Consider the following 56472-nt stretch of genomic DNA (forward strand, 5'->3'; position numbering starts at 1 on the left):
GCGCAGGCTGGCTCCCCTGCTGGACAACGACCGCAACCAGATCGAGCTGTTCACCGCGCTGCTGCTGTCGCTGCCCGGCTCGCCGATCCTGTACTACGGCGACGAGATCGGCATGGGCGACAACATCTGGCTCGGCGACCGCGACGCCGTCCGCACCCCCATGCAGTGGACCCCGGACCGCAACGCGGGATTCTCGTCCTGTGATCCGGGACGGCTGTATCTGCCGACGATCATGGACCCGGTCCACGGCTACCAGGTGACCAACGTCGAGGCGTCCATGGCGTCCCCGTCGTCACTGCTGCACTGGACCCGCCGCATGATCGAGATCCGCAAGCAGAACCCGGCGTTCGGGCTCGGCACCTACACCGAACTCCAGTCGTCGAACCCGGCGGTCCTCGCCTTCCTGCGCGAGTACGAGGACGACCTGGTGCTGTGCGTGCACAACTTCTCGCGGTTCGCGCAGCCGACGGAACTGGATCTGCGACCGTTCGGCGGCCGACATCCCGTCGAGCTGTTCGGCGGGGTGCGATTCCCGGCCATCGGTGAGCTCCCGTACTTGCTGACCCTCGGGGGCCACGGCTTCTACTGGTTCCGGCTGCGCAAGGACGCCGCCTGAGAGCCCGGCGGGGCGGTTTCCACCGCCCCGCCCGGGGCACGCATGAGTAACACCCCGACCCCCCGGGGAAAGGACGCGACGCCATGTCGGAAGCCGTCACACGTACCGTCACCACTTCGCCCGGCCTCCTTGCGTCACTTGATCCACTGCTGCGGGAGTGGCTGCCACGACAGCGGTGGTTCGCGGGCAAGGGGCGTCCGGTCACCGGGTTCTCGATGGTCGCCGCCACCGAACTGCTGCCGCCCGGCGGCAAGCTGGGCCTGAACCATCTGCTGGTGCGCGCCCACCAGCCGCTCGCGCCGGTGCCGGGCGCACCCGAGCAGCCCGCCGACTGCTACCAGCTCCTCATAGGGGACCGCGAGGCACTGCCGCCACGGCTCGCGCCGGCGCTGATCGGGCACGTGACCGAGGGCCCGCTCGCCGGACGCACGGTGTACGACGCCCTGTGCGACGCCCGCCCCGCCGAACTGCTCCTGGAGGCGATGCGCACCGGGGCCCGGATCGGCGCGCTGCGCTTCGAACGGGACGGAGACCAGGAGTTCCGGTCCGGTCTGGTACCGCGCCTGGTCACCTCGGAACAGTCCAACTCGTCCGTCGTCTACGGCGATACGTTCATCCTGAAGCTGTTGCGCCGGATCGTGCCCGGCGTCAATCCCGACCTGGAGCTGCCGCTCGCGCTGGCCCGCGAGAGCTGCGACCGGGTGCCCGCGCCGACGGCGTGGTTCCGCTCGGAGCTGGCCGGTGAGTCGTACGTACTGGGCGTGCTCCAGCCCTTCGTGCAGGGCGCGGCGGACGGCTGGGAGCTGGCGCTGCGGGAGCTGGCCAAGGGCGAGGACTTCGCCGCCGAGGCGCGGGCGCTGGGGCGGGCGACCGCCGAGGTGCACACGGCGCTCGCCCGTACGCTGCCGACGGTGACCCTCGGGCACACGCAGGTGCAGCAGCTGGTCGACGGCATGGTCGAGCGGCTGGAGGCGGCCGCGCAGGCGGTGCCGGCGCTGCGGCCGTACGCGCCCGCGCTGCGCTCCGCGTTCGAGGCGCTGGCCGGTCTCGCCGCCGAGGGCTGCACCTGGACCGCCCAGCGCATCCACGGCGATCTGCACCTCGGTCAGTGTCTGCGCTCGCCGGGCGGCCGTTGGTGGCTGATCGACTTCGAGGGTGAGCCTTCGAAGCCGCTGGCCGAACGGCGGATGCCGCAGCCGCCGGTGCGGGACGTCGCGGGCATGCTGCGCTCCTTCGACTACGCGGCCCACTCCGCCGACCTTCCGGTGCCGGGCTGGGCCGAGGCCTGCCGGGCCGCGTACTGCTCCGGGTACGCGCAGGTCAGCGGCGCCGATCCGCGGACCGATCCGGTGCTGCTGCGGGCGTACGAGACCGACAAGGCGATCTACGAGGTCGTCTACGAGGCCCGGCACCGCCCCGACTGGCTCCCGGTGCCGATGTCCGCCATAGGCAGGCTCGCCGCGGACTCCGACGCCCCGCCCTCTTCCCCCAGCCCGTCGTCCCCACCTTCGCCTAGGAGGCCCCGCCCGTGACCCCCCGCACCACTCCCTCCAGCGGTTCGGAAGCCGAGAGCACGGCCGCGCAGCCGGCCGAGAAGACAAGCGTCGCCAAAAGGGCGACGACCAAGGCCGCCGAGGCCGCGGAGGCCGTGAAGAAGGGGACGGCGAAGAAGGCGACGGCGAAGGCCGCCGGGCAGAAGAAGACGGCCACGAAGAAGGCGGCCGGGAAGAAGGCCGAGGCGAAGAAGCCGGCCGCCAAGAAGGCGGTGACGAAGAAGGCCACCGCGAAGACCACGGCGGCGAAGAGCACGGCCGCGCAGAGCACCCCGGCCAAGAGCGCCGCCCCGAAGAAGGCCGCCAAGAAGATCCCCGCGCAGAAGGCGGCGCGGAAGAGGATTCCCGCGCAGCAGGCGGTCCCGAAGCCGGCCGAGCCCGTGGAGGACGCCGTCTCCCCGGCCCTCGACGCCGTCGACCGCGACCGCCTCCTCACCGGCACCCACCACGCCCCGCACTCCGTGCTCGGCGCGCATCCGGTGCCCGGCGGTGTCGCCTTCCGCGCCTTCCGGCCGTTCGCCCTGTCGGTGACCGTCGTCGTGGGGAACCTGCGGGCCGAACTGCACGACGACGGGGAGGGGTTCTTCTCCGGGCTGCTGCCGCTGCGGGAGATCCCGGCCGGCTACCGGCTCCTCGTGGCGTACGAGGGATCGGTGCAGGACACCGAGGACGCGTACCGCTTCCTGCCCGCGCTCGGCGAGCTCGATCTGCATCTGATCGGCGAGGGCCGGCACGAGGAGCTGTGGCGGGCGCTCGGCGCCCAGCCGATGACGCACCAGGGCGTGACCGGCACCCGCTTCACGGTGTGGGCGCCGAACGCGCGCGGGGTGTCCCTGGCCGGCACGTTCAACTTCTGGGACGGCACGGGCAGTCCGATGCGCTCGCTCGGCGGCACCGGTGTCTGGGAGCTGTTCGTGCCGGGCATCGGCGAGGGCGAGCTGTACAAGTTCGAGATCACCCGGCCCGACGGCTCCAAGACGCTGCGCGCGGACCCGATGGCCCGCCGGACGGAGGCCCCGCCGAACACGTCCTCCATCGTGTACGCCTCGGAGCACGAGTGGGGCGACGCGGCGTGGCTGGAGCGGCGCGGGACGGTGCCGACGCACGAGGCGCCGTTCTCGGTGTACGAGGTCCACCTGGCGTCCTGGCGGCCGGGGCTGACGTACCGCCAACTGGCGGAGCAGCTGCCCGCGTACGTCAAGGACCTGGGCTTCACCCATGTCGAGCTGATGCCGGTCGCCGAGCACCCCTTCGGCGGCTCCTGGGGCTACCAGGTCACCGGCTTCTACGCGCCCACGGCCCGCCTCGGCACGCCCGACGACTTCAAGTACCTGGTCGACGCCCTGCACCGGGCCGGGATCGGCGTACTGATGGACTGGGTGCCGGCGCACTTCCCGCGCGACGACTGGGCGCTGGCCGAGTTCGACGGGCGTCCGCTGTACGAGCACGAGGATCCGCTGCGTTCGGCGCATCCCGACTGGGGCACGCTGGAGTTCGACTTCGGGCGGCGCGAGGTGCGCAACTTCCTGGTCGCCAACGCCCTGTACTGGTGCGAGGAGTTCCACATCGACGGGCTCCGGGTGGACGCGGTCGCCTCCATGCTCTACCTGGACTACTCGCGCGAGCCGGGCCAGTGGGTGCCGAACGAGCACGGCGGGCGGGAGAACCTGGACGCGGTGGCGTTCCTCCAGGAGATGAACGCGACGGTGTACCGGCGGGTGCCGGGCGTCGTGACGATCGCGGAGGAGTCCACGGCCTGGGACGGTGTGACACGTCCGACGCATGTGTCGGGGCCCGGCGGGTTCGGGGGCCTGGGGTTCGGCCTGAAGTGGAACATGGGCTGGATGCACGACTCGCTGGAGTACATGGCCAAGGAGCCGGTGCACCGCAGGTACCACCACAACGAGATGACGTTCTCGATGGTGTACGCGTACAGCGAGAACTACGTGCTGCCCATCTCCCACGACGAGGTCGTGCACGGCAAGCGGTCGCTGGTGTCGAAGATGCCGGGCGACTGGTGGCAGCAGCGGGCCAACCACCGTGCCTACCTGGGCTTCATGTGGGCGCATCCGGGCAAGCAACTGCTCTTCATGGGGCAGGAGTTCGCACAGGGCGCCGAGTGGTCGGAGGCGCACGGGCCGGACTGGTGGCTGCTGGACCCGGCGTACGGGGCGGAGCCCGACCACCGCGGGGTGCGGGACCTGATCCGCGATCTGAACACGGTCTACCGCCACACGCCGGCGCTGTGGCAGCGCGACACCGATCCGTCGGGCTTCCGGTGGGTGGTGGGTGACGCCGCCGACGACAACGTGTTCGCGTTCCTGCGCTTCGACGCGGAGGGCGTGCCGTTGCTGGCGGTGTCGAACATGTCGCCGGTGGTGCGCGACGAGTACCGCCTCGGTGTCCCGGACGACGTCCCGGCCTGGCACGAGGCGGTGAACACCGACGCGGCGAAGTACGGCGGCGGCGACGTCACCAACCCGGCCCCGCTCAAGCCGGAACCCCAGCCCTGGCACGGCCGCCCGGCGAGCATCCGCCTGACGCTGCCACCGCTGGCGACGGTCTGGCTGCGCCCGGCGTAGAGATCCTCTCGAACGCCGGGCGAGCTGGCCCACCCGGCCCGTCCGGCGTTCGAGGACGAGGCGCGCGTCAGGCCGACAGCGAGGGTCCGGGGGCGGCAGCCCCCAGGGACGGTCACCCCGACGCCGACAACCCCTCGGCCAGGCCCAGCGGCAGCGAACCCGTGTGCAGCACCCCCAGCCGCTGTGTCGCCCGCGTCAGCGCCACGTACAGGTCGCTGGTGCCGTACAGGCCCGGTTCCACCACCAGCACCGAGTCGAACTCCAGGCCCTTGGACTGCCGGGGGTCGAGGAGCACGACGCCGCGCGTCAGGTCGGGCTCGGCGCCCGCGGTGATGCCGTCCAGCTGTGCCGCCAGTTTCCGGTGCAGGTGGCGCGGGGCGATGACCGCGAGCCGGCCCTCCGCCGGGGTGAGTTCCTCGACGGCCTTCGCGACCGCGCCGGGCAGGTCGTCGGTGGCGCGCACCCAGGGACGTACACCGGTGGACCGTACGGAACTCGGCGGTTCGAAGTCCGGGTTCTGCGCCCTGACGACCGCCGCCGCGAGGTCCATGATCTCGGCGGGCGTGCGGTAGTTGACGCCGAGGCGGGTGTGCTCCCAGCGGTCCTGGACGTACGGCTGGAGGATCTTCCGCCACGAGCCGACGCCCGCCGCCTCCGCCGTCTGGGCCGGGTCGCCGACCAGGGTCATCGAGCGGGTCGGGCTGCGCCGCATCAGCAGCCGCCACGCCATCGGCGACAGCTCCTGCGCCTCGTCGACGATGATGTGCCCGAACGCCCAGGTCCGGTCGGCCGCCGCGCGCTCGGCGGCGCTGCGGTGGTCGTCCTCCTCATGGCGCTCGGCGAACCGCTCGGCGTCGATGATGTCGTGCGCGGACAGGATCTCGGAGTCCTCCTCGTCCTTGTCCTCGAACTCGTAGGTGCGCGAGGCGTACGAGACGTCCAGCACGCCCTGCGCGTAGGCGACCTGCGTCTCACGCTCCCGCTCGGCCAGCGCCCGCCGCACCCGGTCGTCCTCGCCGAGCAGTTCGGCGGCCTCGTCGAGCAGCGGTACGTCCGCCACCGTCCACGCCCGGGTCACGGGCCGGCGGATCGCGGCGACGTCCTCGTCGGGGAGGTAGCCCACGGGGTCGGCGAGGAAGTCCGCGACCAGTCGCTGCGGGGTCAGTCGCGGCCACAGCTGGTCGATGGCGGCCCAGACCTCGGGGTTCTCGGCGATGTCGTCACGGATCTGCGTGATGTCGCTCGGGTCCAGCAGGTTCGTGCCGTCGAAGGGGTCCGTCCCGACCCGCTCGGCGTACAGCTCGGTGAGGGTGTTGAGAATGTGGCCCTCGAAGTGCTCGCGTGCCGCGTTGTGCGGCAGCCGCGCCGCGCGGGCCTTCTCGCGCGCCACCTTCACCAGGCCGTCGTCGAGCATGAGGATCTCCCGGTCGTGCTCGATGGCGATCACCGGGTCGGGCAGCGCCTGCCAGTCCCGTACGACCTCGGCGAGCACGTCGGCCATGCCGGCGCGTCCCTTCACCGCGGCGGCCTCGCGGGTGTCGGTCGCGGTCGCCTTCACGCCGGGGAACAGTTCGCCGACGGTGGCCAGCAGCACGCCCGTCTCGCCCAGCGCGGGCAGGACCTCGCCGATGTAGCCGAGGAAGGCCGGGTTGGGGCCGACGATCAGCACCGCGCGCTTGGCGAGCAGCTCCCGGTGTTCGTAGAGGAGGTAGGCGGCGCGGTGCAGGGCGACGGCCGTCTTGCCGGTGCCCGGGCCGCCCTCCACGACGAGCACCCCGCGGTGCGGTGCCCGGATGATCTCGTCCTGCTCGGCCTGGATGGTCTGCACGATGTCGTTCATCCGGCCGGTGCGCGCGGTGTTCAGCGCGGCGAGCAGGACCGCGTCGCCGGTCGGGTCCTCGTGGCCGGTGCGCTCCCGGTCGCCGAGGTCGAGGATCTCGTCGTGCAGGGCGGTGACCCTACGGCCGCCGGTGGTGATGTGCCGCCGGCGCCTGAGCCCCATCGGCGTGTGGCCGGTGGCCAGGTAGAAGGGCCGGGCGACGTCGGCGCGCCAGTCGAGCAGGATCGGCGTGCGCTCGGCGTCGTCGGTGCGCAGGCCGATACGGCCGATGTGGTGGGTGGTGCCGGAGGAGAGGTCGATCCGGCCGAAGCAGAGCGAGCCGTCCACGGCGTTCAGCGCGGCGAGCAGCCCCGAGCGCTCGGCGACCAGGATGTCCCGCTCAAGCCGTGCCTGCATGGGCGTGTTGCCCTGGGCGAGCGCGTCGGTGACGGAGTCCTCGGTGTCACCGCGCAGCGCGTCCACGCGCGCGTACAGGTCGTCGATGAATTCCTGCTCGCGTCGCATTTCACCGTCTTGAAATTCGGTGTTTGACAATTCTGCTCCCGCCCGGATATACTGTGCGCACTGAACTTCACCGCGACCGAATTCACGCGAAGTCGCGAACCATTGAATATACGCAAAGAAATCCCCCGAGCGCAATTGCCGGGGGATTTCTTGTGTTCAGGCCGGTGTTCCGGGTGGAATCACAGCACGTCGGCGAGCTCCTCCAGCAGTCGCCGCTTGGGCCGCGCGCCCACCATCGACTTCACCGGTTCACCCGCGCGGAACACCATGAACGTCGGCATCGACAACACCTTGTACGCGTTGGTGGTGTCCGGGTTGGTGTCCACGTCCAGCTGCACCACCTTCAGCCGCTGCCCCTCCTCCGCGGCCAGGGCCGTGAGCACCGGCCCCATCTGCCGGCAGGGCGGGCACCAGTCCGCGGTGAACTCCACCAGCACCGGCAGCTCCGCCCCGATCACCTCCGTCTCGAAGTCCGCGTCCGTCACCTCGGCCACGCCCGCCGCCCTGATCACAGCTCATGCCCTCCCAATTCGCACAACGGTGGTTCCACATCGGCCTCGGTCGCCTCGGCCGTCACCAGCCGCACGCCGATCTTGGCCCGCACGGCCTGCAACTCGCCGATCAGCTCGTCGATTTCGTCGAGCTTGCGCCGGTAGACCTCGAGCGAGGCGGGACACGAGTCGCCCTCGGGGTGCCCGGCCCGCAGACACTCCACGAAGGGCCGGGTCTCCTCCAGGTCGAACCCGAAGTCCTGCAACGTCCTGATCTGCCGCAGCAGCTTCAGATCGGCCTCGTCGTAGGTCCGATAGCCGTTGCCGCCGCGTCGCGCGGGCAGCAGCCCCCGCGACTCGTAGTAGCGCAAGGTGCGCGTCGTGGTCCCGGCCCGCGCGGCCAGCTCGCCGATTCGCATGCGTACGAACGTAATCCTTGACGCCGACGTCAGGGCAACCTCGGCAGGAGCGGCTTTCCCGGCAGGGGCGAGGACAGCACGGTCGACGTGGCCGTGCGGCCCGGCGCCGAGGTCGGGCAAGATCCGCCCGGCCGGCTTCTCCCACCCGGACGCGGACCGGATCCGCGCCGCCCGCCGGATCCTCGGCGACCGGCTGGTGTCGGTGCAGAACCGGTACTCGCCCGCCGTACGGGCCGGCGAGGCCGAGCTCCGCCTGTACGCGGAGCTCGGGCTCGCGTTCCCGCCGTGGAGCCCGCTCGGCGGCATCTGGCGCAGCTCGCTCGACGGGCCCTCGCGGGTGGCGGACGCCCGGCCCGGTGCCTGCCGCGCCGTGGCGCAGGCGCACGGTGTCAGCCCGCGGCGGATGGCCCTGCCTGGCCGCCGGCCCGGTCCCCGGGAGTGATCCCGGTACCGGGGGCGGGCCGCCCGGAGACGATCCGGGACTCGGCGGGGGCGGCCGGCCTCGATCCGAGCGCTCAGGAACTGGAACGGCTCGACGGACGGCAAGCGTCAACCGGCGGCAACGGAGGGTGGACCGGACGGCTGAGTGACGGTGGACAACTCAGCCGCCCGGCGCAACGGCCGGACGCCCGGCCCCGGTTCAGGCGGGGCCGGACGTCCGGAGTATGGAGGGGCCGAAGGCCCTCGGGCGCGGGGAACTGCGCGACCAGCCACGAAGGACCCGCAGCCGACGGACCGCAGCACCCCCGAGCCCCTTTTCGGCTCTCCCGGCGGAACGCTTACGCCTTGGCGAGTTCCTTCTCGCCGCCCCGCTCCGGCACCTCGGCCGGCGCGGGGTCGTGGTCGTCCAGGAGGGTCTTCTCGTCGAACGGGATCTCGCCCGCGAGAACCTGGTCGACCCGGCCGCGGTCGATCTCCTTCGTCCAGGTGCCGATCAGCACCGTGGCGACGGCGTTGCCCGCGAAGTTGGTCAGGGCGCGGGCCTCGCTCATGAAGCGGTCGATGCCGACGATGAGGCCGATGCCGTCCACCAGGGCGGGCTTGTGCGACTGGAGGCCACCGGCCAGGGTCGCGAGGCCGGCGCCGGTGACGCCCGCGGCGCCCTTGGAGGCGACCAGCAGGAAGAGCAACAGCGGGATCTGCTCGCCGATCGACATCGGCGTACCCATGGCGTCGGCGATGAACAGGGACGCCATGGTCATGTAGATCATGGTGCCGTCGAGGTTGAAGGAGTAGCCGGTCGGGACGGTGATGCCGACCACCGGCTTGCTGACGCCGAGGTGCTCCATCTTCGCGATGAGGCGCGGCAGCGCCGACTCGGAGGAGGAGGTCGACAGGATCAGCAGGAACTCACGGCCCAGGTACTTGAAGAACGTGAGGATGTTCAGGCCCGCGACGATCCGCAGCAGCGCGCCGAGCACGATGAAGACGAAGAGGAAGCAGGTGACGTAGAAGCCGAGCATCAGCACCGCGAGGCTCTTCAGCGCGTCCAGACCGGCGGAACCGGTGACGGCGGCGATGGCGCCGAAGGCACCGATCGGGGCGGCCCACATGACCATGGCGAGGATGCGGAAGACGAGCCGCTGGATGTGCTGCACACCGCGCAGGATCGGCTCACCGGCGGAGCCCATGGCCTGGAGCGCGAAACCGGCGAGCAGCGCGACGAGCAGCGTCTGGAGGACCGATTCCGAGGTGAAGGCCGAGACGATCGTGGTCGGGATGATGCCGAGCAGGAACTCGGTGGTGTCCTTGGCCTCGGCGTCGACCTGCGCGTGACCGACGTCCTTCACCGCGTCCGTGACCGCGAGGCCGGTACCCGGCTCCAGGATGTTGCCGACGACGAGGCCGATGGCGAGCGCGACCAGGGACATCGCGAGGAAGTAGCCCAGCGCGATACCGCCCACGGCGCCGACCTTGGCGGCCTTGCGTACCGAGCCGATGCCCAGGACGATCGTGCAGAAGATGATCGGCGAGATCATCATCTTGATCAGAGCGACGAAGCCGGTACCGATGGGCTTCAGCTCGACCGCGAAGTCGGGAGCGGCGAGGCCCACGGTGATACCGAGGGCGACCGCGATGATCACCGCGATGTAGAGGTAGTGAGTGCGGTCCCGTCTGGCGACGGGTGCGGCAGGTGCCGTATCGGGGGAACTGGCGGCGGCCACGGCTGCCCTCCTTGACGTCTTCGTCGGTTCTGTCACCGGCGTGCGGCTCACGTCCGGGGTGGGGGGTCGCTGATCGGCTGCCGAGCCCCGGGGGAACGGGGTCGTGTTTCAGCGATGCGGTGACTATCTCCCGCGGTGTGAGGGCGGTCACCCTTCCGTTCATTTAGTTCACAATCAGCCAGGGAGGCAGACTGACGGCATGCGCATCCCCGTCCCGAGACCCCGCAGCCTGGCCGGCCAGCTCTTCGCGATGCAGGCCGTGCTGATAGCGGTGCTCGTCGCCGGATACGCGGTGTTCACCTACCTCAGCGACACCGGGCAGGCCGAGGACGCCGCGCGTCGTCAGGCCAAGGCCGTGGCGCAGTCGATCGCCGACGCCCCGTCCGTGCGGGAGGCGATCCGCACCCCCGACCCGACGGCCGAGCTCCAGCCGTACGCGCTGCGTGTCCAGCACGACGCCGAGGTCGACTTCGTCACGATCATGAACACCAAGGGCATCCGCTGGACGCACCCCGACGAGGAGCAGATCGGCCAGCACTTCCGCGGCCACACCGCGCGCGCCCTGCGCGGGGAGCCCTTCACCGAGACGTACACCGGCACGCTGGGACCGTCCGTGCGGGCGGTCGTGCCGATCTACGACGGGGGGCGGGATCCGGCCCACATCGTGGGGCTGGTCAGCGCGGGCATCCGGGTGGAGGCGATCAGCAAGCGGGTGCAGGACCAGCTGACGGCGCTGATCGGGGTGGCGGCGGGCGCGCTCACGCTGGGCGCGATCGGCACGTACGTCATCAACGCCCGGTTGCGCCGGCACACCCACGGCATGAACGCGGCCGAGCTGAGCCGGATGCACGACTATCACCAGGCCGCGTTGCACGCGGTGCGTGAGGGGCTGCTGATGCTGGACGGGCAGTTCCGGGTGGCGTTGATCAACGACGGCGGGCGGGAACTGCTCGGCGTGGCGGGCGACGTGGTGGGGCGGTCGGTCGCGGAGCTCGGGCTGCCGGCCCCGCTGACCGGGGCGCTGCTGGCGTCCGGGCCCCGGGTGGACGAGGTGTATCTGACAGCGGAGCGGGTGCTGGTGGTGAACACCTCGCCGGTGTCGGGCGGTGAGCGGCGCGGCACGGTGGTGACGTTGCGGGACGTCACCGAACTGCAGTCCCTGATGGGCGAGCTGGACTCCGAGCGGGGCTTCACCCAGGCGCTGCGGTCCCAGGCGCACGAGGCGGCGAACCGGCTGCACACGGTGGTCTCGCTGATCGAACTGGGCCGCGCCGAGGAGGCGGTGGAGTTCGCGACCGCCGAGCTGGAGCTGGCGCAGGCGCTGACGGACCAGGTGGTCGCGGCGGTCAGCGAGCCGGTGCTCGCGGCGCTGCTGCTGGGCAAGACGGCGCAGTCCAACGAGCGGGGCGTGGAGCTGGTCGTGTCGGAGGACAGCCGGCTCGACGACGGTCTGCTGCCGGACACCCTTCCCGCCCGGGATCTGGTGACCATACTGGGCAACCTGATCGACAACGCGGTGGACGCGGCACAGGGAAGCGTGGGGGCACGGGTGACGGTGACGGCGTACGCCGAGGGCGGCGAACTGGTGCTGCGGGTCTCGGACACCGGCGCCGGAGTGGATCCCGCGCTCGGTGAGACGGTGTTCCAGCGCGGGTTCTCCACCAAGCCGGCCGGGCCGGGCGGCCGAGGGCTGGGGCTGGCACTGGTCCGGCAGGCCGTGAGCCGGCACCAGGGGGTGCTGTCGGTGGCGGAGGCCGACGGAGGCGGGGCGGTGTTCGAGGTGCGGATGCCGTTGGTGGACGGGGCGGGCTCGCCGGAAGAGGCCGACTCGGCGGAAGACCCCGGCCCGGCAGAGGGCACGGACTCCGGCTCCGGCTCCAGCTCCAGGACGGGCTCCAGCCACAACCCCGGCAAGGGCTCCGGCTCCGCGGACGGCGCGGGCCCGGGTGGTGGCACCGTTTCCCCCGGAGAAGCCGGGCCCGCGGACGGCGCCGCCTCCCGGGGCGCGGCGGTTTCGAGAGGTGACGTATGACGGCGGCGGCCGAGCAGGCGATTCGCGTCCTGGTCGTGGAGGACGACCCGGTGGCGGCGGACGCGCACATGATGTACGTCGGGCGGGTGCCCGGGTTCGTCGCGGTCGGCAAGGCGCACACCGGCGCGGAGGCGCGCCGCGCGCTGGAGCGGACGCCGGTGGACCTGCTGCTGCTCGACCTGCATCTGCCGGATGTGCACGGGCTGCAACTGGCGCGCTCGCTCAGGGCGGCGGGGCATCACGCGGACGTGATCGCGGTGACGTCGGCGCGGGATCTGGCGGTGGTGCGCGAGGGGGTGTCCCTCGGGGTCGTGCAGTACGTACTGAAACCCTTTACGTTCGCCACGCTTCGGGATCGGCTCGTACGGTACGCCGAGTTCCACGCGGCGGTGGGCGAGGCGAGTGGGCAGGACGAGGTGGACCGGGCGCTGGGCGCGCTGCGTGCCCCGGGGCCGGCGGCGCTGCCGAAGGGGCTGAGTGCGCCGACGCTCGAGCGGGTGACCGGCGCGGTGCGGGACGCCGGCGAGGGGCTCACGGCGGCGGGGGTGGCCGAGGCGGTGGGGATCTCCCGGATCACGGCCAGGCGGTATCTGGAGCATCTGGTGGAGGCGGGCCGGGCCGAACGCAAGCCGGTCTACGGGCAGGTGGGGCGACCGGAGCTGGTGTACCGGTGGGTGCCGGGCCGGTAGCGGGCGAGTCCCGCAACATCCGACCTCCGCAGAAGCATTGACCTGACTAGACCACTCAACCTACGTTCACCGGGCAGCCATCCCCGCGCCACGACGAAGTGCGCTTGCAGGAGGTCATGCCCGTGCGCCCCACCGCCTCCCTCCCCACACTCCTCGCCCTCGCTCTCGCCGCCGCAGGCACGCTCACCGCGTGCGGCGGTGGTTCCGGGAGCGATCCGGACACCGTCAAGGTCTCCTTCAAGCAGTCCACGGACAACTCCATCAAGGTGATGGACACCTATCTCGCGGACATCAAGGAGCAGTTCGAGAAGGCGAACCCCGGCAAGAAGGTCGAGTTCGTCCCCATCAAGGCCCCGGACTCGGAGTACTACACCAAGCTCCAGCAGATGCTCCGCTCCCCCAAGACCGCCCCGGACCTGGTCTACGAGGACACCTTCCTCATCAACTCGGACATCACCAGCGGGTACTTGAAGCCCTTGGACCCCTATCTCTCCAAGTGGCAGGACTGGAACCAGTTCATCGACACGGCGAAGTCGGCAGCCCAGGGCGAGGACGGCAAGACGTACGGCGTCCCGGACGGCACCGACACCCGGGGGCTCTGGTTCAGCAAGGACGTCTTCAGGAAGGCCGGCCTGCCCGCCGACTGGCAGCCGAAGACCTGGGACGACGTCCTGGACGCCGCCCGCACCGTCAAGGAGAAGGTCCCGGGCGTCATCCCGCTCAACGTGTACACGGGCAAGCCCGTCGGCGAGGCCGCCACCATGCAGACCTTCGAGATGCTGCTGTACGGCACGGGCGGTAGCGACGGCACCACAGACCCCCTCTACGACAAGTCGTCCAAGAAGTGGATCGCCGGCAGCCAGGGCTTCAAGGACTCCCTCTCCTTCGTCGAGACCGTCTACAAGGAGAAGCTCGGCCCGGAGGTCTCCGACGCCCTCGACCCGAACGTCATGACCCGGGTGCGCGGCGAGTGGCTGCCGAAGGGCAAGCTCGCCATCGCCCTCGACGGCTCCTGGCTCCCGCAGGACTGGCTGCCCGGCAGCGGTCACGAGTGGCCCGAGTGGTCCGAGGAGCTGGGGCTCGCCGCCATGCCCACGCAGAACGGCCAGGCGCCCGGCAAGGTGAGCATGTCGGGCGGCTGGACGTGGTCCATCCCGGCCAAGGCGGGCAACCCCGACCTCGCCTTCGAGTTCATCAAGACGATGCAGACCAAGGCGAACGCGCAGAAGTGGTACATCGCCAACTCCGGCATCGCCGTACGTGAGGACGTCGCGGACGACCCGGCGTACACCGACGCCCAGCCCGGCATCAAGTTCTTCACGGACCTGGTCGCCAGCACCCACTACCGGCCCGCGTTCCCGGCGTACCCGAAGGTCTCCACCGCGGTGCAGGAGGCGATGGAGGGCGTGACGACGGGTGACATGTCGGTGGACGACGCGGCCAAGGGGTACGACGAGGAGCTGAGGTCGGCGACGGACGACCAGGTGATCCAGAAGTGAGGGACGGCGAGGACCACCGCCCATGACCGCCGAAGCACCGCACGCGGCGGCAGGCCCGGCGCCGGGCAAGTCCCCGTCGGGTCCGCCGTCACCGGGTCCGCCGGGCCCGCCGCCCGCCCCGCTGCACCGCAGCCTCGCCCGGGCCCTGCCCGTCTCCCCCGCCGTCGTCCTGCTGCTGCTCTTCCTCGCCGGCCCGATCGCCTACTGCGCCTTCATCGCGTTCACCGACCTCCAGCTCACCGGCCAGGCCGAGGAGTCGTTCGTCGGGTTCGACAACTTCCGTACGGCCTTCGGTGACGAGGCGTTCCTCAACGCGGTCTGGATGACCCTCGTCTTCACCGTCATCTCGGCCCTGGTCGGCCAGAACACCCTGGGCCTGGCCCTGGCCGCGCTGATGCAGCGCGCGTCGAAGCCGGTCCGCACCCTGGTGGGCGGCATCGTCGTCACGGCGTGGGTGCTGCCGGAGGTCGTCGCAGGGTTCCTGCTGTACGCCTTCTTCCGCCGCGAGGGCACCCTGAACGCCATCCTGGAGTGGCTCCGACTGCCCACCCAGAACTGGCTTTTCACCCTGCCGATCCTGGCGGTGTCGTTCGCGAACGTATGGCGGGGGACGGCCTTTTCGATGCTGGTCTACTCGGCGGCCCTCAACGAGATCCCCAAGGAGATCACGGAGGCGGCCGAGGTCGACGGCGCCGGCGGCTGGCGCCGTCTGTGGCACATCACCCTCCCGATGATCCGCCGCTCCATCGGCACCAACCTCATGCTCATCACCCTCCAGACCCTCTCCGTCTTCGGGCTGATCTGGGTGATGACGAGGGGCGGCCCGGGCGGCAGGAGCCAGACCCTGCCGCTGTTCATGTACGAGGAGGCGTTCCAGAAGAGCATGATCGGCTACGGCACCGCGGTCGCCCTGCTTCTGCTGGTGGTGGGCTCGCTGTTCTCGGTGGTCTATCTGCGTCTGCTGCGGACGGAGGTCTGACGCGCATGGCCCGTTCCCTCGCCTCCCGCCGGAGCACGCGCCGACTGGCCGCCGACGCCGGTCTGCTGGTGGTGGCCGCGGCGTTCGTGCTGCCGCTGGTGTGGGTGGTGCTGTCGTCCCTGGACACCGGCGCCGACCTCCAGGTGAAGGTCCCCGACGGCCTCACCCTGGACAACTTCGACGCGGTCCTGACCCCGGAGATCACCTTCACCCCGTTGCTCAACAGCCTGCTGCTGTGCGGCGGCGGGACGGCCCTGACGGTGGTGTGCGCGGCGCTCGCCGCCTACCCGCTGTCCCGGTTCCGCTCGCGCTTCAACCGCCCGTTCCTGCTGACGATCCTGTTCGCGACGAGCCTGCCCATCACGGCGATCATGGTGCCGGTGTACGCCCTGTTCGTGCGGGTGAACCTGATCGACACCATGCAGGGCACGATCTTCTTCTTCGCCGCCTCCCAACTGCCGTTCGCCATCTGGCTGATGAAGAACTTCATGGACGGGGTGCCCAAGGAGCTGGAGGAGGCGGCCTGGACGGACGGCGCGTCCTCGCTCCAGTCGCTGGTGCGGATCGTGCTGCCCCTCATGGGCCCCGGAGTGGCCGTGGTGACGGTCTTCTCCTTCGTCATGATGTGGGGCAACTTCTTCGTGCCGTTCATGCTCCTGCTGACGCCGGACCAGATGCCGGCGTCCGTGAGCATCAACGACTTCTTCGGCAACCGCGGGATGGTGGCGTACGGACAGCTCGCGGCGTTCTCCATCGTCTACTCGACGCCGGTGATCCTGCTGTACGTACTGATCTCACGGCGGCTGGGCAGCGGCTTCGCGCTGGGCGGTGCGGTCAAGGGGTGACGTCGGGGAGCACTCCCGCCCGGAACGCCTCCACACCCACGACCCGGCGCACCCGCACCGGCTCGATCAGCAGCATCACGCGCCGCTCCCCCGGCAGCAGCCAGGGGTAGCGGTCCTGCCCGATGTACTTCTGCGCGAGCCGGTCCATCGCCCGTTCCGCCACATCGCCCTCCACGAACCGGACGACCCGCCCCCGGATCTCGGCCCGGTCGTAGGGGTTCTCCGGGTCGTGGTGGGACAGGGAAACGTTGGGATTGAGCCGCAGGTTGTCCACCTTCACCCGCCCCATGGACGTGTTGACCATGACGTACTCGTCTTCGATGTCCGCCCACATGGGCGAAACCTGCGGCATCCCGCCGGGGTCCACCGTCGCGAGGTGCCAGAAGTTCGGCGCGAGGAGACGCTCGCGAATATGCCCGTTGAGCTTGCCGTTCACCGGCGGTCACCACCTTCCGGGGCCGCCGCGGTGACGCCCCGGCGCCATCCTCATCGCCGTCCCGCGTGACCGACAGACGATCTTCGGCCAGCGGCGAACCCGTCAGTAGCCGTAGCTTCCTACAATCCGTGATCCTGGCCGAACAGACCGTAGTCACCCCATCTCGGGGGGCCTACGTTGTGGCGCGTGCGTCGACCCCCAGCCCAACCGAACCAGCCCTACAACCGCTCCAGCCACCGCAATCCGCCCACTCCCCCGTTCAACGCCCCCGCCGCCCGCAGACTCCGCACGGCCCTGAGCATGGGCCCCGGACATGTCGCCTACGGCATGCGCGTCTCCTACGGCCTGCCCTACGTCACCGAGGACCTCGTCATCGCCTGGGAACGCGAACTCGCGGCTCCCACCAGCAACGAGCTCACCGCCCTGGCGGGCGTGCTGTGGTGCTCGCCCGGTGAACTGCTCGGCAAGCCCCGGACCCTGCGCGAGCACCGCATCGCCCGCGGTCTGGCGCCGGAGGACGTGGCCCGTGCCGTCGGGCACGAGGTCCAGGCGTATCTGCGGATGGAGGAGAACGACGACTGGCGCGGCACCGACCGCCAGTCCACCGCCCTCGCCGAGATCCTCGGTCTGACGATCCCCGACTTCATCACCGTCACCGGCCGTGAGGCCCGCCTCGCCGACCTGCTGCGCAGCGCGGTGACGACGCGCTGGCAGGCCTATGTGCGCCCGGTCGGCAAGATGGTGCCGCTGGACCGGCGGCTGCTGGAGATCACGCTCCAGGAACTGCACCAGCACTACCAGGGGCAGATGACCGCCACCCTCAGCTGGGGCGGCGGCAGCGGGGACTCCAGCGCGGCCGGCCGTGAGTTCATGGACGGGATCGTGGAGCACTTCTGGACGATGGTCCAGGAGAACGGCCCCTGACCGCTGTGGTCGTTCTCCGGTCGGCGGGACCCGTGGCTAGAAGACGGACTCCGCCTCGTCCATCCGGTCCTTGGGCACCGTCTTCAGCTCGGTGACCGCCTCGGCCAGCGGCACCATCACGATGTCCGTGCCGCGCAGCGCGGTCATCCTCCCGAACTCGCCCTGGTGCGCGGCCTCCACCGCGTGCCAGCCGAAGCGGGTGGCGAGCACCCGGTCGTACGCGGTCGGCGTGCCGCCACGCTGGACATGGCCGAGAATGACCGGCTTGGCCTCCTTGCCGAGGCGGCGCTCCAGCTCGAAGGCGAGCGCCGTGCCGATGCCCTGGAAGCGCTCGTGGCCGTACTGGTCGATCTCGCCCTTGCCGTAGTCCATGGAGCCGTCGGCGGGGTGGGCGCCCTCGGCGACGCAGATCACCGCGAACCTCTTGCCGCGCGAGAAGCGCTCCTCGACCATCTTCACGAGGTCGGCGGGGTCGAAGGGGCGCTCCGGCAGACAGATGCCGTGCGCGCCGGCCGCCATGCCGGACTCCAGCGCGATCCAGCCCGCGTGGCGGCCCATGACCTCCACGACCATCACGCGCTGGTGCGACTCGGCGGTGGTCTTCAGGCGGTCCATGGCCTCGGTGGCGACGCCGACGGCGGTGTCGAAGCCGAAGGTCCGGTCCGTCGAGGAGATGTCGTTGTCGATCGTCTTGGGCACCCCGACGACGGGCAGCCCGGCGTCGGACAGCATGCGTGCCGCGGTCAGGGTGCCCTCGCCGCCGATCGGGATGAGGGCGTCGATGCCGAAGTCACGGGCGATGTCGGGGGCGTTCTCACAGGCCTCGCGCAGCCGGTTGCGCTCAAGGCGCGACGAGCCGAGGATCGTGCCGCCGCGGGCCAGGATGCCGCTGACGGCCTCCAGGTCGAGGTGGCGGTAGTGGCCGTCCAGCAGGCCCGCGAAACCGTCCTCGAAGCCGATCACCTCGTCGCCGTACTGGGCGACGGCTCGGTGCACGACCGACCGGATCACGGCGTTCAGGCCGGGGCAGTCGCCGCCTGCGGTGAGGACTCCGATACGCATCGTGCTGTGTCTCCTGCTCGCTGTTGACACCGGTGAGCCTGTCCGATTGTTTCACGTCCCCGAGGGCACCGTCCGACCCGCCGACCTGACGGGCGCCTTATCCACCGCCAAAGGTATTGTCAAGAGGGTTTCGCTCACCTCACTGGGCGATTTTGCGACCCTGGAACCGCCCCCGGGGGACCCGTCCGGAACACCTCACGACGAAAGGGAGACCACGCGTGACGCGCAGCGTGTACGTGACCGGCATCGACCGCGGCGACGGCCGGCAGGTCGTCGAACTGGGAGTCATGGAGCTCCTGACCCGGCAGGTCGACCGGGTGGGGGTGTTCCGGCCGCTGGTGCATCACTCCCCGGACCGGCTGTTCGAGCTGCTGCGCGCCCGGTATCGCCTCTCCCAGGACCCGACGACGGTCTACGGCATGGACTACCACGAGGCGTCCGCCCTCCAGGCCGAGCGCGGCACGGACGAGCTGGTCTCCACCCTCGTCGACCGGTTCCACGCGGTCGCCCGCGACTACGACGTCGTCCTGGTCCTCGGCACCGACTACGCCGGCACCCAGCTCCCGGACGAGCTGTCCCTGAACGCCCGGCTCGCCAACGAGTTCGGCGCGTCGGTGATATCCGTCGTGGGCGGGCGCAAGCAGACGACCGAGTCGGTGCTCGCCGAGACGCGCAACGCCTACCGGGCGTACGAGAACCTGGGCTGCGACGTGCTCGCCATGGTCACCAACCGGGTCGCCCGCTCCGACCGGGACGAGATCGCCGGGCTGCTCGACTCCCGGCTGCCGGTGCCCTGCTACGTCGTCCCGGACGAGCCCGCCCTGTCCGCGCCGACGGTGTCGCAGATCGCCCAGTTCCTGGAGGCGAAGGTCCTGCTCGGCGACGACTCGGGGCTCGCGCGCGACGCGCTGGACTTCGTGTTCGGCGGCGCGATGCTGCCGAACTTCCTGAGCGCCCTGACCCCGGGCTGTCTGGTCGTCACCCCGGGGGACCGCGCCGACCTCGTCGTCGGCTCACTGGCCGCGCACAGCGCCGGCACCCCGCCGATCGCCGGTGTGCTGCTCACCCTCGACGAGCGCCCCGGCGACGCGATCCTCACCCTCGCCTCGCGCCTGGCCCCCGGCACCCCGGTGCTGTCGGTGCCCGGCTACAGCTTCCCCACCGCCGAGCAACTGTTCTCCCTGGAGGGCAAGCTGAACGCGGCGACCCCGCGCAAGGCGGAGACCGCGCTCGGTCTGTTCGAGCGGTACGTCGACACCGGCGAGCTGCTGAAGCGGGTCTCGGCGCCGAACTCCGACCGGGTCACGCCGATGATGTTCGAGCACAAGCTGCTGGAGCAGGCCCGCTCGAACATCCGCCGCATCGTGCTGCCCGAGGGCACCGAGCCGCGGGTGCTGCACGCCGCGGAGGTGCTGCTGCGGCGCGGGGTGTGCGACCTGACCCTGCTCGGCCCGGTCGACCAGATCCGCAAGCGGGCCGCAGACCTCGGCATCGACCTGGGCGACACCCAGCTGATCGACCCGGCCACCAGCGACCTGCGCGACTCCTTCGCCGAGAAGTACGCCCACTTGCGCGCCCACAAGGGCGTCACCGTCGAGCTGGCCTACGACGTCGTCTCCGACGTGAACTACTTCGGGACCCTGATGGTCGAGGAGGGGCTGGCCGACGGCATGGTGTCGGGGTCCGTCCACTCGACCGCGGCGACCATCCGGCCCGCCTTCGAGATCATCAAGACAAGGCCGGACGCGGGCATCGTCTCGTCGGTCTTCTTCATGTGCCTCGCCGACAGGGTCCTCGTGTACGGCGACTGCGCGGTGAACCCGGACCCCGACGCCGAGCAACTGGCCGACATCGCCATCCAGTCGGCGGCCACCGCCGAGGGGTTCGGTGTCGAGCCGCGCATCGCGATGCTGTCGTACTCCACGGGTACGTCGGGTTCGGGCGCCGATGTCGACAAGGTGCGCGAGGCGACCGAGCTGGTGCGCCGGCGGCGGCCGGACCTGATGATCGAGGGGCCGATCCAGTACGACGCCGCGGTGGAGCCGTCGGTGGCGGCGACCAAGCTGCCGGAGTCCGAAGTGGCCGGGCAGGCAACGATTCTGATCTTCCCCGACCTCAACACGGGCAACAACACCTACAAGGCCGTGCAGCGCTCGGCCGGCGCCATCGCCGTCGGCCCGGTGCTCCAGGGCCTGCGCAAGCCGGTCAACGACCTGTCCCGGGGCGCCCTCGTCCAGGACATCGTCACGACCGTCGCCATCACGGCGATCCAGTCCCAGCCCCAGTCGACCGCCCCGTCCCTCCACGAGAAGGCCACCGTCCAGTGACCGCGTCCCGCGTCCTCGTCCTCAACTCCGGTTCCTCGTCGGTGAAGTACCAGCTGCTGGACATGCGAGAGCGCAGCCGGCTGGCCGTGGGCCTCGTCGAGCGCATCGGCGAGCAGGTCTCCCGGCTCAGGCACACCCCGCTGGCGGCCGGCGGCGTAAGCCGCGAGTGGAGCGGCCCGATCGCCGACCACGACGCCGCCCTGAAGGCGGTGGCGGCGGAGCTGGCCAGGGACGGCCTCGGCCTCGACTCCCCCGAGCTGGCCGCGATCGGCCACCGGGTGGTGCACGGCGGCAAGCACTTCACCGAGCCGACCGTCATCGACGACGCCGTGCTCGCCGAGATCGAGCGGCTGATCCCGGTGGCCCCGCTGCACAACCCGGCCAACCTCACCGGCATCCGCACCGCGCAGGCGCTGCGCCCGGACCTGCCCCAGGTCGCCGTCTTCGACACCGCGTTCCACACCACGATGCCGGAGTCGGCCGCCCGCTACGCCATCGACGTGGAGACCGCCGACCGGCACCGCATACGCCGGTACGGCTTCCACGGCACGTCGCACGCGTACGTCTCCCGGGCCACCGCGAAGCTGCTGGGCAGGGCCCCACAGGAGGTGAACGTCATCGTGCTGCACCTGGGCAACGGCGCGTCCGCGTCGGCCGTGCGGGGCGGCCGGTGCGTGGACACCTCCATGGGACTCACCCCCTTGGAGGGGCTCGTGATGGGTACGCGATCGGGTGACATGGATCCCGCCGTCATCTTCCATTTGGCGCGTGTTGGCGATATGTCCATCGAGGAAATCGACACTCTTCTCAACAAGAAGAGCGGATTGATCGGCCTGTGCGGGGACAACGACATGCGGGAGATCCGCCGCCGGATCGACGAAGGTGACGAGCGGGCCCAATTGGCCTTCGACATCTACATTCACCGACTGAGGAAGTACATCGGCGCCTATTACGCGGTGCTCGGCCGGGTGGACGCGATCGCGTTCACGGCCGGCGTCGGCGAGAACGCGGCACCGGTGCGGGAAGCCGCCGTGGCGGGCCTGGACCAGCTGGGCCTCGCGGTGGACCCGGAACTGAACGCCGTACGCGGTGACGAGCCGCGGCTGATCTCGCCCGCGGACGCGAGGGTGGCGGTCGCCGTGGTGCCGACGGACGAGGAACTGGAGATCGCGACACAGACCTACGCACTGGTCGGCGGCACCGATATGCGGCCGCACCGCGCGGGCAACGACTGAGTAACACGGCTGAGCAAAGCACAGCTCATTTGTATCTTCCACCAGCCGGAATATTCCGCGGCGAAACAAACCGATAGGATCGTCCCATGCGCCGTTCGAAAATCGTTTGTACTCTCGGCCCCGCGGTCGACTCCCATGAACAGCTTGTCTCGCTGATCGAGGCGGGCATGAATGTGGCCCGCTTCAACTTCAGCCACGGCACGCACGACGACCACCAGGGGCGGTACGAGCGCCTGCGGGCCGCCGCCGCGGAGACCGGCCGGGCCATCGGTGTGCTCGCCGACCTCCAGGGGCCGAAGATCCGCCTGGAGACCTTCGCCGAGGGCCCGGTGGAGCTGGAGCGCGGTGACGAGTTCGTCATCACCACCGAGGACGTCCCGGGTGACAAGCAGATCTGCGGGACGACCTACAAGGGCCTGCCCGGTGACGTCGACAAGGGCGACCAGATCCTCATCAACGACGGCAACGTCGAGCTGAAGGTCACCGAGGTCGAGGGCCCCCGGGTGAAGACGATCGTCATCGAGGGCGGCGTCGTCTCCGACCACAAGGGCATCAACCTGCCCGGCGCGGCCGTGAACGTGCCGGCGCTGTCGGAGAAGGACGTCGAGGACCTCCGCTTCGCGCTGCGCATGGGCTGCGACATGGTCGCCCTGTCCTTCGTGCGGGACGCCGACGACGTGCAGGACGTGCACAAGGTCATGGACGAGGTCGGCCGCCGCGTCCCGGTCATCGCCAAGGTGGAGAAGCCGCAGGCGGTCGCCAACATGGAGGACGTCGTGCTGGCGTTCGACGCCGTGATGGTCGCGCGTGGCGACCTCGCCGTCGAGTACCCGCTCGAGAAGGTCCCGATGGTGCAGAAGCGGCTCATCGAGCTGTGCCGCCGCAACGCCAAGCCGGTGATCGTGGCGACCCAGATGATGGAGTCGATGATCACCAACTCGCGCCCGACCCGCGCCGAGGCCTCCGACGTCGCCAACGCGATCCTGGACGGGGCCGACGCGGTCATGCTGTCCGCCGAGTCGAGCGTGGGCGCGTACCCGATCGAGACCGTCAAGACGATGTCGAAGATCGTCACCGCGGCCGAGCAGGAACTGCTCGCCAAGGGCCTCCAGCCGCTCGTGCCGGGCAAGAAGCCCCGTACGCAGGGTGGTTCGGTGGCCCGTGCGGCCTGCGAGATCGCCGACTTCCTCGGTGGCAAGGGCCTGGTCGCCTTCACCCAGTCCGGCGACACCGCCCGCCGGCTGAGCCGCTATCGCGCCGCCCAGCAGATCATCGCGTTCACCACGGACGAGTCCACGCGCAACCAGATGACGCTCAGCTGGGGCGTCGAGCCGCACGTGGTGCCGTTCGTCAACAGCACCGACGAGATGGTCGAACTGGTGGACCAGGAGATCGTCAAGCTCGGTCTGTTCAGCGAGGGCGACATCGTGGTCATCACGGCCGGCTCCCCGCCCGGCGTCCCCGGCACCACCAACATGGTCCGGGTGCACCACCTCGGCGGCGGCGCGCGGGACTGACCCCGCAGACCGCCCGCAAGGGCCCTGAACGACGCCGAGGGCGCCTCCTGTGACACAGGGGGCGCCCTCGGCGCTTGTGCGGCTCCCGAACGGGCTTGTGGTGGCGTCCGGCAGAGACGCCCGGCTCAGTCGGTGACGAAGTTGTGCAGCCCCGGCACGTGCAGGGTGCCGCCGAACTGGCCGGCCTGGGTGACCTTCACCTTCGTGAAGTAGATCAGCGGGATGTTCAGCGGCGGCGGGTGCTCCGGGTCGAACGTGACCGGGATCAGACCCAGCAGGTTCCCGGAGATGCTCTCCGTGTACATCACGGTCTTGCCGTTGCGGATGGTCGACGTCGAGCCCTGGGCCGCCTGCACGTGGTAGGTCTTGCCGGACTGCTTGTCCTGCACCGTCTGGTGCAGGTCGCCGATGTCGGTGCCGTCGGAGATGACGTACTTCAGCACCTTCTTCTTGGTGCCGCCCGCCGTCTTCACCTCGACGATGCCCTGGTAGTCGGCGCCCTTCAGCAGCAGCGAGCTGGCGTTCAGGAACCACGGGTCGTCGGGCAGCGGCACGGTGTTGTCGACGCCGCCCTCCTCGTCCGTGGCGGCCGGGCAGTTCTCCGGGTCCGTGCTGGAGCTCGCGGAGGGGCTCGGCGTGGCGGTGGCCTCGTCGGTCGCGTCCTCGGCCGCCTCCGTGGCGTCCCGCGCCGCCTCGGACGCCTTGTCGGTGGCGCCCTCTGCGGTGTCCTTGACCGTGTCGGTGACCTTCTCGGTGGTCTCCTTCACGGGGTCGGACGCCTCGGAGGTCTCCTTGCCGGACGAGTCGGAGGTGTCGGAGGACGACTCCTCGCTCGCGCTCGCGGAGGCCGTCGGCGTCGGGCTCGCGCTCTCCTCGGCCGTGGAACCGCCCGTGAAGATGCCCTCGATGGCGTCGCCGATGCCCTCCAGCAGGCCGCCGCCGCTCTCGGACGGCGAGGGGGACGCCGTGGCCGTGTCGCCGGACTGGGCCTCGCTCGACTTGCTCGCGGAGGGCGAGGGCGTGGGCTCGGCCGCGTCGTCGGAACCTGAATCCGACGAAGAGGAGTCGCCCGCGGAGCCCGAAGAGCCCGAAGAGTCGGAGGAGTCCGCGGAGTCCTGGCCTTCGGTGGCCGACGGAGTGGGCTCCGCCGTCTCGTCCTTGTCCGTGGACTCGACCGGGCTCGGGGACGCGGACGCCGAGGCCTCGTCCTCCAGTGCCGCCACGCAGTCCTTGTACTCGTCCGCCGTGAGGCTGTTGGACGTCGGCTTCGTGGCGTCGCTGTCGGCCTGGGCGAGCGTCGGCGTGAACCCCATTCCCATGAGGACCGCGGTCGGCATCGCCGCCAGGGCTATCGCCTTGCCGGCCGGCATCTGGAACCTGGTGAACAGCGGCTTCTTGGGCGCCGCGTGTCGCGGCCCGGTTCTCACACGGGACTTGTCCACCTCAGTCCCGTGGGTCACCTCGTCAGCCGGCACTGTGCCTCCCGTTCGCCCCGTTCGCCGGGCTCGTTCCTGACAGATCGTTCGGCTCGCCCACCACGGGCTTGAGGATGGCGGTGTCGGGGTCGGGGTCGGCGGCACCCTCGGGTGCGCCGCCCTCGCCCGTCGTGTCCGTCTTCGCCGGAGTCGCGTCGGCGTCCCCGCCGGGCACCCAGGCCACGGCCATCGCCCCGCCCACGAGGGCGAAGAGGAAGCCGATGAGGAAGCCGCCGAGGTTGGACAGCGGGATGGACACCAGTGCCAGCAGGATCGCCGCGATGCCCGCGAAGGTGCGGACGTGCTTCTGGAACCAGAGCGTGAAGCCCAGGACCACGAGCAGCACACCGATGATCAGGGAGCTGGAGCCCCCCGCGGTCTGCATCGCCAGCGTCAGGTGGCCGATCTGGAGGTTCGCGTAAGGGAAGTAGGCGATGGGCAGTCCGCCGAGCATGACGAACAGTCCGGCCCAGAAGGGCCGCGTACCGCGCCAGGCGCGGAAGTTCCGCCGATAGACCCGGAGGTAGTGCTCGTCATGGCCGGGCGCGGCAGGAGTCTCGGCGCTCATCGAAAACAGCTCCCTGGTACGGCATTGCTGTGGTGGTGGTGCGATGGTGATGCGGTGATGTGTCGCGGTCGTGTGACCACTTGTGAAGAAAGCGGGCGGAGAGTGGACGGGCGGGGGCGCCATCGGCTCCCCCGCCCGTCAGAGAGTGCTTAGTAGCACTCCTTGACACCCGTCGACAGCGACATCTTCAGACCGCTGAGCTTGAAGGTTCCGGCGGTGGTCGCCCACGCCGTCTGCTTCACGCCGACCAGCGTGGCCTTGTCGGCCTGCTGGGCGAACCCGAAGGGGTTGGCCTGCTCGCCGCCACCCTTCATGCCCGGACCCTTGCTGGCGTCCTTGGCGGCAACACCGATGTCGATGTTCTCGAACGTCGCGTCGGCCTCGAGGTCGGCGACGTCGATGTAGAGGTTCTTGGCCTCGACCGGCTTGTTCGGGTCTTGACCCGCCCGCAGGATCAGGCTGACGTTCCCGAGGATCGGGATGTCGGGCGTGACCACGGACTGGCACAGGCTGTTGATCGTCGCGGACTTGAAGCCCGAGACGGCAACGGGGTGAACGGTCTTCTTGCCGGAGAGCGTGTAGCCCTCGTCAAGAGCGCCGTACTGCGAGAAGCCCGAACCGACGAGCTTGTCGGTCGTGACCTTGAACGACTGGCCGGAGACGCTGAACGAAGCGGCGAGAGCGCCCTGCGCGAGGGCGACACCTATCGCAGCCGTGGCGGCGACGCTGGGCACCATGACCACAGCGAACCGCTTCCATCTGGTCCCGCCACGCACCTGGGACTCCATATTTCCTCCTTCTCGGACGTACATCTCCTGACACTGGCTGCCACTGTCGGCTCGACGGCTCAGCCGGTCAGGGATGGGAGAAGTGCTACGTCCTCGGGAAGGAGAGCGCCTGAGCTCGGTGGCGCGAACCGCGCCCGAATCACCGGCGATCACCCCCGAGCGACAACCACTGGTCGCGCCTGACACGCATCACGCACAACCTTGCCGGACAGGCTTCGCCGGGTGGGCGAAGACCCCCCTGTCCAAGAGCCGGCGCCACTGCCGCCGACTCTGCTCGGTGGGGACCCAGGAACTCCCGCGACCCAACCGGCTGTCGGGGGACGGGAACGGACCGAGCGTGGCCGATCGTGGTGCATTCTCGCCGCCCGCACAAGGGGCTTCGTTACTCGGTAGTAACGGCCGGATAACCGAACAACGGCCCGCCGGTCTCGGACGACGACGCAGGGTGGCTTCAAGTGACCGGACAAATCCAGGAATCACTAGACAGAAACCGACAGAACGACAGCCTCGACTTACCCGCAGTAACTGCGGCCGCGATTACCAAGATTTGGTAAAGCGCGGCCGCTCTGACGCTCTGTCGACAAATCCTTCACTCGCGCAACATGCGCCTGCGCGTTTAGTGACTGGTCAGAACGGGGCTGGCGCCCCGCTCACGGAACCCTCAGAACAGCGCACGCGCCAACGCCCTGCGGGCGGCCGCGACCCGGGGGTCGTCACCGCCCACGACCTCGAAGAGCTCCAGGAGACGGAGCCGTACGGTGTCCCGGTCGTCACCCACCGTGCGCTGCACGGTCTCGATGAGCCGGCCGAAGGCGTCCTCGACGTGACCGCCCACCAGATCCAGGTCGGCGGCGGCGATCTGAGCCTGGGCGTCGGCGGGCCGGTCGGCGGCCTCCTTGCGCACCTGCTGCGGGTCGGCGCCCTGCACGCGCTGGAGCAACTCGGCCTGGGCGAGACCGAGTTTCGCCTCCGAGTTCACCGGATCCTGGCTCAGTACGTTCTTGTACGCCTGGACGGCACCGGCCAAGTCGCCCGCGTCCAGCGCCTGTACGGCGGCTTCGAGGAGGGCGTCGTAGGGACCGGCCGGCGCGGCGGGGACACTTTGGGCGCCGCCCGGCTCGGCGTCCGGGTCGACCGTCAGGCCGGTCAGGCCGAAGCGCTGCTCGGCTACGGCGACGAGCTGGTCGAGCGTCTCGCGGATCTGGGCCTCGCTCGCGGCGCCCTGGAAGAGGGGCAGCGCCTGTCCGGCGACGACCGCGAACACGGCGGGGATCCCCTGCACGCCGAACTGCTGCATCAGCATCTGGTTGGCGTCGACGTCGATCTTGGCGAGGAGGAGGCGGCCGTTGTACTCGACGGCGAGCCGCTCAAGGAGCGGGCTCAGCTGCTTGCAGGGCTCGCACCACTCGGCCCAGAAGTCGATGACGACGGGCACCTCGGCGGACCGCTGGAGGACGTCGCGCTCGAACCCCGCCTCATCCACATCGATGACGAGGTCGGCGGGGGACACGCCACCCGCCCCGCCCTGCTGGGCGGCCTGGGCCCGCGCCTGCTCCGCCTTCGCCTTGGCCTCCTGGGCCGCCTTCACCGCGGCGAGGTCGACGACTCCGCTCATGGACATGTTCCGTGGCTGCATGCGTCTATCCTCCCCCGTTCGGCGCGCACTGTGAAAAGCGGTCGGAAAGCCGGGCCCGGCAGGTGCTGTTCGGCGCCGGGTCCCCACCCCGCGCCTGTGGTCGTCGCTTTCGCTACGAGTCGTAGCGTAATGGCATCGGGGCCCCGCGGAACACCACCTTCCCGTGATCTCCCTCACGACCGCACACGAACCACCCGGTTATGGTCAGGGGATGCAGAGCCGCACCGCCGCCGCCCGTCCGGGACGCCCGCGCAGCGCCGCCGCTGACGCCGCGATCCTGGCGGCGACGCGTCAGGCGCTGGTCGAGCTGGGCTGGTCCAAGCTCACCCTCGGAGATGTGGCCATGCGCGCGGGGGTTGCGAAGACGACCCTGTATCGCCGCTGGTCGGGGAAGAACGAGCTGGTGGTGGACGCGGTCGCCGAGCTCTTCGACGAGCTGCGCCTGCCCGACCTGGGCAGCCTCGCGGCGGACATCGAGGGTGTGGTGCTCCAGTTCGCGGCGATCCTGGCCCGGCCGGAGGCGAAGAGTGGCCTGATGGCGGTGGTCGCGGAGTCGACCCGGGACGACGCGCTGCGCGAGCGCATCCGCGCCTCCATCGTCGACCGTCAGAAGCGGCTGGTGGTGGAGGGGCGGGCGCGGGCCCAGTGCCGGGGCGAACTGCCGCCGGAGACGGACCCCTCGGAGACCGCGCGCACGGTCGACCTCATCTTCGACATGGTCGCGGGCGCGGTGGTGCACCGCACGCTGGTGAGCAGTCACCCGGCGGACGAGGAGTGGGTGCGCGGCTTCACCCAGGTACTGCTGCTGGGCCTGACAGGGGCCGCGGCGGAGTCCGCCGGGGAGTAGCGGGGAGGGCGGCCGCGCCGCCCTCCCACCGCAGGCTCAGAAGCCCGCCGGCTCGGTGTACACCCCCCACTCGTCCCGCAGCACGTCGCAGATCTCGCCCAGGGTCGCCTCGGCGCGCACGGCCCGGAGCATCGGCTCGATCATGTTGGCGCCGCTGCGGGCGGCGTCCAGCATGGCGTCCAGCGCGGTGCGCACCGCGGCGTCGTCGCGGGCCGCCTTGCGGGTGGCCAGCACCCGGACCTGCTCGCGCTCCACCTCGTGGCTGACGCGCAGGATCTCCAGGTCACCGGTGACCGACCCGTGGTGGACGTTGACGCCGACGACCCGCTTGTCGCCCTTCTCCAGGGACCGCTGGTACTGGAAGGCGGACTCGGCGATCTCGCCGGTGAACCAGCCGTCCTCGATCCCGCGCAGGATGCCGGAGGTGATCGGGCCGATGGGGTGCCGCCCGTCGGGGTGGGCGCGCAGCCCGCGCTCCCTTATCTGCTCGAAGATCTTCTCGGCGTCGGCCTCGATCCGGTCGGTGAGCTGCTCGACGTACCAGGAACCGCCCAGCGGGTCGGCCACGTTGGCGACGCCGGTCTCCTCCATGAGGACCTGCTGGGTGCGCAGGGCGATCTCGGCGGCCTGCTCGGAGGGGAGCGCGAGGGTCTCGTCGAGGGCGTTGGTGTGCAGCGAGTTCGTGCCGCCGAGGACGGCCGCGAGCGCCTCCACGGCCGTACGCACCACGTTGTTGTACGGCTGCTGGGCGGTCAGCGAGACACCGGCGGTCTGGGTGTGGAAGCGCAGCCACTGCGCCTTGTCGCTCTTCGCGCCGTACACGTCGCGCATCCAGCGCGCCCAGATGCGGCGGGCGGCGCGGAACTTGGCGATCTCCTCGAAGAAGTCGACGTGCGCGTCGAAGAAGAAGGACAGGCCGGGGGCGAAGACGTCCACGTCGAGGCCGCGCGACAGGCCCAGCTCGACGTACCCGAATCCGTCCGCCAGCGTGTACGCCAGCTCCTGCGCGGCCGTAGCCCCGGCCTCCCGGATGTGGTAGCCGGAGACGGACAGCGGCTTGTAGGCGGGGATGCCGGCCGCGCAGTGCTCCATGAGGTCGCCGATGAGACGAAGGTGCGGCTCGGGCTGGAAGAGCCACTCCTTCTGGGCGATGTACTCCTTGAAGATGTCGGTCTGGAGCGTGCCGTTGAGGACGCCCGGGTCGACGCCCTGGCGCTCCGCCGCGACCAGGTACATGCAGAAGACGGGCACGGCCGGTCCGCTGATGGTCATGGACGTCGTCACGTCGCCCAGCGGGATGTCCTTGAACAGGACCTCCATGTCGGCGGCGGAGTCGATGGCGACCCCGCAGTGCCCGACCTCGCCGAGCGAGCGCGGGTCGTCGGAGTCGCGGCCCATGAGCGTCGGCATGTCGAAGGCGACCGAGAGACCGCCTCCGCCGTTGCCGAGGATCATCTTGTAGCGCTCGTTGGTCTGCTCGGCGTTCCCGAACCCGGCGAACTGCCGGATGGTCCACGTCCGCCCTCGGTAGCCGGTCGGATACAGCCCGCGGGTGTAGGGGTACTCCCCGGGCCATCCGATCCGCTCGAAGCCCTCGTACTCGTCACCCGGTCGGGGCCCGTACACCGGCTCCACGGGGTCGCCGGAGAGCGTGGTGAAGTCACCGTCGCGCTTGCGCGCGGCGTCGTACCGGGCCTGCCAGCGGCGGCGGCCCTCCTCGATGGCGTCAGCGTCCATACCCTCGAATTTACTAGGACGTCCAAGTAAATGTCGATGGGGGACCGCCGTACGCGTGTGTACGGCGGTGCGGTCAGGCCTTGGCGACGGCCGGGGCGGGCTCCCCGATCAGGGGTTCCACGTCGTGTGTGACTTTGCGCTCGACGAAGAAGGCGGCCAGCGGGATCGTCCCGGAGAGCAGCACCCACAGCAGCTTGCCGAACGACCACTTGGCCTTGGAGCCGAGGTCGAAGGCGAAGACCAGGTAGATGATGTAGAGGAAGCCGTGGACCTGGGAGACGGCGAAGGTGACGTCCTCGCCCATGTCGAAGCCGTACTTGAACACCATGCAGGTGCACAGCACGAGCAGCATGACGGCGGTGACGTAGGCCATCACCCGGTAGCGGGTCAGGACGCTCTTCTTCATGGGGAAGAGCGTAACCACCCGTTCCGGCAGATCTTGGCCCGGGTCAGCTCTCCTCGAAGTCGTGCGCCGAGACCCGGAGCGGGCGCAGCATCGCGAAGATCTCCGCGCACTCCTCGGCGTCGTACACCCCGAGTCCGAAGTCCATCGCCATCAGGTCACGGGTGGCCGCCTCGACCACCTCGCGGCCCTTGGCGGTGATCGAGGCGAGGGTGCCGCGCCCGTCGTTGGGATTGGGCCGCTTGTCGACCAGGCCCGACTTGACCAGCCGGTCCACGGTGTTCGTCACGGAGGTGGGGTGCACCATGAGCCGCTCGCCGATCTTGGACATCGGCAGCTCGCCGGCCTTGGAGAAGTTGAGCAGCACCAGCGCCTCGTACCGCGCGAAGGTCAGGCCGTAGGGCCTGACCACCGCGTCGACCTCGGCGAGCAGGATCTGCTGGGCGCGCATGATCGAGGTGATGGCGGCCATGGAGGGCACGTTCCCCCAGCGCTGCTTCCAGAGCTCGTCGGCGCGGGCGATGGGATCGAAGGGAAGGCTGAGCGGCTTCGGCACGCGACCGACCTTACCGGCCGGTCACATGCTGGTCAGCCCTGTCTCGCCTTTCGGTCGGTATCGGCACCGCCCGGCGCCGTCGTTCACCGTGCGGCCATCTCCTTCACCTGGAAGACCCCGGTCCAGCGGTCGTCGTGCAGGCAGGCGTTCATCGGCTCGACCAGATTCCGATGCGCGGTGCCGGTGCGCCAGCGGCGGACGGCGTCGAGGTCGGCCCACTCACTGGTGAGCAGCCACTGGGCGGGGTCGTCCAGGGAACGGCACAGCTGTTCGCCGAGGTGCCCGGGGAACTGCTCCGCCCCCGCACGCACGTCCTGGTAGGACCGTACGAACTCCGCCTCCATCCCGTCGCGCACCCGCAGCAGCCGGATCACCCGTACCCGCGCCGGGGCCGAGGTCCGGGCGGTCATGACGGGTCGAGGACGACGGGCAGCTCCGCCAGTCCGCGGAAGGCGGGGAACGGCACGGTCATCCAGCGCGCGTCCTCGGGGGCGCCGACGAGGGCCATGCGGGGGTACCGGGCGAAAAGCGTGCCCAGCGCGATCTGCATCTCCAGCCGGGCCAGGGGCGCGCCGACGCAGTAGTGCGGTCCGTAGCCGAAGGCGAGATGCGTGGCCTGGACGTTCGGGCGCCGGACGTCCAGCTCGTTCGGGGCGGTGAACATCTCCGGGTCGCGGTTGGCCCCGGTGATCGAGATCTGCACGAGCGCGCCCTTGGGGATGAGCGTGTCCCGGATGACGACGTCTTCCTTGGCGTGCCGGAACGTGGAGTTCTCCACCGAGGTCTCGAACCGGAAGATCTCCTCGATGGCCGCGTTCATCGCGCTCGCGTCCCGCAGGGCCAGTTCCTTCTGGTCCGGCCGGCTGAGCAGGTGATGGACGGCGTTCCCGATCTGGTACGCCGTCGACTTGTGGCCCGCGAAGAGCAGCACCCAGGCCGTCGAGACGAGTTCGTGGTCGGTGAGCGAGCCCTCCTGGTCCTGGGCGGTGACCAGTGCGCTGAGCAGACCGCCGTCCGGCTCGCTGCGCTTGCGCGTGCACAGGTCCACCAGATAGTCGCGCAGGTTTCCCTCGGCGATCTCCAGCTTCGCGCGCGCCTCCGGACCGAATCCGGTCTGTGCGACGGTGGCGGACCATTCCTGAGCCTGTTTCCGCTCGTTCTCCGGAACGCCCAGGAGTTCACAGATCACCTGGAGCGGAAGCGGGAAACAGAATTCCGGGAGGAGATTCACCGGCCCGCTCGTCGGGCACCGGTCGAGCAGTTCGTCGGTGATCTGCTGGACGCGCGTCCGCAGCGATTCCACCCGCTTCGGGGTGAAGGTGTTGCCGACGATCCGGCGGAGCCTGGTGTGTTTCGGCGGGTCCGAGAAGAGCATGTTGTCGTCCAGCGCGATCGACGAGTCACCGAAGATGCGGTGGTAGGCGTCGATGGCGCCGTACATGTCCTTGCTCAGCCGGGGGTCGGCGAGCGCGGCGCGGGCGTCGTCATAACGCGTGATCAGGTACGTCTGCACCCCGTGCGGCGGCGACAGCGGGCACACCGGCGCGCTCTCGCGCAGCGCGGCGTAGACGGGATGCGGGTTGGCGCGGAACTCCCGGCTGCACGACGAGGCCGCGGCCGCGGCCTCTTCGGACGACAGTGCCTCGGATTCCTCGGATGCGAACGCTTGCGTCATGACTGGTCCCCGGGTCGGCGTGAATTGGGTCGGTTCAGAGCCACCGTTTCCCGGGCCGTACCGCGCCGCAAACGGCGCTGCGCCATATGGGTCGGCTCGCCGCAACACGTATATGTCACAGCCCGACTTGGTAAACATCGACCTCGTGAGCGGACACCAAGCGGAATCTGTACCAGTTCTCATCGTCGGCGGATCCCTGGTGGGTCTTTCCACTTCGGTTTTCCTGGGCCGCCTCGGTATCGAGCACATGCTCGTGGAACGCCATGCCGCGACATCGACGCACCCACGTGGCCGCGGCAACAACGTGCGCACCATGGAGATCTACCGGACGGCCGGTCTGGAGTCACGCATCCGGGACGCGGCCCGCGTCCTCGCCGGCAACGACGGCATCCTCCAGGTGGACACCCTCGCCGGGGAGCAGCGCCGCTGGATCATCGGTGACATCTCCGGGGGCATGGACATCTCCCGGGTGAGTTCCTCGGACTGGTGCCTGTGCAGCCAGAACGATCTCGAACCGGTGCTGCTGGACTACACCCGTGAGCAGGGTGCCGACATCCGCTTCCACTCGGAGCTGCTCTCCTTCGCCGAGCACGGGGACGGCGTCGAGGCCCGGATCAGGAACCGCGACACCGGTGAGACCTACACGGTGAACGCCCAGTACCTGGTGGCCGCCGACGGACCCCGCAGCCCCATCCGGGGTCACCTGGGCATCGGCCAGTCGGGACCGGGCGAGCTGTTCCACAACGTCAGTGTCACGTTCCGCAGCAGGGCCCTGAAGGACCACGTCGGAGAGAAACGATTCGTCGTCTGCTACGTCACCGACCCCGAGGGCGAGGGCGCCCTGCTGCCGGTGGACAACGAGGAACGCTGGGTGATCCACGTGCCCTGGCGCCCCGACCGGCGCGAGGAGCTGGAGGACTTCACCGACGAACGGCTCGCCGCGCACATCCGCGCCGCCGTCGGCGTCCCCGACATCGACGTCGAGATCACCGGCAAGGCACCCTGGCACGCCTCGAAGCGGGTCGCCGACAGCTACGGCGAGGGCCGGGTCTTCCTGGCCGGCGACTCCGCCCACGAGATGCCGCCCACCGGGGCGTTCGGCTCCAACACCGGTATCCAGGACGGTCACAACCTCGCCTGGAAACTGGCCGCGGTGCTGCACGGCTGGGCCTGCCCCTCGCTGCTCGACAGCTACGAGCTCGAACGCCGGCCCGTCGCCCTCGCGACCGGCACGCGCGCGTGCGTGCAGGCGGCCGACGAGCAGCACCCGGGCTTCAGCCCCGGCGCCGGACGCAACGACGATCCGGGGGACCTGATGACGGTCGCCCTGTGCTACCGGTACGCGTCGAACGCCGTGGTGGGTGCCCCGCCGGAGCGGCCGATCGTCCCCGACGCCTTCCAGCTCGGCGGCGAGCCGGGAACCCGCGCGCCCCACATGTGGGTCATGCGCGGGGACACCAGGATCTCCACCCTTGACCTGTACGAGCGTTCCTTCGTGCTGCTCGCCGGGTCCGGCGGGCAGAAGTGGCGGGCCGCGGTGGAGCGGGCCTCCACCAATCTGGGCGTGCCCATCGAGGCGTACCTGGTGGGCACGGGTCCCGATCACGACCTGGCCCCCGAACGGGACTCCGACTGGGCCGAGCTGCACGGCACGGCCGAGGACGGCGCGGTGCTCGTACGCCCCGACGGCTTCGTCGCCTGGCGGGCGGACGCGGCGATGCCGGACGCCGATCGCGTGCTGACGAACGTGATGCAGGGCGTGCTCTGCCGGGACTGAGCCGGGCGCCCCTGAAGAATTCCTCCCCTTCTCGACACACCACCCCGAGGACGTTGCTATGAGCCTTGCCGGACGCATCGACGTCCACCATCACTTCACCGCCCCGGCCTGGCTGGACTGGGCGGAGGCACGAGGTGCGGTCAGCCGCGACAGGCTGCCCTGGTGGACCCGCTGGGACGTGAACGCGGCACTGGAGGTCATGGACAAGACGGGGATCGGCACCTCCGTCATGACCGTCGCGATGCTGGGCCGGCTGCGCGAGCGCGCCGAGCGCCAGGAGAGCGCCCGGGTCGCCCTGCGGGCGGCGGCCGACGTCGTCGAGGCCCACCCCGGCCGGTTCGCCTTCTTCACGCCCGTCTTCCTCGACGACCTGGAGCTGTCCTCGTGGAGCGTGCGGCACGGCCTCGACGAACTCGGCGCCATCGGGGTGAGCACGCGCACCAGCATGGACGGCGTCTTCCTCGGCGACGAGTCGCACGACCGGCTGCTGCAGGAGCTGAACGAGCGGCACGCGGTCATCAGCACGCACCCCATGGACGTGCCGGCCGGCAAGGACGGCGCCGCGGGGCTGCCGGGGATGCCGCCCTTCGTGTGCGACTTCCTGCTGGACACCACCCGCGCGGCCATCAACCTCATCCGCAACGGCACCCTGGACCGCTATCCGAACCTCAGCTTCATCCTTCCGCACGGCGGGGGCTTCCTCCCCTACATGGCCACCCGGCTCGACCTCTTCGGCGGGCGGATCACTCCCCCGATCGAGCCCGGCCGGGTCCGTGACCACCTGCACCGGTTCTACTTCGACACCGCGGGCCCCATGTCCCCCTCGGCCACGCCCACCCTGCTGGCGACGGTCGACCCGGACCGCATCCTGTTCGGCACCGACTGGCCGCCCACGCCCTCGCACGTCATCGTCGACAGCGTGGTGCCCGCCCTGGACGGCGACGCCTTCCTGTCGGAGGAGCTGCTCCAGGGCATCAACCGGGAGAACGCGCTGCGTCTGATGCCGTCGCTGGCGCGGCAGTAGCCGGACGAACGAAGGAGGCCGCCGCCCGGGTCCGGGCGGCGGCCTCCTTCGTCGGTTCGGTCAGTGCTTCTCCCAGTGGTAGAAGCAGCGCGCCATCGCGTCCTTCGGGCTCCGCCAGGTCTCGGGGTCGTACGGGCTGACGAAGGGTTCGAGCCGCTTGCTGATGCCGACGAACTCGGGGTGCCCTGCCACCTTGGCGATCGCCGGGCCCGGGTCCTGGTCGGACTCGATGAAGTGCATGTACACATCGCCGAACTGGAACAGGGAGCGCTGCCGCACGCCGACGAGGTGCGGGAGCTCGCCGCTGTCGGAGTCCGCGAAGACACCGGCGATGTCCTTGGCCGAGTGCGGGGACATCCGGGCGACGATCAGGCCGTGGTGCATGCCGCCTCCACACGGTCGCGGATGAGGGCCATCTGGATGGGCGAGTTGCGGTTGATGATGTCGGTCATCCCGGCGTCGTCGACCGGAGCCTCGGGCTTCATGGCGAAGTCCTGCGTCCAGTGCATGCGGGTGCCGGCCGGCGTCTCCTCGTACTCCCACACGATGTCCATGAACGCGAAGGGACCGGTCTCGACGCGGTGGGCCCGCACGATGCGCTTGTCGCGGTCGGCGGTCCGTTCCGAGACCCAGCTCCACACCTTGCCGTTCTCGTCGGGGTGCATGGTCAGTCGGAAGGTCACCGTGTCGCCCTCGCGGGACAGCACCTCGCAGGAGGCGTACTCGCTGAACAGCTGCGGCCAGCGGTCCAGGTCGTTCGTCATGTCCCAGACGAGGTCGAAGGGAGCGGCGATGGTGATCTCGTTCTCGGTGTGTCCGGCCACTTCAGGCTCCTGTCGTGAGGGCGCCGTTGACAAGGTCGAGGAAGGCGCGGGGGCTCTTGCAGCGCTCGGCGTCGGTGGGCAGCGCCCGGCCGTGCCGGTTCTCCAGCTCGCCGACGATGCCGAGGAGGCCGAGCGAGTCCAGTCCGAACTCGGCGAAGGGGGCGTCCGCCCGGCTCTGGAGTTCGTGCGGGTCGACGGTCACGCCGGCGCCCTTCTTCATCAGCGCGGCCAGGTCTGCGAAGGTCACTTGGTTCACTTCGGTGGTCATGAGGGTTCTCCTTGTCTTTCTAGGCGTCCTGCGCCGGGCCCCGGCGCAGGACCAGTGCCGCGTTGGAGCCCATGAGTCCCCGGCTGAGGACCAGGGCCGTGCGCAGCTCGGCCGGGCGCGCCGTGGCGGTCACCAGGTCGATGTCGTGGCAGATGTCGAAGACACCCGGTGTCGGCGGGATCTGCCCGTGCTCCATGGCCTGCACCGCGGCCGCGATGTCCAGCAGGGGCGCGCCGCAGTACGACCGTCCGATGCCGGCCTTGGGGGCCGTGACCGGCACACGGGTGCCGTGCGGGCCGAGGGCGTCGGCCAGGGCCAGTGCCTCGGCGCGGTCGGCCTCGGGGACGCCGAGCGCGTCGGCGAAGACCACGTCGATCTCCTCCGGGGCGCAGCCGGCCTCGTCGAGGGCGCCGCGGATGGCGTGCGCGAGCCCCTCCCGCGACCGGTCCCAGCGCGAGGCGCCGGTGAAGGTGGCGGCGTGCCCGGCGACGGTGGCGCGTACGGCCGTGTTCCGGCGCCGGGCCCGCTCCAGGTCCTCCACGACCAGCACGGCACCGCCCTCGGCGGGTACGAAGCCGCAGGCCGCCGAGGTGAAGGGGCGGTAGGCGCGGGCCGGGTCCTCGACGGTGCTGAGCTCGCGGTAGCCGAGCTGGCAGACCCCCGAGTAGGGGGCGAGCGGGGCTTCGGCGGCGCCGACGACGACCACGTCCGTGCCGCGGCCGACGGCGCGGGCGGCGTGCGCGACCGCGTCCAGGCCGCCCGCCTCGTCGCTGGCCACCACGCCGCAGGGGCCCTTGAAGCCCTTGCGGATGGATATCTGGCCGGTGCTGGCCGCGTAGAACCAGGCGATGGACTGGTACGGCCCGACGAACCGGGAGCCCTGTCCCCACAGTTTCTGGAGTTCGCGCTGGCCGAACTCGCCGCCGCCGGACCCGGCCGCGGTGACGACGCCGACGGAGTACGGTGCGTCGGCCCAGGCGTCCTGGGCGATCCCCGCGTCCTTCAGGGCGGCGTCGGCGGCCGCGAGGGCGAAGTGGGTGAACTTGTCGGTCTGGACGAGGAAGGTCTCCTCGATCAGCGCCGTCGGGTCGAATCCGCGTACCTCGCCGGCGACGCGGAGCGGCAGGTGCTCGCAGCCCTCCCGGGTGACCCGGTCCAGGACGCTCGCGCCCTCCTTGACGTTCTTCCAGTACGTGTCGGCGTGCAGGCCGTTCGGGGCGACCACGCCGATGCCCGTGACGGCGGTCCGCCGGGCGCGTGGACCACTCATCGTCGTCTCCTCCCACTCGGCCCCGTCAGGAGCACCGCGGACTGGAACCCGCCGAAGCCGCTACCCACGGACAGCACGTTGTCGAGCCGGCGGGAGCGCGCGGTGCGCGGGACGTAGTCCAGGTCGCACTCGGGGTCCGGGGTCTCGTAGTTGGCGGTCGGCGGCACCACCTGCCGGGCCAGCGCGAGGACACAGGCGACGACCTCGATCGCGCCGATCGCGCCCAGCGAGTGGCCCACCATGGACTTGATGGAGCTCATGGGCGTCTCGTAGGCGTGCGAGCCCAGGGACTTCTTCACGGCCGCCGTCTCGTGCCGGTCGTTCTGGCGGGTGCCGGAACCGTGCGCGTTGACGTAGTCGATCTCCGTGGGGTTCACGCGCGCGTGGTCGAGCGCCTCGTCGATGGCCCTCGCCATCTCCAGGCCCTCACTGGTCAGACCGGTCATGTGGTAGGCGTTGCCGAAGGTGGCGTAGCCGCCGATCTCGCAGTAGACGTGCGCGCCGCGGGCGCGCGCGTGCTCCAGGTCCTCCAGTACGAGGACGGCCGCGCCCTCGCCCATCACAAAGCCGTCGCGGTGGGCGTCGAAGGGGCGGGAGGCGTGCTCCGGGTCGTCGTTGTTGGGCGACGTGGCCTTGATGGCGTCGAAGCAGGCCATGGTGATCGGGGAGATCGGGGAGTCCGAGGCCCCGGCGAGGCAGATGTCGGCGCGGCCCTCCTCGATGGTGTGGAAGGCGTAGCCCACGGCGTCGAGTCCGGAGGTGCAGCCGGTGGACACGGTCTGCACCGGGCCCTGGGCGCCGAACCGTTCGGCGACGTCGGCCGCCAGCGTGCTGGGCGAGAACGCCCGGTGCAGCTGGGGCTCCGCGGCGCGATGGTCGACGTCCCAGCGCTGTCCGCCCGCACTGACCAGGACGTAGTCGTGTTCCAGCCGGGTGGTGCCGCCCACCGCGCTGCCCAGGGAAACGGCCACGCGCCAGGGGTCCTCCGCGGCGAAGTCGACGCCGCTGTCGGTCACGGCCTCCTGGGCCGCGGCCAGGGCGAACTGTATGTACCGGTCGGCGCGTTCGCCGATGTCCGCGTCGAGGCCGTGCGCGAGCGGGTCGAAGTCGCACTCGGCGGCTATCCGCGAGCGCAGGCCCTCGGGGTCGAACAGGGTGATGCCACGGGTCGCCGTACGGCCGTTGGACAGCAGGTCCCAGAACGCGGGGACCCCGATCCCGCCGGGGGCGACCACACCTATGCCGGTGACCGCCACGCGCCGGGTCACGACAGCACCCCGGGCCGTGCTGGGCTCGCTCCCTCTTCCTGGACGAGCGGATAGGGCTTGACGTCGTCGCTGATCTCCGGGGCCTCGGTGTCCACGTGGCCGAGCTTCGGGTTGGGTGCGAGCGGGCCCAGGTGGAAGATCATCCGGGCCTCCTCGTCACCGACGTTGCGGAAGCGGTGCCGCATGTCGATGGGGATCATGAGGCCCTGGTCGGCACGGAGGGGAAACGTTTCACCATCCAGGTCGACCTCCAGCCGGCCCTCGACGACGTAGATGAACTCCTCGGAGTACGGGTGGTAGTGCTCGCTGATGCGTTCGCCGGGCCGCATGATGGCCAGGCCCATGAAGCCGCTCGTCGCACCCACCGTGACAGGGGTGAGCAGGGTGCGAAGGTCGCCGCCGCGCTTGCGGTTGGGCTCGATCTCGTTGAGGTCCACGACGCGCGGGCGCATCTTGTCCATGGTCTTGTCTCCAGGTCGTTCGATGAGGTGTCGGTCCCCGCGCCGTCAGGACTGCGCGGCCCTGCGGTCGGTGATCAGCGCCATGCCGGCGTGCGCCAGGAGGCGGTTGGCGTCCCGTGCGCCGGTGAGCGGTCCGGTGACGCCGAGCGCCTCGCCGTCCAGCAGACGTGCCAGGACGGCGGCCTTCCTGGGGCCGTGGATGCCGAGCGCCATCACCGGATCGGTCTCGGGATCGCCCTGTACGTCGATGAGGCGGACGACGATGTCCTCGCGCTGGAAGACGGTGCTGCGGTGGACGGGGGAAGCGGGGTCGGCCGCGGCCGCCTCGTCCTGCCGGGCGAGCAGCCGGGCCAGCGCCGTCCCGCAGCCCTGTCCGGCCGGGTAGTACAGGGCCTCGCGCCTGAGGTCGCCGGGTTCCGGGCCGCCGCGCGCCACGTGGTGGACGGGCGGCATGGCGGCACGGATGAAGAAGGTCCGCGCGGACTCGGGATCGGTCAGGTCCCGGTCCTGCTCCAGATAGGGGTTGATGGCCTCCTCGACGGCCCGCACCTCGGGCTGACGGGAGACGTGGCGCAGCGCCGCGGTCAGATCGCCCTCCACCTCCACGGTGCGCACCACCCGGTTGCCGTGCATGAACAGGGTGGTGCGGCGCAGCCGCGTGGTGGCGTCGACGCGGGACTCCGGCGGCGCGTACCCGGCGAGGATCTCGGCGACCTTGGACTCGGAGCCGGGCTTGACGGTGAAGGTCAGGGCATGGCGGATCACGCCGTCGCCCTCGCGCGGCGCCGACTGCAGTGCGCCGGCCCGGGGCCGGTCGACGCCGGTCTCGCGGACGATGCCGTAGCGCATCGAGCGCAGCTCCCGCACACAGCTCTGCAACGGCCGGACCGTCTCGAGGTGGTCGTCGCTGTTCACCCAGGCGAGGTACGGCGGGGCGGTCTCCCATTCGCTCGTGATGACCCACTGGGAGGGGTTCTCCACGGACTGGCACAACTGGTCACCGAGGTGACCGGGCACCGAGGCGACACGGTCACGCATCTGCTCGTACGCGTCCAGGAACTGTTGCTGGGCACCCTCGTGGAGGTCGACGAGCAGGAGGACGCGCATCCTGGAGCCGTCGAACGCCGACTGGGACGTGTAGGGCGAAGTGGTCATCCGGCAGACCCTTCCTTCGCGGGAGCAAGTGGCGGCCGTCCCTGTCCACCAGCGCGAACGCGGGTTTCGGCCCTGAGCCTTCATCGTGGGACAGGGCCTTGGGGTCCGCGAGCCACGCGGGCCAATTGAGGGAACTGCCCGCCGGGCAGGCCGGGATGCGTGTCCACGAGCACAGCAGGACGAACCGGGGCGCCTGCTCCCGCCCGGCCCCCGGAACGCCGAAGTCCCCGCTCATGGCGGGGACTTGGGGACAGGCATGGGCTGCGGGGCCGCCGGACGGCTCCCGTGCCCGCCTACTCGGCGAGGTGGCGCTCGACCGTCTCCACCTTGGAGGTGAGGCCGTCCGTCACACCGGGACGGATGTCCGCCTTGAGGACCAGGGACACCCGCGGCGCCCGCGCCTCGACGGCGGCGACGGCACGCCGGACGACATCCATGACCTCGTCCCAGTCACCCTCGATCGAGGTGAACATCGCGTCGGTGCGGTGGGGCAGCCCCGACTCGCGGACCACACGCACGGCGTCGGCGACGTACTCCCCCACGTCCTCGCCGACGCCGAGCGGCGTCACGGAAAACGCGACGATCATGCGCCCACGACCCCTTCCTTGCGGGCGCGGGAGGCGATGACTGCGTTCTCGGCCTCCCGCCGGAGCCTGCGGTCGGCGAAGAAGCCGCCGGTCGGCAGGACGGAGAGGACGAAGTACAGCGCCGCGGTCCTCAGCGGCCACTTGGCGCGGTTCCAGGCGTCCGCCCAGAAGATCACGTACAGGACGAAGAGCACGCCGTGGACCATGCCCATCACGGGCACCGCGTTGAAGTCCGTGGTCCGCTTCAGCACCGAGCAGACGAGCAGGAGCAGGAACGACACCGCCTCGGGGGCCGAGACGAGGCGGAGGCGGCGGAGGGCGGTGGCGGTCTTGATGTCCACGGGTCACCTTCGGTGGGGTCGGTCGGGAGAGACGTCGGTCGGCTCGGCTCAGCTTGTGAACACAAGCACAAACGCTCGTCCATTGTGGCAAACCCCGGCCGGCGCTCCGGGCCCGGGGTCCGGGAGGGTGACAAGGGCTCCCGCACGGGAGACGGTGGTGCGCACCGACCCGGGGAGTTCGCGTGCAGTTCCTCTTCTTCATGACCCTGCCGGGGCTCGTGGTGCTGCTCACCGCGGCGGCCTTCGTCGATCAGCTGCTGCTGCGGGCCGGCCGGGCCGGGCGGCTGCCCTGGCGCAACACCGCGCGGCAGGGCCAGGTCTCCGCGACCGGCTTCGAGCAGCTGCACGCCTGCTTCTCCCCCGGCAAGCAGAGCGAGCTGGAGGAGCGGCGCAGCGCCCTGGTGATGCGGGACGACGAGGAGGACGGTGCGCCGCCGCGGTCGACGGTGGACCTGCGCGGCGGGACGGCCGTCATCCGGCTGCGAAGGGACGAAACCCGCCGAGCCGGGATCTAAGGGTCCCGTCAGGGGTGAAGTCAACCTTTGGGATCTGTCGGTGGCGGGCACCGGCGGTTTACCGTCGCTCCGTGGCGATGTTCCGACTCCAGGGAAGCAAGGTGCTCGCCGTCGACATGACCGGGGACGCCGTGAAGGCGAAGAACGGCTCGATGGTCGCGTACGACGGGCAGATGGCCTTCAAGAAGATGAGCGGCGGCGGTGAGGGTCTGCGCGGCATGGTGACCCGGCGCCTGACCGGTGAGCAGATGACGGTGATGGAGGTGAAGGGGCAAGGGACGTGCTGGTTCGCCGACCGCGCCTCCGAGATCAACCTCGTGAACCTCCAGGGCGACAAGCTGTACGTCGAGTCGAGCAACCTGCTCGCGACCGACGCCGGGCTGCGCACCGGCACCTCCTTCACGGGGCTGCGCGGTGCCTCACAGGGCAACGGCCTGTTCACCACCACCGTCGAGGGGCACGGGCAGGCGGCGATCATGTCGGACGGACCGGCCGTGGTGCTGCGGGTCAGCGCGCAGTACCCGCTGACCGTCGACCCGGGGGCCTATGTGGCCCACCAGGGGAATCTGCGGCAGTCCTTCCAGTCCGGTGTGACGTTCCGCACGCTCATGGGCGAGGGCGGTGGCGAGGCCTTCCAGATCCGGTTCGAGGGGGACGGCCTGGTGTACGTACAGCCGAGCGAGCGGAACACGATCGCGGGGGACGTGTGACATGGCCTTCCGCGAGATCAACTCCAAGATGGTCGAGGCGACGGTCATGCCCGGCCAGAAGCTGTTCAGCCAGCGCGGCGCGATGCTCGCCTACAAGGGTGAGGTGTCCTTCACCCCCAACATGGCGGGCGGCCAGGGCGGGCTCATGTCGATGATCGGGCGCCGGGTGGCGAACGAGGACACCCCGCTGATGACCGTCGAGGGCAGCGGCACCGTGCTCTTCGGGCACGGCGGCCACCATGTGCAGGTGATCCACCTGGCCGGCGACACCCTGTGCGTCGAGGCGGACCGCCTCCTCGCCTTCGAGGGCACCCTCCAGCAGGGCACGATGTTCCTCGGCTCGCAGGGCGGCGTCATGGGCATGGTCCGCGGCCAGATCTCCGGACAGGGGCTGTTCACCACCACCCTCAAGGGGCACGGCGCGGTGGCGGTCATGGCGCACGGCGGCGTCTTCGAGATCCCGATCACCCCACAGCGCCCGGTCCACGTCGACCCCCAGGCCTACGTCGCCCACCACGGCGACGTGCGCAACAAGCTGTCCACCGCGCTCGGCTGGCGCGACATGGTGGGCCGCGGCTCCGGCGAGGCGTTCCAGCTGGAGCTCAGCGGCAACGGTGCCGTCTACGTCCAGGCGTCGGAGGAGAAGCTGTGAGCACCTACGGAACCCCCGGCGGCCCCGGCGGCCTCGACCCCGCCGCACTGCCCTCCGACGACAACGTCAACGCCTACACCTTCTGCGTGGAACTCAAGGGAAGCCAGTGGTTCCTGCAGAAGGGGAAGATGATCGCCTACTACGGCTCGATCGACTTCAACGGCGTCGGGCACGGCCGACTCGACCGACTTGTCCGTACGTCCTTCCATTCGCCACTGCACGCGAGCGACTGGGTCGTGGCGGCGGGCTCCGGGAAGATGCTGCTGGCCGACCGGGCCTTCGACGTGAATTCGTACGACCTCGAAGACGGCAACCTGACCATTCGCTCGGGCAACCTGCTCGCTTTTCAGCCAACTCTTGCACTCAAGCAATCGATCGTGCCGGGTTTTCTGACACTCATCGGAACCGGAAAGTTCGTGGCTGCATCTAACGGGCCGGTGGTGTTCATGGAACCCCCGATCCGGGTGGACCCGCAGGCGCTCGTCGGCTGGGCCGACTGCCCCTCGCCGTGCCACCACTACGACCACAGCTACATGACCGGCGTAATGGGCGGTCTACGTGCACTGACGGGCCTCGGAGGGGCCTCCGGGGAGGAGCATCAGTTCGAGTTCGTGGGGGCCGGCACGGTCCTGCTCCAGTCGTCCGAGACCCTGATGGCCGAGCAGGCCACCGGGGCGGTTCCGCCGGACGCCGGAGTGCCCGGTGGCGGGGGGTCGCACACAGGGCCTTCACAACCGGCCGGGGTACCGCGCCTTCCCGGACAGCTGGGGGACCTCCAGCGTCGCTTCGGGCTGTGAGCGGTAGTCTGCGGAGTGTGACATCGAACGTGTGCACACACTGTCGTGTCACACGAAAACCCTCACTAGTTCGCCTTTCAACTTCTTAGGTAGACTTCATTCATGGAGACCGAGACGGCCACTCGCTGGCTGACCGATGCGGAGCAGTGCGCCTGGCGCACCCACCTGGAGGTCAACAGGCTGTTGACGTACCAGCTCGAGAAGGACCTGCAGCCGTTCGGCCTGACAATGAACGACTACGAGATCCTGGTGAACCTCTCCGAGTCGGAGGACGTACGGATGCGGATGAGCGACCTCGCCTCTGCCACCCTGCAGTCCAAGAGCCGCCTCTCCCACCAGATCACCAGGATGGAGAACGCGAACCTGGTCCGGCGTGAGAACTGTGAGTCCGACCGCCGCGGGCTCTACGCCGTCCTCACCGACCACGGCATGGAGACCATGCAGAAGGTCGCGCCGCACCACGTGGCGTCCGTCCGCCGGCACTTCATCGACCTGCTCTCCCCCGACTCCCTGACGGAGCTCGACAAGGCCCTCAAGCCGATCGCGGAGCACCTGCGCGGCCAGCGGGGACGTCCGTAACCCGGGCGGACCCCCACGGACGCCGGCGGACCCGGCGCCTACCGAGCCTGCGGCAGGCGGAGCTCGAACAGGGCTCCGCCCGTCGGCACCCGGCCCACGGTGAGCGTGCCCCCGTGCCGTACGGCCACGTCACGGGCGATGGCGAGACCCAGCCCGGCCCCGCCGTCGTCACGGCTGCGGGCCTCGTCGAGCCGGACGAACCGCTCGAAGATCCGCTCCCGGTCGGCCTCGGCCACCCCGTCCCCGTCGTCGGCGACCGCCGCGACGACCCACTCCCCGTCCTGACGCACGGTCAGGGTGACCGCCGAGCGCGCGTGCCGCCGGGCGTTGTCCAGCAGGTTGGTGAGCACCCTCCCCACCTGCCCCCGCGACCCGGCCACCTGCGCCGACCGCGCCTCGACCGTCACCTCGTCCCGCCCCTCGGCCTGCTCACGCGCCAGCGCGCCGAGGTCGAACCGCGCGTCACCGGGCCGCTCCCCGGCGTCCAGGCGGGCGAGCAGCAGCAGGTCGGCGGCCAGAACCTGGAGCCGTACGGTGTCCGCCACCGCGCCGTCCAGGTCGAGCAGTTCGGGGTGGGCGACGCCGACCTCCAGCTGGGTGCGCAGGGAGGCGATCGGGCTGCGCAGCTCGTGCGAGGCGTCGGCGACGAAGCGGCGCTGGCGCTCCACCGAGGTCTGCAGGGCCGCCAGGGTCTCGTTCGTGGTCAGCGCGAGGCGGGCGACCTCGTCGTGGGTGCCCGGCACCGGCACCCGGCGCGCGAGGTCCTCGGACGCGGTGATCGCCGCCATCTCGCCGCGGATGCCCTCGACCGGACGCAGGGCGCGCCGGGTGACCAGCCAGGTGACGCCTGCGACGACGCCGAGCAGCAGCGGGAGGCCGATGAGCATGACGGTGAGCGCGGTGTTCACGGCACTCTGCTCGGCGTCCAGCGAACCACCGGCGTACACGGTCAGCCGCCCTCGGTCGCCGGCCTCCACGGGGACCGCGGCGAAGCGGTAGTCGGCACTCTCGCCGTCGATGGTCGCGGAGCCGTCGCTGAACTCGGTCCCCTCGCCGATCTCACCGGCCTCGCCGCTGCCCGAGTCGTCGGCGGCGTCATCGTCGTCGTCGCCCGTGGCGGACCCCGTGCCCGTACCGCCCGACTGCGGCTGCGGCCGCACGGCGTCCGTGGCGGTGCCGCTGATCCGCTCCAGCTCGTCACTGGCCGCGACCAGCGTGCCGTTCGCGTCGACGACCTGGACCGGGCTCTCGTCGTCCAGGTCCAGCCGGTCGTAGGGCTTCCCGGCGGCGAGCTGGGCGACGACGTTCTGCGCGGTGCGCTGCGCCTCGTTGCCCGCCTGTTCCATCAGGTTGGACCGCAGCGACAGCAGCACCGCCGCCCCCGCCGCGACCAGCGCCACGGCGACGACGAGGGTGGCGCCGAGCGTGGCCCGGGAGCGGACGGAGCCGAAGATCCTTCTCATCGTTCGTTCTCCAGCCGGTACCCGGCGCCGCGCACCGTCCGGATCAGTCCGGGGCGCAGCTTGCGCCGCAGGGTGCTGATGTACACCTCGACGATGTTGGGGTCGCCCTCGTACGCGAAGTCCCAGACGTGCTCCAGGATCCCGGCCTTGGAGACCACCTCGCCGGCCCGTGTCACCAGCTGCTCCAGGACCGCGAACTCCTTGGCGGTGAGGGTCACCTCGGCCTCACCGAGGAAGACCCGGCGGGCGGCGGTGTCGACCTTGAGGTCGCCGTGGACGTGCACGGGCGAGGCGCCGGCGCCCTGTCCCCCACGCCGCAGCAGCGCCTTCACACGGGCGACGAGGACGACGTAGGAGAACGGCTTGGTGAGGTAGTCGTCGGCGCCGGTGTCCAGGCCCTCCGCCTCGTCGTACTCGCCGTCCTTGGCGGTGAGCATCAGGATCGGCACCTCGTGACCGGCGGCGCGCAGGGCGGCGCAGACGCGGTAGCCGTTCATGCCGGGCAGCATGATGTCGAGGATCACGAGGTCGTACGACCCCTCGGAGGCGCGGTACAGCCCCTCTCGGCCGTCGTGGACGACGTCCACGGCGTACCCCTCGGCCGTCAGTCCCTTGGCGAGCGACAGGGCCAGCCGCTTCTCGTCCTCCACGATCAAGATTCGAAAGAGGCGACGCGAAGCGTCTCGAGCGGGGTGGTGGTGGGTGACGGGCGGGCGCATGCGTAAAGGTTCGCAAAGCCAAGCTGAAGAGCTCTTCAGGGTCCTTCAGGTTCCCCTCAGCGTCGGTTCGGCAGATTGGAGGGCGTCGAAACGACAACGACCCGGGAGGAACCGGAATGAAGCGCAACATCGCCATCGCCACCGTCGCCGCAGCGGCCCTGATCGGGGGCGGCACCGTCGCGGCCTACGCCGCCGCCGGTGACGACGACGGCGCGGCCACGCAGCGGCAGTCGAGCGTCCGGGTCTCCGACGACCGGGACGACAGCGTGGACGACACCGCCGAGGACCGCGCCGACGACCGGGACCGCGACCGGGACGACGACGGCGTCGAGGTCCGCTCGGACGCCGCCGCGGCGAAGGTCACCGCCGCCGACGCCATCGCCGCGGCGCTGAAGCACACGCCGGGCACGGCCGTCGGCGCCGACCTGGACGACGACGGCTCCCGGATGTGGGAGGTGAGCGTCGTCAAGGGCGACGGCACCGACCACGACGTCAGGGTCTCCGCGAGCGACGGCAAGGTCCTCGGCGCCCACCGCGACGGCGACGATGACGACGACGCCCGCGAGGACCTGGCCGCGCTGAAGGGCGCCGACGTCGACGCCCTCGAGGCCGCCGTGGCCGCTGCCGCCAAGGGCACCGTCACCGAGGTCGACCTCGACGACGGCCCCGCGGCCTGGAGCGTGGAGACCACCAAGGGCGAGTGGAAGGTCGACCTGAGGACGGGCAAGGTCACCCAGGACCTCGACGACTGACGCCGAGCGCCTCACGTCATCGCGTGACCTCAGGGGTACGGGACTTCCCGTACCCCTTCGCGCGTCCCGTCGCCCTCCGCGCCACGGCCAGGGCCGTCAGCATCATCACTCCCCCGGTGACCGCGAAGCAGACGCCCGCGGGCAGCCACCCGACAAGCACCCCGGCCGCCGCGGTACCGGCCGTACCGCCCGCGTTGACGGCCGTGTTGACCCAGGCGCCGGCCTGGACCCGGGCCTCGGGCGCGGCCGTCTCGTCGGCGATGAGATACGCGGTGGTGATCAGCGGGGACACGAAGACACCGGCGACCGCGACCGCCACGGCGAGGGTGGCAAGCCCCTGTGCCAGTGCCGCGCCGCACAGCGCCAGACCCAGTCCGGCGGCCTGCACGGCCAGCCGCACCCCGGCGGCGGACCGCCATGCCACGGCCCCGTTGAAAGGGGACGCCTGGGCGCCAGGCCGGTCACGACCGGGGAGCTCGTTCACCGTGCGCGGGCGAGGCGTGCCCTGTGCCAGGAGGAGGTACATGTGGATCAACCTGGCAGCAGCGCTCCACTGGGAGAGCCGAGATGTGCCGTCCTGCGTCTGCGAGTACGTCTTGGCCGGTCACGCAGTTCCCCGCGCCCCTTCAGGGCGCCCCCGAACCGTTGGCGCCCTCAACCGCACGCGTGAGCCCCGCCACCAGCTCGTCCGCCGCCCGGTACGGGTCCAGCTCCCCGGCGACGATCTTCTCCGCCAGCGCCCCGAGGCGGCGGTCGCCGTGCAGGTCGGCGATCCGCTCCCGCAGGGCCGTGACGGCGATGGTCTCGACCTCGCGGGCGGCGCGGGCGCGGCGGCGCTCGGCCAGGACGCCGCGCTCCTCCATCCAGGCCCGGTGCTTCTCCAGGGCCTCCACGACCTCGTCGACGCCCTCGGCACGCGCGGCGACCGTCTTCACGATCGGCGGGCGCCAGTCGCCGGGGCCTCGGGACTCGCCGAGGCCGAGCATGTGGTTGAGCTCGCGGGCGGTGGCGTCGGCACCGTCGCGGTCGGCCTTGTTGACGACGTACACGTCGCCGATCTCCAGGATTCCGGCCTTCGCCGCCTGGATGCCGTCGCCCATGCCGGGGGCGAGCAGGACGACGGAGGTGTCGGCCTGGGAGGCGATCTCCACCTCCGACTGGCCCACACCCACCGTCTCGACCAGGATCACGTCGCAGCCGGCCGCGTCCAGGACACGGATCGCCTGCGGGGCAGCCCAGGCGAGGCCGCCCAGGTGGCCCCGGGTCGCCATCGAGCGGATGTAGACACCGGGGTCGGAGGCGTGGTCCGACATCCGGACCCGGTCGCCGAGCAGGGCACCGCCCGAGAAGGGCGAGGACGGGTCGACGGCCAGGACGCCGACCCGCTTTCCCTGCTTGCGGTACGCGGTGACCAGGGCGGAGGTCGACGTCGACTTGCCGACGCCCGGGGAGCCGGTCAGGCCCACCACATAGGCGTTGCCCGTCAGCGGGGCCAGCGCCGCCATGACCTCCCGCAGCTGCGGGGACGCCCCCTCCACCAGGGAGATCAGCCGGGCCACGGCCCGCGGCCGGCCTTCCCTGGCCTGGGCCACCAGGGTGGAGACGTCCTGCATCACAGCTCCGTTCACGAAGAGGTCCTACGAAAGGAGAACTCAGGCCTTGGGTACCCGCACGATCAGCGCGTCACCCTGACCGCCGCCACCGCACAGCGCGGCCGCGCCGATGCCGCCGCCCCGCCGCTTCAGCTCCAGCGCCAGGTGCAGGACGAGCCGCGCACCCGACATGCCGATCGGGTGACCGAGGGCGATGGCTCCGCCGTTGACGTTCACCCTTTCCGTCGACACGCCGAGGTCCTTCATTGACTGCACGGCCACCGCGGCGAAGGCCTCGTTGATCTCGACGAGGTCGAGGTCGGAGACCTCCAGGCCCTCCTTCTTCAGGGCGTGCCGGATGGCGTTCGAGGGCTGGGACTGCAGGGAGTTGTCCGGGCCCGCGACGTTGCCGTGCGCGCCGATCTCGGCGATCCAGTCCAGGCCGAGCTCCTGCGCCTTGGCCTTGCTCATGACGACGACCGCGGCGGCGCCGTCGGAGATCTGCGACGCCGAACCCGCGGTGATCGTGCCGTCCTTCGCGAAGGCCGGGCGCAGCTTGCCGAGCGACTCCGCCGTCGTGTCGCCGCGGATGCCCTCGTCCTTGCTGAACAGGACCGGGTCGCCCTTGCGCTGCGGGATCTCCACCGGGGTGATCTCCGCCTCGAACAGGCCGTTCTTCTGCGCGGCGGCGGCGCGCTGGTGGGACAGGGCGGCGATCTCGTCCTGCTCGGGGCGCAGGATGCCGAGGCGGGTGTTGTGCTTCTCCGTGGACTCGCCCATGGCGATGCCCTCGAAGGAGTCGGTCAGGCCGTCGTGGGCCATCGAGTCGAGCATCTCGATCGCGCCGTACTTGAAGCCGTCGCGGGACTTCGGCAGCAGGTGCGGGGCGTTGGTCATGGACTCCTGACCGCCCGCGACGATCACGTCGAACTCACCGGCGCGGATCAGCTGGTCCGCGAGGGCGATGGCGTCGAGGCCGGACAGACACACCTTGTTGACGGTGAGCGCCGGGATGCTCATCGGGATGCCGGCCTTGACCGCGGCCTGGCGGGCCGGGATCTGCCCTGCCCCGGCCTGGAGCACCTGGCCCATGATCACGTACTGCACCTGGTCGCCACCGATCCCCGCACGGTCGAGGGCGGCCTTGATCGCGAAGCCGCCGAGGTCGGCTCCGGAGAAGGACTTCAGTGAGCCGAGCAGCCGTCCCATCGGGGTACGGGCACCCGCGACGATCACGGAGGTCGTGCCGTTTCCAGAAGACATGAGGTGCGATCCCCTTCCAGCTTGTGCAGCCGAGGAGTGAACGAGGGTTTACTTCGAATGTACTGAGTGGCACTCCGTGCCGTCACCGGGCCGTCGGTGTGATCGCTGGCACGTTGCGTAACCACCGCGGGAGCGCTGCACTGAATTCCATGCTGACGCGAATCGACCACATCGGGATCGCCTGCTTCGACCTCGACAAGACTGTCGAGTTCTACCGGGCCACGTACGGCTTCGAGGTGTACCACTCGGAGGTCAACGAGGAGCAGGGCGTCCGCGAGGCCATGCTCAAGATCAACGACACCTCCGACGGCGGCGCCTCCTACCTGCAGCTTCTCGAGCCCACCCGCCCGGACTCCACCGTCGCCAAGTGGCTCGACAAGAACGGCGAGGGTGTCCACCACATCGCCTTCGGTACGGCGGACGTGGACGCGGACGCCGACGACATCCGCTCCAAGGGCGTACGCGTTCTGTACGAAGAGCCCCGACGCGGCTCCATGGGGTCACGAATCACCTTCCTGCACCCCAAGGATTGCCATGGAGTACTGACAGAACTGGTCACTTCGGCGCCTGTTGAGTCACCTGAGCACTGACCCTCGTACATATGGGCCGGTAGGGTTGGGGGCGGTCGCTCCTCGACACGGGGTGGCCGCATGCCGGGGTCCGGATTTCGGGGGGCGAGCGTCGGGGCAGCAGCCCGTGCTCCGCCGTTGATCTGACACCATTCCCCGGGGGCCCCGTTCGGCGGACGGACGGAGCCCGTATGGCCAGACTTGCGACCAGGGGACGGATGGGACCGCGCAGTGCGGGGCTACGAACGCCAGGAGCGAGAGCCGGCGGCTGACGTCGACCACCTCTCTCGGTTCGAGGCCGAGATGGATCGGCTGAAGACCGAGCGGGAGAAGGCGATCCAGCACGCCGAGGACCTCGGCTACCAGGTCGAGGTGCTGCGCGCCAAGCTGCACGAGGCGCGGCGGACCATCATGTCCCGGCCCGCCTTCGACGGCGGGGACGTCGGCTATCAGGCCGAGCAGTTGCTGCGCAACGCCCAGGTCCAGGCGGACCAGCTGCGCCAGGACGCCGAGCGCGAGCTCAGCCAGGTCCGGGCACAGACGCAGCGCATCCTCCAGGAGCACGCCGAGCAGGCGGCCCGGCTCCAGGCCGAGCTGCACCAGGAGGCGGTGACCCGCCGCCAGCAGCTGGACCAGGAGCTCGCCGAGCGCCGCCAGACCGTCGAGTCGCACGTCAACGAGAACGTGGCGTGGGCCGAGCAGCTGCGCGCCCGCAGCGAGTCGCAGGCCCGCCGCCTGCTGGACGAGTCGCGTGCCGAGGCCGACCAGGCCATGTCGGCCGCGCGCGCCGAGGCCGAGCGGCTCACCACCGAGGCCCGCCAGCGCCTCACGGGCGCGGCCGAGGAGGCCCGCGCGGAGGCCGAGCAGATCCTGCTCCGGGCCCGCACGGACGCCGAGCGGCTGCTGAACGCCGCCTCGACGCAGGCCCAGGAGGCCACCGACCACGCCGAGCAGCTGCGTACCTCCACCGCCTCGGAGTCGGACTCCGCCCGCCGGCAGGCCACCGAGCTGAGCCGGGCCGCCGAGCAGCGCATGTCGGAGGCCGAGGAGGCGCTGCGCAAGGCGCAGTCCGAGGCCGAGAAGCTGGTCGCCGAGGCCACTACGGCCGCCGAGAAGGCGCTCGCGAACGCCGAGTCGGCCAACGAGCAGCGCATGCGTACGGCCAAGGAGCAGGTGGCCCGGCTGGTCAGCGAGGCCACCAAGGACGCCGAGGCCACCAAGTCGGACGCCGAGCAGGTCGTCGCCGACGCCCGCGCCGAGGCCGAGAAGATCGTCGCCGAGGCCGCCGAGAAGGCCCGCACGATCACCGCCGAGGAGAGCGCGACCCAGCTCTCGAAGGCGGCCAAGACCGCCGAGGACGTCCTCAACAAGGCGCAGGAGGACGCACAGAACACCACCAAGGCCGCGGCCGAGGAGGCCGAGCGGATCCGCACCGAGGCCGAGGCCGAGGCGGACCGGCTGCGCGCCGAGGCGCACGACATCGCCGAGCAGCTCAAGGGCTCGGCGAAGGACGACACCAAGGAGTACCGCGCCAAGACGGTCGAGCTCCAGGAGGAGGCGCGCCGGCTGCGCGGCGAGGCCGAGCACCTGCGCTCCGAGGCGGTCGCCGAGGGCGAGAAGATCCGCGCGGAGGCCCGCAAGGAGGCCGTCCAGCAGATCGAGGAGGCGGCCAAGACCGCCGAGGAACTGCTGTCCAAGGCCCGGCAGGACGCGGACGACCTGCGTCAGAAGGCCACGTCGGACAGCGAGAAGGTCCGCACCGAGGCCATCGAGCGCGCCACCACGCTGCGCCGGCAGGCCGAGGAGACCCTGCAGCGCACCCGCCAGGAGGCCGAGCGCCATCGCGACGAGGTCGTCGAGCAGGCCGAGGGCATCAAGTCCGACGCCGAGCAGGCCGCCCGTGAGCTGCGCGAGGAGACCGAGCGCGGCGTGGAGGCCCGCCGGGCGGAGGCCGCCGAGGAGCTGACGCGCCTTCACACCGACGCCGAGCAGCGGCTCGCGGCGGCCGAGCAGGCGCTCGCCGACGCCCGCGAGGAGGCCTCGCGCATCCGCCGTGAGGCCGCCGAGGAGACGGACCGGCTGCGCGGCGAGGCCGCCGAGCGGATCCGCACCCTCCAGCAGCAGGCCGAGGAGGAGGCCGACCGGCTGCGCACCGAGGCCGCGTCGGACGCCTCCGCGTCCCGTGCCGAGGGCGAGGCCATCGCCGTACGCCTGAGGTCGGAGGCCGCGGCCGAGGCCGAGCGGCTGAAGTCGGAGGCGCAGGACACCGCCGACCGGGTGCGTGCCGAGGCACAGGCCGCCGCCGAGCGGCTCGCCACGGAGGCGTCCGAGACGCTGACCGCCGCCCAGGAGGAGGCCGCCCGGCGCCGCCGCGAGGCCGAGGAACTCCTCGGCTCGGCCCGCCAGGAGGCCGACCAGGAGCGCGAGCGGGCCCGCGAGCAGAGCGATGAGCTGCTGGCCGCAGCGCGGGGCCGCGTGGAGGAGGCGCAGGCCGAGGCGGTACGGCTGGTCGAGGAGGCCGACCGGCGCGCCACCGAGATGGTGTCGGCGGCCGAGCAGCACGCCCAGCAGGTCCGCGACTCCGTGACCGGGCTGCACGAGCAGGCCCAGGAGGAGATCACGGGGCTGCGCAGCGCCGCCGAGCACGCGGCGGACCGTACGCGCCGGGAGGCCGAGGAGGAGTCGGACCGGGTCCGCGCCGACGCCTACGCCGAGCGGGAGCGGGCGAGCGAGGACGCGGGGCGCGTGCGTCGCGAGGCGAACGAGGAGGCCGCCGCCGCCAAGTCCCTCGCGGAGCACACCGTCGGGGAGGCCATCGCCGAGGCGGAGCGGCTGCGGTCGGACGCCACCGAGCACGCCCAGCGGATCCGCACCGAGGCCTCCGACAAGATCGCCGAGGCCGACCAGGCCGCGTCCCGCACCCGGGCGGACGCCCGCGAGGACGCCAACCGGATCCGGTCCGACGCGGCGACGCAGGCCGACACCCTCATCACCGAGGCGCGTTCGGAGGCGGAGCGGCTCCAGTCGGAGACGATCACGGAGGCCGACCGGGTGCGCACCGATGCGCTCGCCAAGGCCGAGAAGCTGGTCGGGGACGCCACCTCGGAGGCGGAGCGGCTGCGTGCCGAGGCCGCCGACACGGTCGGGTCGGCCCAGCAGCACGCCGAGCGGGTCCGCCGCGACTCCGAGCGCCTCAAGGCCGAGGCGGCCGCGGAGGCGGAGCGGCTGGTGAACGCGGCCCGCGAGGAGGCCGAGCGCACTCTCGAAGAGGTCCGCAAGGACGCCGGCAAGCGGCGCCAGGACGTGGCCGAGCAGGTCGACAAGCTCATCACGGAGACCACGGCCGAGGCCGACAAGCTGCTCACCGAGGCGCAGCAGCAGGCGCACAAGACGACCGCGGACGCCGAGGCGCAGGCCGACACCATGGTGGGCGCGGCCCGCAAGGAGGCCGACCGGCTGGTCTCCGAGGCGACCGTCGAGGGCAATTCGATGGTGGAGAAGGCCCGCACGGACGCGGACGAGCTGCTCGTCGGCGCCCGCCGGGACGCCACGTCGATAAGGGAGCGCGCCGAGGAGCTGCGCGACCGCATCACCGGCGAGATCGAGGACCTGCACGAGCGGGCCCGCCGTGAGGCGTCGGAGACGATGAAGTCGACCGGTGACCGCTGCGACGCCCTCATCAAGGCCTCCGAGGAGCAGCTCGCCAAGGCCCAGGCGAAGGCCAAGGAACTGGTGTCCGAGGCCAACTCGGAGGCCGGCAAGGTCCGCATCGCCGCCGTGAAGAAGGCCGAGGGGCTGCTGAAGGAGGCCGAGCAGAAGCGCTCGACCCTCATCAAGGAGGCCGAGGAACTCAAGGCCGAGGCGATCCGCGAGGCCAAGCGCACGGTCGAGGAGGGCAAGCGCGAGCTGGAGGTCCTCGTGCGGCGGCGTGAGGACATCAACGCCGAGATCTCGCGCGTCCAGGACGTCCTGGAGGCGCTGGAGTCCTTCGAGGCGCCGGGTGGCGCCAAGGACGGCGGGGTCAAGGCGGGTGCGACAGTCGGAGCACCCCGATCGGGTGGCAAGTCGTCAGACGGCTAGCGAGTCGGGCGGGTTCCGGTGTCTCCTGGGGGCCTTTGACCCGGTTTTTGGCAAGCCGTCCGACGGTGAGCCACTCAAAAGGGGTCTCATTCTCCAGATCAAACACGTATCCGCTCGATGACACACCGCTTCGGCCCCTAGGATTCCACTTATCACCTCACCGGTCTCTTTCGACAGGAACCCCATGAGCGACACTTCCCCCTACGGCTTCGAGCTAGTGCGGCGTGGGTACGACCGCGCTCAGGTGGACGAACGGATCTCCAAGCTCGTCTCCGACCGTGACAGCGCTCTCGCCCGCATCACCGCTCTGGAAAAGCGCATCGAGGAGCTCCATCTCGAGACGCAGAACGCCCAGGCCCAGGTAACCGACGCGGAGCCGTCGTACGCCGGCCTCGGCGCGCGTGTC

At 70.7% G+C, this 56472-nt stretch carries 54 protein-coding genes (1 of these 54 only partly in view); 25 read left to right on the top strand and 29 right to left on the bottom strand.

All coding sequences use genetic code 11. The features are described 5' to 3' along the window. The 3 genes from AC3ETA_RS03755 to glgB form a co-directional block, all read left to right on the top strand. Positions 1-616, top strand: a 616-nt coding sequence (locus AC3ETA_RS03755) for an alpha-glucosidase C-terminal domain-containing protein (protein ID WP_432191368.1), incomplete at its 5' end; no start/stop codon positions are given. Between the two features lie 83 nt (positions 617-699). Then, positions 700-2148 (top strand): maltokinase N-terminal cap-like domain-containing protein, encoded by a 1449-nt coding sequence (locus AC3ETA_RS03760; RefSeq protein ID WP_432191369.1) that lies wholly within the window; start codon positions 700-702, stop codon positions 2146-2148. Next, positions 2145-4751, top strand: coding sequence for a 1,4-alpha-glucan branching enzyme (gene glgB / locus AC3ETA_RS03765; RefSeq protein WP_432191370.1), 2607 nt, complete (start codon positions 2145-2147; stop codon positions 4749-4751). The genes AC3ETA_RS03760 and glgB overlap by 4 nt, the downstream gene beginning before the upstream one ends. Positions 4752-4863: 112 nt before the next feature. Here glgB and AC3ETA_RS03770 read toward each other — a convergent pair whose 3' ends face one another. The 3 genes from AC3ETA_RS03770 to AC3ETA_RS03780 form a co-directional block, all read right to left on the bottom strand. After that, on the bottom strand, positions 4864-7095 hold the full coding sequence (locus AC3ETA_RS03770; RefSeq protein ID WP_432191371.1) for a HelD family protein: 2232 nt from the start codon (positions 7093-7095) through the stop codon (positions 4864-4866). 179 nt (positions 7096-7274) lie between these two features. Beyond that, a complete protein-coding gene (locus AC3ETA_RS03775; protein WP_107905173.1) occupies positions 7275-7589 on the bottom strand; it encodes a thioredoxin family protein in 315 nt (104 codons plus the stop codon). A 14-nt stretch (positions 7590-7603) separates the two neighbouring features. After that, positions 7604-8005, bottom strand: a complete 402-nt coding sequence (locus AC3ETA_RS03780; RefSeq protein ID WP_432191372.1) for a MerR family transcriptional regulator — start codon at positions 8003-8005, stop codon at positions 7604-7606. Here AC3ETA_RS03780 and AC3ETA_RS03785 point away from each other — a divergent pair. Then, positions 8004-8447 carry an aldo/keto reductase gene (locus AC3ETA_RS03785; protein WP_432191373.1) on the top strand — a complete coding sequence of 148 codons (444 nt, stop codon included), beginning with the start codon at positions 8004-8006 and terminating at the stop codon, positions 8445-8447. The two genes, AC3ETA_RS03780 and AC3ETA_RS03785, sit on opposite strands and share 2 nt — an antisense overlap. Before the next feature lie 337 nt (positions 8448-8784). Here the strand turns inward: AC3ETA_RS03785 and AC3ETA_RS03790 are convergent, their stop codons facing one another. Beyond that, positions 8785-10170 (bottom strand): cation:dicarboxylate symporter family transporter, encoded by a 1386-nt coding sequence (locus AC3ETA_RS03790; protein ID WP_432191374.1) that lies wholly within the window; start codon positions 10168-10170, stop codon positions 8785-8787. Between the two features lie 199 nt (positions 10171-10369). Here AC3ETA_RS03790 and AC3ETA_RS03795 point away from each other — a divergent pair, with 199 nt between their 5' ends. From AC3ETA_RS03795 to AC3ETA_RS03815, 5 genes are all read left to right on the top strand, one after another. Continuing rightward, complete coding sequence (locus AC3ETA_RS03795) at positions 10370-12202, top strand: sensor histidine kinase (RefSeq protein ID WP_432191375.1); 1833 nt, start codon at positions 10370-10372, stop codon at positions 12200-12202. Beyond that, positions 12199-12891 carry a response regulator gene (locus AC3ETA_RS03800; protein ID WP_093747314.1) on the top strand — a complete coding sequence of 231 codons (693 nt, stop codon included), beginning with the start codon at positions 12199-12201 and terminating at the stop codon, positions 12889-12891. The genes AC3ETA_RS03795 and AC3ETA_RS03800 overlap by 4 nt, the downstream gene beginning before the upstream one ends. A 116-nt stretch (positions 12892-13007) precedes the next feature. Further along, positions 13008-14390, top strand: coding sequence for an extracellular solute-binding protein (locus AC3ETA_RS03805; RefSeq protein ID WP_432191376.1), 1383 nt, complete (start codon positions 13008-13010; stop codon positions 14388-14390). 22 nt (positions 14391-14412) lie between these two features. Further along, positions 14413-15369, top strand: a complete 957-nt coding sequence (locus AC3ETA_RS03810; protein ID WP_432191377.1) for a carbohydrate ABC transporter permease — start codon at positions 14413-14415, stop codon at positions 15367-15369. 5 nt (positions 15370-15374) lie between these two features. Next, positions 15375-16214, top strand: coding sequence for a carbohydrate ABC transporter permease (locus AC3ETA_RS03815; protein WP_432191378.1), 840 nt, complete (start codon positions 15375-15377; stop codon positions 16212-16214). Here the strand turns inward: AC3ETA_RS03815 and AC3ETA_RS03820 are convergent. Continuing rightward, positions 16204-16650, bottom strand: coding sequence for a PPOX class F420-dependent oxidoreductase (locus AC3ETA_RS03820; protein ID WP_432191379.1), 447 nt, complete (start codon positions 16648-16650; stop codon positions 16204-16206). The two genes, AC3ETA_RS03815 and AC3ETA_RS03820, sit on opposite strands and share 11 nt — an antisense overlap. A 177-nt stretch (positions 16651-16827) precedes the next feature. Between AC3ETA_RS03820 and AC3ETA_RS03825 the strand changes: the two genes are divergently transcribed. Beyond that, positions 16828-17574: a helix-turn-helix domain-containing protein gene (locus AC3ETA_RS03825; RefSeq protein ID WP_432191380.1), complete on the top strand. Its 747-nt coding sequence runs from the start codon at positions 16828-16830 to the stop codon at positions 17572-17574. A gap of 36 nt (positions 17575-17610) precedes the next feature. On the opposite strand, the gene AC3ETA_RS03830 is transcribed toward AC3ETA_RS03825, so the two are convergent. Then, complete coding sequence (locus AC3ETA_RS03830) at positions 17611-18636, bottom strand: ATP-dependent 6-phosphofructokinase (protein WP_432191381.1); 1026 nt, start codon at positions 18634-18636, stop codon at positions 17611-17613. Between the two features lie 218 nt (positions 18637-18854). Here AC3ETA_RS03830 and pta point away from each other — a divergent pair, with 218 nt between their 5' ends. The 3 genes from pta (at position 18855) to pyk (ending at position 23715) form a co-directional block, all read left to right on the top strand. Further along, complete coding sequence (gene pta / locus AC3ETA_RS03835; RefSeq protein ID WP_432191382.1) at positions 18855-20963, top strand: phosphate acetyltransferase; 2109 nt, start codon at positions 18855-18857, stop codon at positions 20961-20963. Further along, positions 20960-22198: an acetate kinase gene (locus AC3ETA_RS03840; RefSeq protein WP_432191383.1), complete on the top strand. Its 1239-nt coding sequence runs from the start codon at positions 20960-20962 to the stop codon at positions 22196-22198. The genes pta and AC3ETA_RS03840 overlap by 4 nt, the downstream gene beginning before the upstream one ends. 86 nt (positions 22199-22284) lie before the next feature. Then, entirely contained in the window at positions 22285-23715 is a 1431-nt protein-coding gene (pyk, locus tag AC3ETA_RS03845) for a pyruvate kinase (protein WP_432191384.1), read from the top strand. Between the two features lie 125 nt (positions 23716-23840). Here the strand turns inward: pyk and AC3ETA_RS03850 are convergent, their stop codons facing one another. The 4 genes from AC3ETA_RS03850 to AC3ETA_RS03865 all read right to left on the bottom strand — a co-directional run bounded on the left by AC3ETA_RS03850 (position 23841) and on the right by AC3ETA_RS03865 (position 28182). After that, positions 23841-25190: a hypothetical protein gene (locus AC3ETA_RS03850; RefSeq protein WP_432191385.1), complete on the bottom strand. Its 1350-nt coding sequence runs from the start codon at positions 25188-25190 to the stop codon at positions 23841-23843. Next, the gene (locus AC3ETA_RS03855) at positions 25180-25758 is read right to left on the bottom strand and encodes a DUF6114 domain-containing protein (RefSeq protein ID WP_432191386.1); all 579 of its coding nucleotides are present in this window, start codon (positions 25756-25758) and stop codon (positions 25180-25182) included. The genes AC3ETA_RS03850 and AC3ETA_RS03855 overlap by 11 nt, the downstream gene beginning before the upstream one ends. Before the next feature lie 149 nt (positions 25759-25907). Beyond that, positions 25908-26546, bottom strand: a complete 639-nt coding sequence (locus AC3ETA_RS03860) for a DUF6230 family protein (protein ID WP_432191387.1) — start codon at positions 26544-26546, stop codon at positions 25908-25910. 661 nt (positions 26547-27207) lie between these two features. Continuing rightward, complete coding sequence (locus AC3ETA_RS03865) at positions 27208-28182, bottom strand: tetratricopeptide repeat protein (protein WP_432191388.1); 975 nt, start codon at positions 28180-28182, stop codon at positions 27208-27210. Between the two features lie 211 nt (positions 28183-28393). Between AC3ETA_RS03865 and AC3ETA_RS03870 the strand changes: the two genes are divergently transcribed. Next, on the top strand, positions 28394-29029 hold the full coding sequence (locus AC3ETA_RS03870; RefSeq protein WP_432191389.1) for a TetR/AcrR family transcriptional regulator: 636 nt from the start codon (positions 28394-28396) through the stop codon (positions 29027-29029). Between the two features lie 36 nt (positions 29030-29065). Here AC3ETA_RS03870 and icmA read toward each other — a convergent pair whose 3' ends face one another. From icmA to AC3ETA_RS03895, 5 genes are all read right to left on the bottom strand, one after another. Beyond that, complete coding sequence (gene icmA, locus AC3ETA_RS03875; protein WP_432191390.1) at positions 29066-30766, bottom strand: coenzyme B12-dependent isobutyryl-CoA mutase large subunit; 1701 nt, start codon at positions 30764-30766, stop codon at positions 29066-29068. Positions 30767-30839: 73 nt separating this feature from the next. Then, positions 30840-31172: a DUF3817 domain-containing protein gene (locus tag AC3ETA_RS03880; RefSeq protein WP_107902692.1), complete on the bottom strand. Its 333-nt coding sequence runs from the start codon at positions 31170-31172 to the stop codon at positions 30840-30842. A gap of 43 nt (positions 31173-31215) precedes the next feature. Then, positions 31216-31725, bottom strand: coding sequence for a MarR family winged helix-turn-helix transcriptional regulator (locus tag AC3ETA_RS03885; protein ID WP_030950662.1), 510 nt, complete (start codon positions 31723-31725; stop codon positions 31216-31218). Positions 31726-31808: 83 nt separating this feature from the next. Continuing rightward, positions 31809-32135, bottom strand: a complete 327-nt coding sequence (locus AC3ETA_RS03890; RefSeq protein WP_432191391.1) for an antibiotic biosynthesis monooxygenase family protein — start codon at positions 32133-32135, stop codon at positions 31809-31811. Next, a complete protein-coding gene (locus tag AC3ETA_RS03895) occupies positions 32132-33400 on the bottom strand; it encodes a cytochrome P450 family protein (RefSeq protein ID WP_432191392.1) in 1269 nt (422 codons plus the stop codon). Before AC3ETA_RS03895 ends, AC3ETA_RS03890 begins: the two co-directional genes overlap by 4 nt. A 112-nt stretch (positions 33401-33512) precedes the next feature. On the opposite strand from AC3ETA_RS03895, the gene AC3ETA_RS03900 reads away from it, so the two are divergent. Then, positions 33513-35177, top strand: a complete 1665-nt coding sequence (locus AC3ETA_RS03900; protein WP_432191393.1) for an FAD-dependent oxidoreductase — start codon at positions 33513-33515, stop codon at positions 35175-35177. Positions 35178-35235: 58 nt separating this feature from the next. Next, complete coding sequence (locus AC3ETA_RS03905) at positions 35236-36201, top strand: amidohydrolase family protein (protein WP_432191394.1); 966 nt, start codon at positions 35236-35238, stop codon at positions 36199-36201. 60 nt (positions 36202-36261) lie between these two features. Here AC3ETA_RS03905 and AC3ETA_RS03910 read toward each other — a convergent pair whose 3' ends face one another. From AC3ETA_RS03910 to AC3ETA_RS03950, 9 genes are all read right to left on the bottom strand, one after another. After that, positions 36262-36585: a TcmI family type II polyketide cyclase gene (locus AC3ETA_RS03910; RefSeq protein ID WP_030950667.1), complete on the bottom strand. Its 324-nt coding sequence runs from the start codon at positions 36583-36585 to the stop codon at positions 36262-36264. Next, positions 36570-37025 carry an SRPBCC family protein gene (locus AC3ETA_RS03915; RefSeq protein WP_432191395.1) on the bottom strand — a complete coding sequence of 152 codons (456 nt, stop codon included), beginning with the start codon at positions 37023-37025 and terminating at the stop codon, positions 36570-36572. The genes AC3ETA_RS03910 and AC3ETA_RS03915 overlap by 16 nt, the downstream gene beginning before the upstream one ends. Before the next feature lies 1 nt (position 37026). After that, a complete protein-coding gene (locus AC3ETA_RS03920; RefSeq protein WP_432191396.1) occupies positions 37027-37293 on the bottom strand; it encodes an acyl carrier protein in 267 nt (88 codons plus the stop codon). Between the two features lie 19 nt (positions 37294-37312). Next, positions 37313-38563, bottom strand: a complete 1251-nt coding sequence (locus tag AC3ETA_RS03925; protein WP_432191397.1) for a ketosynthase chain-length factor — start codon at positions 38561-38563, stop codon at positions 37313-37315. Beyond that, positions 38560-39831 (bottom strand): beta-ketoacyl-[acyl-carrier-protein] synthase family protein, encoded by a 1272-nt coding sequence (locus AC3ETA_RS03930; RefSeq protein WP_432191398.1) that lies wholly within the window; start codon positions 39829-39831, stop codon positions 38560-38562. The genes AC3ETA_RS03925 and AC3ETA_RS03930 overlap by 4 nt, the downstream gene beginning before the upstream one ends. After that, entirely contained in the window at positions 39828-40292 is a 465-nt protein-coding gene (locus tag AC3ETA_RS03935) for a cupin domain-containing protein (protein WP_432191399.1), read from the bottom strand. The genes AC3ETA_RS03930 and AC3ETA_RS03935 overlap by 4 nt, the downstream gene beginning before the upstream one ends. A 45-nt stretch (positions 40293-40337) precedes the next feature. Beyond that, positions 40338-41447: a SchA/CurD-like domain-containing protein gene (locus AC3ETA_RS03940; protein ID WP_432191400.1), complete on the bottom strand. Its 1110-nt coding sequence runs from the start codon at positions 41445-41447 to the stop codon at positions 40338-40340. Positions 41448-41740: 293 nt separating this feature from the next. Further along, entirely contained in the window at positions 41741-42034 is a 294-nt protein-coding gene (locus AC3ETA_RS03945; RefSeq protein WP_432191401.1) for an MTH1187 family thiamine-binding protein, read from the bottom strand. Then, entirely contained in the window at positions 42031-42375 is a 345-nt protein-coding gene (locus AC3ETA_RS03950; protein WP_432191402.1) for a DUF3817 domain-containing protein, read from the bottom strand. Before AC3ETA_RS03950 ends, AC3ETA_RS03945 begins: the two co-directional genes overlap by 4 nt. A gap of 182 nt (positions 42376-42557) precedes the next feature. On the opposite strand from AC3ETA_RS03950, the gene AC3ETA_RS03955 reads away from it, so the two are divergent. The 5 genes from AC3ETA_RS03955 to AC3ETA_RS03975 all read left to right on the top strand — a co-directional run bounded on the left by AC3ETA_RS03955 (position 42558) and on the right by AC3ETA_RS03975 (position 45628). After that, on the top strand, positions 42558-42890 hold the full coding sequence (locus AC3ETA_RS03955) for a DUF6191 domain-containing protein (RefSeq protein WP_432191403.1): 333 nt from the start codon (positions 42558-42560) through the stop codon (positions 42888-42890). Between the two features lie 77 nt (positions 42891-42967). Then, on the top strand, positions 42968-43600 hold the full coding sequence (locus AC3ETA_RS03960) for an AIM24 family protein (protein WP_432191603.1): 633 nt from the start codon (positions 42968-42970) through the stop codon (positions 43598-43600). Between the two features lies 1 nt (position 43601). Continuing rightward, positions 43602-44252: an AIM24 family protein gene (locus AC3ETA_RS03965; protein WP_432191404.1), complete on the top strand. Its 651-nt coding sequence runs from the start codon at positions 43602-43604 to the stop codon at positions 44250-44252. Then, positions 44249-45049: an AIM24 family protein gene (locus tag AC3ETA_RS03970; RefSeq protein WP_432191405.1), complete on the top strand. Its 801-nt coding sequence runs from the start codon at positions 44249-44251 to the stop codon at positions 45047-45049. Before AC3ETA_RS03965 ends, AC3ETA_RS03970 begins: the two co-directional genes overlap by 4 nt. 102 nt (positions 45050-45151) lie before the next feature. Then, a complete protein-coding gene (locus AC3ETA_RS03975) occupies positions 45152-45628 on the top strand; it encodes a MarR family winged helix-turn-helix transcriptional regulator (RefSeq protein ID WP_030950111.1) in 477 nt (158 codons plus the stop codon). A gap of 38 nt (positions 45629-45666) precedes the next feature. Here the strand turns inward: AC3ETA_RS03975 and AC3ETA_RS03980 are convergent, their stop codons facing one another. Both AC3ETA_RS03980 and AC3ETA_RS03985 read right to left on the bottom strand, forming a co-directional pair. Then, positions 45667-47091: a sensor histidine kinase gene (locus AC3ETA_RS03980; RefSeq protein WP_432191406.1), complete on the bottom strand. Its 1425-nt coding sequence runs from the start codon at positions 47089-47091 to the stop codon at positions 45667-45669. Then, positions 47088-47810: a response regulator transcription factor gene (locus tag AC3ETA_RS03985; protein WP_432191407.1), complete on the bottom strand. Its 723-nt coding sequence runs from the start codon at positions 47808-47810 to the stop codon at positions 47088-47090. The genes AC3ETA_RS03980 and AC3ETA_RS03985 overlap by 4 nt, the downstream gene beginning before the upstream one ends. Positions 47811-47926: 116 nt before the next feature. Here AC3ETA_RS03985 and AC3ETA_RS03990 point away from each other — a divergent pair, with 116 nt between their 5' ends. After that, positions 47927-48562, top strand: a complete 636-nt coding sequence (locus AC3ETA_RS03990; RefSeq protein WP_432191408.1) for a PepSY domain-containing protein — start codon at positions 47927-47929, stop codon at positions 48560-48562. Positions 48563-48578: 16 nt separating this feature from the next. Here the strand turns inward: AC3ETA_RS03990 and AC3ETA_RS03995 are convergent, their stop codons facing one another. The 3 genes from AC3ETA_RS03995 to AC3ETA_RS04005 all read right to left on the bottom strand — a co-directional run bounded on the left by AC3ETA_RS03995 (position 48579) and on the right by AC3ETA_RS04005 (position 51417). Continuing rightward, entirely contained in the window at positions 48579-48986 is a 408-nt protein-coding gene (locus AC3ETA_RS03995; protein ID WP_432191409.1) for an MFS transporter, read from the bottom strand. A gap of 202 nt (positions 48987-49188) precedes the next feature. Beyond that, on the bottom strand, positions 49189-50175 hold the full coding sequence (gene meaB / locus AC3ETA_RS04000; RefSeq protein ID WP_432191604.1) for a methylmalonyl Co-A mutase-associated GTPase MeaB: 987 nt from the start codon (positions 50173-50175) through the stop codon (positions 49189-49191). Positions 50176-50214: 39 nt separating this feature from the next. After that, complete coding sequence (locus tag AC3ETA_RS04005) at positions 50215-51417, bottom strand: acetyl-CoA C-acetyltransferase (protein WP_432191410.1); 1203 nt, start codon at positions 51415-51417, stop codon at positions 50215-50217. 149 nt (positions 51418-51566) lie between these two features. Here AC3ETA_RS04005 and mce point away from each other — a divergent pair, with 149 nt between their 5' ends. The 3 genes from mce to AC3ETA_RS04020 all read left to right on the top strand — a co-directional run. Further along, a complete protein-coding gene (gene mce / locus AC3ETA_RS04010; protein WP_432191411.1) occupies positions 51567-52007 on the top strand; it encodes a methylmalonyl-CoA epimerase in 441 nt (146 codons plus the stop codon). A 210-nt stretch (positions 52008-52217) separates the two neighbouring features. Further along, complete coding sequence (gene scy, locus AC3ETA_RS04015; RefSeq protein WP_432191412.1) at positions 52218-56066, top strand: polarized growth protein Scy; 3849 nt, start codon at positions 52218-52220, stop codon at positions 56064-56066. A gap of 184 nt (positions 56067-56250) precedes the next feature. After that, a protein-coding gene (locus AC3ETA_RS04020; protein ID WP_125524869.1) for a coiled-coil domain-containing protein crosses the window boundary here: on the top strand, positions 56251-56472 show its beginning. Its footprint extends 717 nt past the window's final position; only the first 222 of its 939 coding nucleotides appear in the window; the start codon lies at positions 56251-56253; its stop codon lies beyond the right edge, outside the window.

Source organism: Streptomyces sp. bgisy027, from assembly GCF_057710365.1.

Excerpts from the sequence above, each read along its gene's own strand:
- AC3ETA_RS03760 (WP_432191369.1), top strand. The coding sequence starts at position 700 with ATGTCGGAAGCCGTCACACGTACCGTCACCACTTCGCCCGGCCTCCTT.
- AC3ETA_RS03770 (WP_432191371.1), bottom strand. The coding sequence starts at position 7,095 with ATGCGACGCGAGCAGGAATTCATCGACGACCTGTACGCGCGCGTGGAC.
- AC3ETA_RS03785 (WP_432191373.1), top strand. The coding sequence starts at position 8,004 with ATGCGTACGAACGTAATCCTTGACGCCGACGTCAGGGCAACCTCGGCA.
- AC3ETA_RS03780 (WP_432191372.1), bottom strand. The coding sequence starts at position 8,005 with ATGCGAATCGGCGAGCTGGCCGCGCGGGCCGGGACCACGACGCGCACC.
- AC3ETA_RS03795 (WP_432191375.1), top strand. The coding sequence starts at position 10,370 with ATGCGCATCCCCGTCCCGAGACCCCGCAGCCTGGCCGGCCAGCTCTTC.
- AC3ETA_RS03800 (WP_093747314.1), top strand. The coding sequence starts at position 12,199 with ATGACGGCGGCGGCCGAGCAGGCGATTCGCGTCCTGGTCGTGGAGGAC.
- AC3ETA_RS03805 (WP_432191376.1), top strand. The coding sequence starts at position 13,008 with ATGCCCGTGCGCCCCACCGCCTCCCTCCCCACACTCCTCGCCCTCGCT.
- AC3ETA_RS03810 (WP_432191377.1), top strand. The coding sequence starts at position 14,413 with ATGACCGCCGAAGCACCGCACGCGGCGGCAGGCCCGGCGCCGGGCAAG.
- AC3ETA_RS03815 (WP_432191378.1), top strand. The coding sequence starts at position 15,375 with ATGGCCCGTTCCCTCGCCTCCCGCCGGAGCACGCGCCGACTGGCCGCC.
- AC3ETA_RS03830 (WP_432191381.1), bottom strand. The coding sequence starts at position 18,636 with ATGCGTATCGGAGTCCTCACCGCAGGCGGCGACTGCCCCGGCCTGAAC.
- pyk (WP_432191384.1), top strand. The coding sequence starts at position 22,285 with ATGCGCCGTTCGAAAATCGTTTGTACTCTCGGCCCCGCGGTCGACTCC.
- AC3ETA_RS03855 (WP_432191386.1), bottom strand. The coding sequence starts at position 25,758 with ATGAGCGCCGAGACTCCTGCCGCGCCCGGCCATGACGAGCACTACCTC.
- AC3ETA_RS03860 (WP_432191387.1), bottom strand. The coding sequence starts at position 26,546 with ATGGAGTCCCAGGTGCGTGGCGGGACCAGATGGAAGCGGTTCGCTGTG.
- AC3ETA_RS03865 (WP_432191388.1), bottom strand. The coding sequence starts at position 28,182 with ATGCAGCCACGGAACATGTCCATGAGCGGAGTCGTCGACCTCGCCGCG.
- AC3ETA_RS03870 (WP_432191389.1), top strand. The coding sequence starts at position 28,394 with ATGCAGAGCCGCACCGCCGCCGCCCGTCCGGGACGCCCGCGCAGCGCC.
- icmA (WP_432191390.1), bottom strand. The coding sequence starts at position 30,766 with ATGGACGCTGACGCCATCGAGGAGGGCCGCCGCCGCTGGCAGGCCCGG.
- AC3ETA_RS03880 (WP_107902692.1), bottom strand. The coding sequence starts at position 31,172 with ATGAAGAAGAGCGTCCTGACCCGCTACCGGGTGATGGCCTACGTCACC.
- AC3ETA_RS03890 (WP_432191391.1), bottom strand. The coding sequence starts at position 32,135 with ATGACCGCCCGGACCTCGGCCCCGGCGCGGGTACGGGTGATCCGGCTG.
- AC3ETA_RS03895 (WP_432191392.1), bottom strand. The coding sequence starts at position 33,400 with ATGACGCAAGCGTTCGCATCCGAGGAATCCGAGGCACTGTCGTCCGAA.
- AC3ETA_RS03900 (WP_432191393.1), top strand. The coding sequence starts at position 33,513 with ATGTCACAGCCCGACTTGGTAAACATCGACCTCGTGAGCGGACACCAA.
- AC3ETA_RS03905 (WP_432191394.1), top strand. The coding sequence starts at position 35,236 with ATGAGCCTTGCCGGACGCATCGACGTCCACCATCACTTCACCGCCCCG.
- AC3ETA_RS03910 (WP_030950667.1), bottom strand. The coding sequence starts at position 36,585 with ATGCACCACGGCCTGATCGTCGCCCGGATGTCCCCGCACTCGGCCAAG.
- AC3ETA_RS03920 (WP_432191396.1), bottom strand. The coding sequence starts at position 37,293 with ATGACCACCGAAGTGAACCAAGTGACCTTCGCAGACCTGGCCGCGCTG.
- AC3ETA_RS03925 (WP_432191397.1), bottom strand. The coding sequence starts at position 38,563 with ATGAGTGGTCCACGCGCCCGGCGGACCGCCGTCACGGGCATCGGCGTG.
- AC3ETA_RS03935 (WP_432191399.1), bottom strand. The coding sequence starts at position 40,292 with ATGGACAAGATGCGCCCGCGCGTCGTGGACCTCAACGAGATCGAGCCC.
- AC3ETA_RS03940 (WP_432191400.1), bottom strand. The coding sequence starts at position 41,447 with ATGACCACTTCGCCCTACACGTCCCAGTCGGCGTTCGACGGCTCCAGG.
- AC3ETA_RS03945 (WP_432191401.1), bottom strand. The coding sequence starts at position 42,034 with ATGATCGTCGCGTTTTCCGTGACGCCGCTCGGCGTCGGCGAGGACGTG.
- AC3ETA_RS03960 (WP_432191603.1), top strand. The coding sequence starts at position 42,968 with ATGTTCCGACTCCAGGGAAGCAAGGTGCTCGCCGTCGACATGACCGGG.
- AC3ETA_RS03965 (WP_432191404.1), top strand. The coding sequence starts at position 43,602 with ATGGCCTTCCGCGAGATCAACTCCAAGATGGTCGAGGCGACGGTCATG.
- AC3ETA_RS03975 (WP_030950111.1), top strand. The coding sequence starts at position 45,152 with ATGGAGACCGAGACGGCCACTCGCTGGCTGACCGATGCGGAGCAGTGC.
- AC3ETA_RS03980 (WP_432191406.1), bottom strand. The coding sequence starts at position 47,091 with ATGAGAAGGATCTTCGGCTCCGTCCGCTCCCGGGCCACGCTCGGCGCC.
- AC3ETA_RS03985 (WP_432191407.1), bottom strand. The coding sequence starts at position 47,810 with ATGCGCCCGCCCGTCACCCACCACCACCCCGCTCGAGACGCTTCGCGT.
- AC3ETA_RS03990 (WP_432191408.1), top strand. The coding sequence starts at position 47,927 with ATGAAGCGCAACATCGCCATCGCCACCGTCGCCGCAGCGGCCCTGATC.
- meaB (WP_432191604.1), bottom strand. The coding sequence starts at position 50,175 with ATGCAGGACGTCTCCACCCTGGTGGCCCAGGCCAGGGAAGGCCGGCCG.
- AC3ETA_RS04005 (WP_432191410.1), bottom strand. The coding sequence starts at position 51,417 with ATGTCTTCTGGAAACGGCACGACCTCCGTGATCGTCGCGGGTGCCCGT.
- mce (WP_432191411.1), top strand. The coding sequence starts at position 51,567 with ATGCTGACGCGAATCGACCACATCGGGATCGCCTGCTTCGACCTCGAC.